The organism is Paractinoplanes polyasparticus, from assembly GCF_019710575.1.
Taxonomy (GTDB): domain Bacteria; phylum Actinomycetota; class Actinomycetes; order Mycobacteriales; family Micromonosporaceae; genus Actinoplanes; species Actinoplanes polyasparticus.
Map to the genome: position 1 here is coordinate 1 of NZ_JAHWFK010000063.1, position 55,833 is coordinate 55,833.

General features: G+C 71.5%; 55 protein-coding genes and 1 pseudogene (1 of these 56 only partly in view). 29 read left to right on the forward strand and 27 right to left on the reverse strand.

What is annotated here, in order from left to right; translation table 11 throughout:
- The 4 genes from KXC43_RS45510 to KXC43_RS45525 all read right to left on the reverse strand — a co-directional run.
- Nucleotides 1–1,244 (reverse strand): extracellular solute-binding protein (locus tag KXC43_RS45510; RefSeq protein ID WP_308129560.1); only part of this gene is annotated, 1,244 nt, incomplete at its 3' end.
- Nucleotides 1,245–1,364: 120 nt separating this feature from the next.
- The gene (locus KXC43_RS45515; RefSeq protein WP_221382530.1) at nt 1,365–2,372 is read right to left on the reverse strand and encodes a LacI family DNA-binding transcriptional regulator; all 1,008 of its coding nucleotides are present in this window, start codon (nt 2,370–2,372) and stop codon (nt 1,365–1,367) included.
- Between the two features lie 64 nt (nt 2,373–2,436).
- The gene (locus KXC43_RS45520) at nt 2,437–3,021 is read right to left on the reverse strand and encodes a cadmium resistance transporter (protein ID WP_221382531.1); all 585 of its coding nucleotides are present in this window, start codon (nt 3,019–3,021) and stop codon (nt 2,437–2,439) included.
- 8 nt (nt 3,022–3,029) lie between these two features.
- Nucleotides 3,030–3,557, reverse strand: coding sequence for a class I SAM-dependent methyltransferase (locus tag KXC43_RS45525; protein WP_221382600.1), 528 nt, complete (start codon nt 3,555–3,557; stop codon nt 3,030–3,032).
- On the opposite strand from KXC43_RS45525, the gene KXC43_RS45530 reads away from it, so the two are divergent.
- The 3 genes from KXC43_RS45530 (at nt 3,550) to KXC43_RS45540 (ending at nt 5,545) form a co-directional block, all read left to right on the forward strand.
- Nucleotides 3,550–3,852, forward strand: coding sequence for a hypothetical protein (locus KXC43_RS45530; RefSeq protein WP_255645951.1), 303 nt, complete (start codon nt 3,550–3,552; stop codon nt 3,850–3,852). The two genes, KXC43_RS45525 and KXC43_RS45530, sit on opposite strands and share 8 nt — an antisense overlap.
- Before the next feature lie 10 nt (nt 3,853–3,862).
- Nucleotides 3,863–4,267, forward strand: a complete 405-nt coding sequence (locus KXC43_RS45535) for an SMI1/KNR4 family protein (RefSeq protein ID WP_221382532.1) — start codon at nt 3,863–3,865, stop codon at nt 4,265–4,267.
- 198 nt (nt 4,268–4,465) lie between these two features.
- A complete protein-coding gene (locus KXC43_RS45540) occupies nt 4,466–5,545 on the forward strand; it encodes an acyltransferase family protein (protein ID WP_221382533.1) in 1,080 nt (359 codons plus the stop codon).
- Here KXC43_RS45540 and KXC43_RS53070 read toward each other — a convergent pair.
- The 5 genes from KXC43_RS53070 to KXC43_RS45565 all read right to left on the reverse strand — a co-directional run bounded on the left by KXC43_RS53070 (nt 5,523) and on the right by KXC43_RS45565 (nt 9,971).
- A complete protein-coding gene (locus tag KXC43_RS53070) occupies nt 5,523–7,130 on the reverse strand; it encodes a sensor histidine kinase (protein ID WP_221382534.1) in 1,608 nt (535 codons plus the stop codon). The genes KXC43_RS45540 and KXC43_RS53070 overlap by 23 nt on opposite strands.
- Nucleotides 7,127–7,816 carry a response regulator transcription factor gene (locus KXC43_RS45550; protein WP_221382535.1) on the reverse strand — a complete coding sequence of 230 codons (690 nt, stop codon included), beginning with the start codon at nt 7,814–7,816 and terminating at the stop codon, nt 7,127–7,129. Before KXC43_RS45550 ends, KXC43_RS53070 begins: the two co-directional genes overlap by 4 nt.
- 28 nt (nt 7,817–7,844) lie before the next feature.
- Nucleotides 7,845–8,480 (reverse strand): DNA-3-methyladenine glycosylase family protein, encoded by a 636-nt coding sequence (locus tag KXC43_RS45555; protein ID WP_221382536.1) that lies wholly within the window; start codon nt 8,478–8,480, stop codon nt 7,845–7,847.
- Nucleotides 8,481–8,600: 120 nt separating this feature from the next.
- Complete coding sequence (locus KXC43_RS45560) at nt 8,601–9,719, reverse strand: FAD-dependent monooxygenase (RefSeq protein WP_221382537.1); 1,119 nt, start codon at nt 9,717–9,719, stop codon at nt 8,601–8,603.
- Nucleotides 9,720–9,728: 9 nt separating this feature from the next.
- Complete coding sequence (locus KXC43_RS45565; protein ID WP_221382538.1) at nt 9,729–9,971, reverse strand: hypothetical protein; 243 nt, start codon at nt 9,969–9,971, stop codon at nt 9,729–9,731.
- Nucleotides 9,972–10,028: 57 nt separating this feature from the next.
- On the opposite strand from KXC43_RS45565, the gene KXC43_RS45570 reads away from it, so the two are divergent.
- On the forward strand, nt 10,029–12,725 hold the full coding sequence (locus KXC43_RS45570; protein ID WP_221382539.1) for an ATP-binding protein: 2,697 nt from the start codon (nt 10,029–10,031) through the stop codon (nt 12,723–12,725).
- Between the two features lie 32 nt (nt 12,726–12,757).
- Here KXC43_RS45570 and KXC43_RS45575 read toward each other — a convergent pair whose 3' ends face one another.
- Nucleotides 12,758–13,192, reverse strand: a complete 435-nt coding sequence (locus KXC43_RS45575) for a universal stress protein (RefSeq protein WP_221382540.1) — start codon at nt 13,190–13,192, stop codon at nt 12,758–12,760.
- 85 nt (nt 13,193–13,277) lie between these two features.
- Between KXC43_RS45575 and KXC43_RS45580 the strand changes: the two genes are divergently transcribed.
- Entirely contained in the window at nt 13,278–13,853 is a 576-nt protein-coding gene (locus KXC43_RS45580; protein WP_221382541.1) for a TetR/AcrR family transcriptional regulator, read from the forward strand.
- 28 nt (nt 13,854–13,881) lie between these two features.
- Complete coding sequence (locus KXC43_RS45585; RefSeq protein WP_221382542.1) at nt 13,882–14,685, forward strand: SDR family NAD(P)-dependent oxidoreductase; 804 nt, start codon at nt 13,882–13,884, stop codon at nt 14,683–14,685.
- A gap of 50 nt (nt 14,686–14,735) precedes the next feature.
- On the opposite strand, the gene KXC43_RS45590 is transcribed toward KXC43_RS45585, so the two are convergent.
- A complete protein-coding gene (locus KXC43_RS45590; protein WP_221382543.1) occupies nt 14,736–15,920 on the reverse strand; it encodes a zinc-dependent alcohol dehydrogenase in 1,185 nt (394 codons plus the stop codon).
- 44 nt (nt 15,921–15,964) lie between these two features.
- Between KXC43_RS45590 and KXC43_RS45595 the strand changes: the two genes are divergently transcribed.
- The 5 genes from KXC43_RS45595 to KXC43_RS45615 are packed head-to-tail and all read left to right on the forward strand — an operon-like array spanning nt 15,965 to nt 19,815.
- Entirely contained in the window at nt 15,965–16,903 is a 939-nt protein-coding gene (locus KXC43_RS45595; protein ID WP_221382544.1) for an SDR family NAD(P)-dependent oxidoreductase, read from the forward strand.
- A 44-nt stretch (nt 16,904–16,947) separates the two neighbouring features.
- Nucleotides 16,948–17,835, forward strand: coding sequence for an acyl-CoA dehydrogenase family protein (locus KXC43_RS45600; RefSeq protein ID WP_221382594.1), 888 nt, complete (start codon nt 16,948–16,950; stop codon nt 17,833–17,835).
- Nucleotides 17,829–18,551: a PIG-L deacetylase family protein gene (locus KXC43_RS45605; protein ID WP_308129561.1), complete on the forward strand. Its 723-nt coding sequence runs from the start codon at nt 17,829–17,831 to the stop codon at nt 18,549–18,551. Before KXC43_RS45600 ends, KXC43_RS45605 begins: the two co-directional genes overlap by 7 nt.
- Entirely contained in the window at nt 18,548–19,156 is a 609-nt protein-coding gene (locus KXC43_RS45610; protein WP_221382545.1) for a class I SAM-dependent methyltransferase, read from the forward strand. Before KXC43_RS45605 ends, KXC43_RS45610 begins: the two co-directional genes overlap by 4 nt.
- Nucleotides 19,153–19,815, forward strand: coding sequence for a glycosyltransferase family 2 protein (locus tag KXC43_RS45615; RefSeq protein WP_221382546.1), 663 nt, complete (start codon nt 19,153–19,155; stop codon nt 19,813–19,815). The genes KXC43_RS45610 and KXC43_RS45615 overlap by 4 nt, the downstream gene beginning before the upstream one ends.
- A gap of 44 nt (nt 19,816–19,859) precedes the next feature.
- Here the strand turns inward: KXC43_RS45615 and KXC43_RS45620 are convergent, their stop codons facing one another.
- Together KXC43_RS45620 and KXC43_RS45625 are read right to left on the reverse strand one after the other, a co-directional pair.
- On the reverse strand, nt 19,860–20,720 hold the full coding sequence (locus KXC43_RS45620) for an LLM class flavin-dependent oxidoreductase (protein WP_221382547.1): 861 nt from the start codon (nt 20,718–20,720) through the stop codon (nt 19,860–19,862).
- Complete coding sequence (locus tag KXC43_RS45625) at nt 20,717–21,589, reverse strand: ornithine cyclodeaminase family protein (RefSeq protein WP_221382548.1); 873 nt, start codon at nt 21,587–21,589, stop codon at nt 20,717–20,719. Before KXC43_RS45625 ends, KXC43_RS45620 begins: the two co-directional genes overlap by 4 nt.
- Before the next feature lie 41 nt (nt 21,590–21,630).
- Between KXC43_RS45625 and KXC43_RS45630 the strand changes: the two genes are divergently transcribed.
- The 5 genes from KXC43_RS45630 (at nt 21,631) to KXC43_RS53075 (ending at nt 30,188) form a co-directional block, all read left to right on the forward strand.
- Nucleotides 21,631–22,299 carry a GntR family transcriptional regulator gene (locus KXC43_RS45630; protein WP_221382549.1) on the forward strand — a complete coding sequence of 223 codons (669 nt, stop codon included), beginning with the start codon at nt 21,631–21,633 and terminating at the stop codon, nt 22,297–22,299.
- Nucleotides 22,296–23,453 (forward strand): NAD(P)/FAD-dependent oxidoreductase, encoded by a 1,158-nt coding sequence (locus tag KXC43_RS45635; protein WP_255645954.1) that lies wholly within the window; start codon nt 22,296–22,298, stop codon nt 23,451–23,453. Before KXC43_RS45630 ends, KXC43_RS45635 begins: the two co-directional genes overlap by 4 nt.
- 776 nt (nt 23,454–24,229) lie before the next feature.
- Complete coding sequence (locus tag KXC43_RS45645) at nt 24,230–26,650, forward strand: non-reducing end alpha-L-arabinofuranosidase family hydrolase (protein WP_255645955.1); 2,421 nt, start codon at nt 24,230–24,232, stop codon at nt 26,648–26,650.
- 87 nt (nt 26,651–26,737) lie between these two features.
- Nucleotides 26,738–28,111, forward strand: coding sequence for a poly(ethylene terephthalate) hydrolase family protein (locus tag KXC43_RS45650; protein ID WP_221382552.1), 1,374 nt, complete (start codon nt 26,738–26,740; stop codon nt 28,109–28,111).
- A 649-nt stretch (nt 28,112–28,760) separates the two neighbouring features.
- Nucleotides 28,761–30,188 carry a hypothetical protein gene (locus tag KXC43_RS53075; RefSeq protein WP_221382553.1) on the forward strand — a complete coding sequence of 476 codons (1,428 nt, stop codon included), beginning with the start codon at nt 28,761–28,763 and terminating at the stop codon, nt 30,186–30,188.
- A gap of 102 nt (nt 30,189–30,290) precedes the next feature.
- Here the strand turns inward: KXC43_RS53075 and KXC43_RS53080 are convergent.
- A pseudogene (locus KXC43_RS53080) lies at nt 30,291–30,578 on the reverse strand (PIN domain-containing protein); the annotation flags it as partial.
- A gap of 246 nt (nt 30,579–30,824) precedes the next feature.
- Between KXC43_RS53080 and KXC43_RS45665 the strand changes: the two are divergent.
- Genes KXC43_RS45665 through KXC43_RS45685 form a run of 5 tightly spaced genes read left to right on the forward strand, consistent with a single transcriptional unit; the run spans nt 30,825 to nt 35,877 of the window.
- Nucleotides 30,825–31,112: a (2Fe-2S)-binding protein gene (locus KXC43_RS45665; protein ID WP_221382596.1), complete on the forward strand. Its 288-nt coding sequence runs from the start codon at nt 30,825–30,827 to the stop codon at nt 31,110–31,112.
- A gap of 25 nt (nt 31,113–31,137) precedes the next feature.
- Complete coding sequence (locus tag KXC43_RS53085; protein WP_221382554.1) at nt 31,138–32,532, forward strand: NAD(P)/FAD-dependent oxidoreductase; 1,395 nt, start codon at nt 31,138–31,140, stop codon at nt 32,530–32,532.
- Entirely contained in the window at nt 32,529–33,431 is a 903-nt protein-coding gene (locus tag KXC43_RS45675; protein WP_221382555.1) for a dihydrodipicolinate synthase family protein, read from the forward strand. Before KXC43_RS53085 ends, KXC43_RS45675 begins: the two co-directional genes overlap by 4 nt.
- Before the next feature lies 1 nt (nt 33,432).
- A complete protein-coding gene (locus KXC43_RS45680) occupies nt 33,433–34,434 on the forward strand; it encodes a proline racemase family protein (protein ID WP_221382556.1) in 1,002 nt (333 codons plus the stop codon).
- A gap of 9 nt (nt 34,435–34,443) precedes the next feature.
- Entirely contained in the window at nt 34,444–35,877 is a 1,434-nt protein-coding gene (locus KXC43_RS45685; protein WP_221382557.1) for an aldehyde dehydrogenase (NADP(+)), read from the forward strand.
- Here the strand turns inward: KXC43_RS45685 and KXC43_RS45690 are convergent.
- The 3 genes from KXC43_RS45690 to KXC43_RS45700 all read right to left on the reverse strand — a co-directional run bounded on the left by KXC43_RS45690 (nt 35,863) and on the right by KXC43_RS45700 (nt 38,372).
- Nucleotides 35,863–36,789, reverse strand: coding sequence for a hypothetical protein (locus KXC43_RS45690; protein ID WP_221382558.1), 927 nt, complete (start codon nt 36,787–36,789; stop codon nt 35,863–35,865). The genes KXC43_RS45685 and KXC43_RS45690 overlap by 15 nt on opposite strands.
- Nucleotides 36,790–36,858: 69 nt before the next feature.
- Nucleotides 36,859–37,416, reverse strand: a complete 558-nt coding sequence (locus KXC43_RS45695; protein ID WP_221382559.1) for a hypothetical protein — start codon at nt 37,414–37,416, stop codon at nt 36,859–36,861.
- The gene (locus KXC43_RS45700) at nt 37,413–38,372 is read right to left on the reverse strand and encodes a LysR family transcriptional regulator (RefSeq protein ID WP_308129566.1); all 960 of its coding nucleotides are present in this window, start codon (nt 38,370–38,372) and stop codon (nt 37,413–37,415) included. Before KXC43_RS45700 ends, KXC43_RS45695 begins: the two co-directional genes overlap by 4 nt.
- Nucleotides 38,373–38,425: 53 nt before the next feature.
- Between KXC43_RS45700 and KXC43_RS45705 the strand changes: the two genes are divergently transcribed.
- Complete coding sequence (locus KXC43_RS45705) at nt 38,426–39,241, forward strand: SDR family NAD(P)-dependent oxidoreductase (RefSeq protein WP_221382561.1); 816 nt, start codon at nt 38,426–38,428, stop codon at nt 39,239–39,241.
- Nucleotides 39,242–39,285: 44 nt separating this feature from the next.
- Here the strand turns inward: KXC43_RS45705 and KXC43_RS45710 are convergent, their stop codons facing one another.
- From KXC43_RS45710 to KXC43_RS45725, 4 genes are all read right to left on the reverse strand, one after another.
- Nucleotides 39,286–39,519, reverse strand: a complete 234-nt coding sequence (locus KXC43_RS45710; protein ID WP_221382562.1) for a hypothetical protein — start codon at nt 39,517–39,519, stop codon at nt 39,286–39,288.
- A gap of 84 nt (nt 39,520–39,603) precedes the next feature.
- Nucleotides 39,604–39,798: a hypothetical protein gene (locus tag KXC43_RS45715; RefSeq protein WP_221382563.1), complete on the reverse strand. Its 195-nt coding sequence runs from the start codon at nt 39,796–39,798 to the stop codon at nt 39,604–39,606.
- Between the two features lie 199 nt (nt 39,799–39,997).
- Nucleotides 39,998–41,662: a hydantoinase B/oxoprolinase family protein gene (locus KXC43_RS45720; protein WP_221382564.1), complete on the reverse strand. Its 1,665-nt coding sequence runs from the start codon at nt 41,660–41,662 to the stop codon at nt 39,998–40,000.
- Nucleotides 41,659–43,704, reverse strand: a complete 2,046-nt coding sequence (locus tag KXC43_RS45725) for a hydantoinase/oxoprolinase family protein (RefSeq protein ID WP_255645957.1) — start codon at nt 43,702–43,704, stop codon at nt 41,659–41,661. Before KXC43_RS45725 ends, KXC43_RS45720 begins: the two co-directional genes overlap by 4 nt.
- A 173-nt stretch (nt 43,705–43,877) precedes the next feature.
- Here KXC43_RS45725 and KXC43_RS45730 point away from each other — a divergent pair, with 173 nt between their 5' ends.
- From KXC43_RS45730 to KXC43_RS45740, 3 genes are all read left to right on the forward strand, one after another.
- Nucleotides 43,878–45,218, forward strand: a complete 1,341-nt coding sequence (locus tag KXC43_RS45730) for a M17 family metallopeptidase (RefSeq protein ID WP_221382565.1) — start codon at nt 43,878–43,880, stop codon at nt 45,216–45,218.
- 163 nt (nt 45,219–45,381) lie between these two features.
- Nucleotides 45,382–46,059 carry a lytic polysaccharide monooxygenase auxiliary activity family 9 protein gene (locus tag KXC43_RS45735; RefSeq protein ID WP_308129563.1) on the forward strand — a complete coding sequence of 226 codons (678 nt, stop codon included), beginning with the start codon at nt 45,382–45,384 and terminating at the stop codon, nt 46,057–46,059.
- A gap of 85 nt (nt 46,060–46,144) precedes the next feature.
- Entirely contained in the window at nt 46,145–46,723 is a 579-nt protein-coding gene (locus KXC43_RS45740; RefSeq protein WP_221382567.1) for a hypothetical protein, read from the forward strand.
- 230 nt (nt 46,724–46,953) lie between these two features.
- Here the strand turns inward: KXC43_RS45740 and KXC43_RS45745 are convergent, their stop codons facing one another.
- A complete protein-coding gene (locus KXC43_RS45745; RefSeq protein ID WP_221382568.1) occupies nt 46,954–47,445 on the reverse strand; it encodes a hypothetical protein in 492 nt (163 codons plus the stop codon).
- 680 nt (nt 47,446–48,125) lie between these two features.
- Here KXC43_RS45745 and KXC43_RS45750 point away from each other — a divergent pair.
- Nucleotides 48,126–48,914, forward strand: a complete 789-nt coding sequence (locus KXC43_RS45750) for a hypothetical protein (RefSeq protein ID WP_221382569.1) — start codon at nt 48,126–48,128, stop codon at nt 48,912–48,914.
- Between the two features lie 61 nt (nt 48,915–48,975).
- On the opposite strand, the gene KXC43_RS45755 is transcribed toward KXC43_RS45750, so the two are convergent.
- The gene (locus KXC43_RS45755; protein ID WP_221382570.1) at nt 48,976–49,440 is read right to left on the reverse strand and encodes a MarR family winged helix-turn-helix transcriptional regulator; all 465 of its coding nucleotides are present in this window, start codon (nt 49,438–49,440) and stop codon (nt 48,976–48,978) included.
- 85 nt (nt 49,441–49,525) lie between these two features.
- On the opposite strand from KXC43_RS45755, the gene KXC43_RS45760 reads away from it, so the two are divergent.
- The 3 genes from KXC43_RS45760 to KXC43_RS45770 are packed head-to-tail and all read left to right on the forward strand — an operon-like array spanning nt 49,526 to nt 51,295.
- A complete protein-coding gene (locus KXC43_RS45760; RefSeq protein ID WP_221382571.1) occupies nt 49,526–49,987 on the forward strand; it encodes a redoxin family protein in 462 nt (153 codons plus the stop codon).
- Nucleotides 49,984–50,922, forward strand: coding sequence for a thioredoxin-disulfide reductase (gene trxB, locus KXC43_RS45765; RefSeq protein WP_221382572.1), 939 nt, complete (start codon nt 49,984–49,986; stop codon nt 50,920–50,922). The genes KXC43_RS45760 and trxB overlap by 4 nt, the downstream gene beginning before the upstream one ends.
- A gap of 1 nt (nt 50,923) precedes the next feature.
- Nucleotides 50,924–51,295, forward strand: a complete 372-nt coding sequence (locus KXC43_RS45770) for a cupin domain-containing protein (protein WP_221382573.1) — start codon at nt 50,924–50,926, stop codon at nt 51,293–51,295.
- Between the two features lie 279 nt (nt 51,296–51,574).
- On the opposite strand, the gene KXC43_RS45775 is transcribed toward KXC43_RS45770, so the two are convergent.
- The 4 genes in view from KXC43_RS45775 to KXC43_RS45790 are tightly spaced (at most 43 nt apart) and all read right to left on the reverse strand, a layout consistent with a single transcriptional unit that may run on beyond the window.
- Nucleotides 51,575–52,039 carry a DIP1984 family protein gene (locus KXC43_RS45775; protein WP_221382574.1) on the reverse strand — a complete coding sequence of 155 codons (465 nt, stop codon included), beginning with the start codon at nt 52,037–52,039 and terminating at the stop codon, nt 51,575–51,577.
- 43 nt (nt 52,040–52,082) lie between these two features.
- Nucleotides 52,083–53,597, reverse strand: a complete 1,515-nt coding sequence (locus KXC43_RS53090) for a PucR family transcriptional regulator (RefSeq protein WP_221382575.1) — start codon at nt 53,595–53,597, stop codon at nt 52,083–52,085.
- A gap of 4 nt (nt 53,598–53,601) precedes the next feature.
- Nucleotides 53,602–54,711: a DUF917 domain-containing protein gene (locus KXC43_RS45785; protein ID WP_221382576.1), complete on the reverse strand. Its 1,110-nt coding sequence runs from the start codon at nt 54,709–54,711 to the stop codon at nt 53,602–53,604.
- A 7-nt stretch (nt 54,712–54,718) separates the two neighbouring features.
- Nucleotides 54,719–55,833, reverse strand: partial view of a hydantoinase/oxoprolinase N-terminal domain-containing protein gene (locus KXC43_RS45790; protein ID WP_221382577.1) — the 3' portion only. Its footprint extends 172 nt past the window's final position; only the last 1,115 of its 1,287 coding nucleotides appear in the window; its start codon lies beyond the right edge, outside the window; its stop codon occupies nt 54,719–54,721.

The window sequence follows — 55,833 nt, forward strand, 5'->3', positions numbered from 1 at the left end:
GCCGCGGTCGGGCTCAACGCCTGGTCCCACGACTGCGCAAACGTCTTGGCGCCGTTCGCGATCGCCGCCATGTCCTTCAGGAACTGCGCGTCGCCACCGGTGAACAGGCTCTCACTGTTCTTCAGCACCGGCACACCACCGGACTTGACCCACGCCTCCTTCTCGGCGTCGTCGACCAGCGTCGTCGAGAAGAACTTCTTCGCCGTCTCCTTGGCCTCGGCACTGGCCTTCGACGAGATCGACAGGTACTGACCCGGGTTACCGACGGTGTTGCTGGGGTCGCCCTTGCCGCCCTCGACGGCCGGGAAGTTCATCCAGCCCAGCCCGCCGTCCTTGACGAAGTTGCCACCCTGAGCGGTCTGGATGCCGTACGACCACGAACCGTGCAGCATCATGGCTGCCCGGCCTGTGTAGAGCAGCGCCTGGTCGGCGTTCGAGTCAGCCGTCGTCGAGCTGAAGCCCTTCTGGAACCCGTTGGCCTTCACCAGATCCTGGATCTTGGTCAGCATGTCCAGCACGGCCGGGTCGCTCCACGCGCCCTTCTCACCGGCGAACACCCGGTCGAACACCTCCGAACCCGCCGTGCGGTCCAGCAGGAACTCCAGCCACATCATGTTCGTCCACCGCGACTGCCCGGCCAGCGAGAACGGGGCAACCTTGGCCGCGTTGAACTTCGGCACCAACGCCATGATCTCGCCCCACGACTTCGGAGGCTGCACACCGACGCGCTCGAAAACCTTCTTGTTGTAGAACAACACGATCGGCTGGACCGTCTCGATCGGCATCGCGTAGATCTTGCCGTTGACCGTGGCCGCACCGAACGAGCTGGGCAGGATCTTGTCCTTCACCGCCGCGTTCTGACCGAACCAATCGGTCAGATCCTCCACCAGGTTCGAGTTGACGTACTCCTTGAGGCCACCACCACCCCAGCCCCAGATCATCGTCGGACCCTGGTTCGCGCCCAGCGACGTCTTGATCTTCTGCTTGTACGCGTCGTTCTGGAAATACAACTCACTGATCTTGGTATCCGGGTTGGCGTCGTTGAACCGCTTGACAGACGCCTTACGCACCGGCTCACCGGGCGGCCCGCTCAACGACCAGTAGGAGGCCGCACCGCCACCACTACCACCGCCGCTGCTGCTGCCACCACTGCTGTCACTGGGGCCGTCACTGCCACAGGCCGCGAGCGCGGCGGCCGCGCCGGCTCCCACACCAAGACCGAGGAAATTACGCCGATTGATCACGTTGAACTCCGTACTCGAAGCCGGGAGGCGAGAAGCCGGGGAGGCGAGCTGGCGTTAACGTAAGATTGCGAAAAGGTCATGTCAAGGGTTCGAAAACTTTCGACGCCCCGCGCCGAAAACTCAGACCGCCGCCGTCGACTTCCGGATGATCAACTGGGTCGCCAGCTCGATGCGCGGCGCAGCCAGTTCCTCCCCCGCGACCAGGCGCAGCAGGTTGCGCATGGCGACCCGGCCCATCTCGGCGAACGGCTGCCGGACGGTGGTCAGCGGCGGCGCCGACCACCGGGCGGCCAAGATGTCGTCGAAGCCCACGATGCTGACGTCCTCGGGCACCCGCAGACCCAGCGTGCGGGCGGCCTCGATGGCGCCCAGGGCCTGGCTGTCGTTCGAGGCGAAGAGCGCGGTCGGCCGTGCGGTGCGCCCCAACAGCTCCAGGGCGGCCGTGAAGCCGGTGTTGAACATGAACGGGCCGGCCATCATCAGCTCGGGATCGCTGGTCAGGCCGCGCTGGGCCAGGGCGGCGTGGTAGCCGTGCAGGCGGGCGATGGCCACCATGGCGCCCGGCGGGCCCTCGATGAAGCCGATCCGGCGGTGCCCCAGCTCGAGCAGGTGGGTGGTGGCGGCCATCCCGCCGTTGAAGTTGGTGGCGCCGACGCTGGGCACGTCCGGGTTGGGCAGGTTGACCGGGTCGATCGTCACCACCGGGATGTGCTGCTCGGCGAAGTGCCGCGCCTGCTGCGAATTGATGTCCGAGGTGACCAGGATCAGCCCCTCGCGCCGGGCCGCGGCCATCCGGCGGGCCCAGGCCGCGCCGAGCGGGTCCTCGGGCAGGATTCCCACGACCACGTCGACCTGCTCGGCCGACGCGGCTTCGAGGGCGCCGTGCATGATGTCGAGGTTGTTCGGCGTCTGCATGGCGTCGAAGACCAGTTCGACGGTGCGGGCCGCGACCTGGGCCCCGCCGGCCCCCCGAGCCACGTACCCGTGCCGCACGAGCAGCGACTCGATCCGCGCCCTGGTCTCCGGCGCGACGTCGGTGCGCCCGTTGACCACCTTGGAGACGGTGGGCACCGAGACCCCGGCCTCCCGGGCGACCGCGGCCAGGGTCGCGCGCCGAGCCTTCTCCACCCGTGCCTCCGCTCGCACCGAAAGCTGTATCGCAACATTTCGGCCGCGTTAAGTCCAGAGCCCGCTACAGCGCTCCCGTGAGGATCACGATCCCGAGGCCGATCAGCACGACGGGGAGCACGACGTGCCCCCACCGGCTGAGCGTCCGGGCGATGACCGGCCGGGTGGCGAAGAACCGCCCGGCCGCCACCCAGACCGCGACGAGCACCAGGAAGACGCTCACGAAGACGGCCGTGCCCCCCGCGCCTGCGGTGGCGAAGACCGGCACGTAGACCCCGATGTTGTCGCCGCCGTTGGCGAATGTCACGGCAGCGACCTCGAACAGGCCCGGCACCCGTTGCTGCCGTTCGCCCTCTTCCTCGCTGTCGCCGCGCTGCCGCCAAGCTTGAACCGCAGCCTTTATCCCGAGGGCCAACGGCAACAGCCCCAGAAACGGAGTCACTCGCTCCGGCAAGAATGAGGCCCCGGCCGCCGCCGCGACGGCCGCCACCAGAATTCCGGCGAAGCCCAGGTATTGCCCGCCGGTGATGTTCCGGGCCGTTCCGCGGCGGCCCGCTCCTTGCGCGAAGAACAGCGCCAGAATCACGATGTCGTCGACATTGGTGACGGCGAACAGCCCCACCGCCTGCCCGGCAATGCCCCAGCTCATCTCGAGCGTCAGGCTACGCGGGCCCGAATGACGAAGCGGTGGGCGCGCACCCGGAACTCGCCGGTCGCCCGGATCCGGGCGTCGACACGGCGCAACGGCTCCTCGTAACCGGCCACCGTGAAATCGGGGATCTGCCAGGGCACGGCCCGCAATTGATGGACCAGAGCGCCGACGTCATGGAACGTGAACGCCGGCCATTCCTCGCGGACCTCGAGCACAGTCAGACCCGCCGCAGCCGGCTGCGCTGACGCAGTTTCGGCCGTCCACGTGGTGTCGTAAGGCTCGGGAGCGCCCAGGGCCTCGTTGATCTCGCGGCAGTCGTCGCTGCCTACCTGCTGGGTCAGAAGATTGCCACCGGGGTGTAACACCCGGGCGACCTCGGCCGGGTTCAGGCGCCCGTGCCGGTTGAGCACGGTGTCGGCCGAGCGGTCGGTCGCCGGCAGTTCGGGGCCGGGGGCGAAGCGCACCTCCACCCCGAGCGGAGTCAGCCGGTCGCGGGCCACGGCGACGTTGGGTTGCCAGCCCTCGGTGGCCACCGTCCCGGCCGGCAGCGGGGCCAGCCCGCACCAGCGCCTGCTCTCGCGCTGGAGCCGCGAGGACGACGTCGCCGTCGCCGCGGCGCTGGACGCCACCCGCACGGCCGATCTGGCCGACCACCTGATCGCCCTGGCTGACGGCCGGCTGCACGCCGCCGGCGACCCGGCCACGGTGCTGACCGAGGCCTGCGTCCGCGCCGCCTTCGGCCTCGACAGCCAGGTCATCACCGACCCCACGTCGGGCAAGCCGCCGATGCTCCCGCTGGGTCGTCATCACGTTTACCCCCATATGTGACAATTCGGGCATGGTTCTCACCGACTGGCACCGCCTGCTGACCACCGCCGTCGGCATTCAGCTGCAGGCGGCCGCCACCGAGGGGGACCTCGCCCACTACGAGGACCTGCTCCAGGCCAGCCTGCCGTTGCAGCTCAGACGGCTGTACCGGGTCAGCGACGGCGTCTACGACGAGCGCGGGCAGTGGTTCGTGATCTGGCCGCTGGCCCAGCTGCCGGCCCGCAACGAGGCGGACTGGGCCAAGGACGGCCCCCGCCGCCGCGAGCTGGTCGCCTTCGGCGACGACGGCACCGGCGGCCCGTTCTGCGTGCCGCGCGACGGCGGCCCGGGAGTCTTCCTGTGGGACGCGCTGACGCCGGCTCCGCTATGGCTGGCCAACGACGTCGGCGACTTCTGGACCAGCCGGACGGGCTAAGTCGTCGCCTGGGCGTCCTGGCCGAAGCCACTTCCCCCGCCACTGCGATCGCCACCGCCGGCGCGGCCACCATGCTGCTGGCGACCCTGATCCCGCGCCGGGCGCTCGCTTCCGCCTGACCACCCGGCGGGCCGACGGAGCGGGATTCGCGCGGGGTCTTCATCAGTTCTGCACAGGTCGGGCTCAGGGTCCTGGGCCATGACAGGCAGCATGACCGCGGCGCGCCCGGTGACCGCGCGAACGACCAGGCTCCATGCGCTGGACGGGCTCCGGCTCGTGTGTGCCCTGGGCGTGGCGGGCTACCACTACTCGGTGTCGTGGCGGCTGGACGGGGTGCGGTTGCCGGAGTACCACCTGCCGACGGCCAGCCATGTGCTGATCTACGGGTTTCTCGGGGTCGAGATGTTCTTCCTGATCAGTGGGTTCGTGATCGGGATGAGCGCCTTCGACCGGACGCTCCGGCAGTTCGCGGCGGCTCGCATCGCGCGGCTGTACCCGGCGTTCTGGGCCTGTGTGGTGCTGACGGCCACTGTGGTGACTTTGTGGCCGGTGAGCACCGGTGTGCCGGTCAGCGGCGTGCCCACCGTACGGGAAACTCTGGTGAACCTGACGATGCTGGCCGAGCCGGCCGGGGTGCGGCTGGTCGACACCGTCTACTGGACGCTCTGGGCCGAGCTGCGTTTCTATCTGCTGTTCGCGCTGCTGGTGATGTGGGGCCTGACCTACCGGCGGGTGGCCGGATTCGCCACCGTCTGGCTGGTCGCGGCCGGGGCCGGGCCCCTGCTGCCGGACTGGACCGGCCCGGTGGTCATGCCGGACTTCGCGCCCTACTTCGCGATCGGCGTCGCGTTGTGCCTGATGCGCCGGTTCGGGCCCACCCCGTGGCTGTGGGGGCTGGTGGCCGGCGGCTGGCTGCTGGTCCTGCCCCGGATGGCAGCCCGGGTGGCCGAGCTGCGCCCCGGCTTCGAGGTGCCGGCCGCGCCCGCGCTGGTGATCATCACGCTGGCCGTGGCCGCGCTGACCGCGATCGCGCTCGGAGCGACCGACCACTGGAACGTCCGCTCGCTGGCCACCGCGGGCGCCCTGACCTACCCGTTCTATCTGCTGCACCAGCGCATCGGTTACACCGTGCTGCGCGGCGCCCGGGAGGGCACCGAGTTGCCGGCCTGGCTGCTGCTCTCGGCCACGATCGCCCTGTTGCTCGGTGTCGCCTGGCTGGTGCACCGCTTCGTGGAGAGACCGCTGGCACCCCGGCTCAGGTCGTTCGTGGCAGGCTGATCACGAAGGTGCTGCCCTCCCCGGGCGTGCTGCGCACCGTCACCTCGCCGCCGTGGTCACGCACGATCTGCCGGACGATGGCCAGGCCGAGCCCGCTGCCGCCGGAGTCCCGCCCGCGGGCCGGGTCGGCCCGCCACAAGCGGTCGAACACCAGCGGCAGGTGCTCGGCGGCGATGCCGGTGCCGGTGTCGACGACCTCGAGCACCGCCCGGTCGCCGGCGGCGCGGGCGCGCAGGGTGACCGATCCGCCGGCCGAGGTCGCCCGCAGGGCGTTGCCGACGAGGTTGCTGACGGCCTGCCGGATCCGGTCGGCGTCGACGTCAGCCATCAGCGGCCCGGGCGCCTCGACAACGAGGTCGGCCCGGTGCGCGGTCCGCACCGTCTCCAGCAGCTCGGCCAGGTCGGTCGGCGCCTTGTGGTAGACCAGTGCGCCCGCCTCGGCCAGGGCCAGCTCCTGCAGGTCGTCGACGATGCGCTGGTTGTGGATGACCTCGTCGTGCAGCGAGGCGAACAGCTCGGGCGTGGGGTCGAGCACCCCGTCCTGCATCGCCTCCAGGTAGCCGCGCAGGTTGGCCAGCGGCGTCCGCAGCTCGTGGGCCACGTCGGCGATCAGCCGGCGCTGGTCGGCGTCGGCCGCGCGCACCGAGTCGGCCATCTGGTTGAACGCGCGGGACAGCTCGCCCAGCTCGTCGCGGGCGGTGTCGGGCACCCGGCCGAAGCGGTCGCCGCTGCCCAGGCTGCGTACGGCCGCGGTCAGTGTGCTGATCGGACTGAGCACGCGCCGGCTGATCAGCAGGGCGCCGCCGGTCACGAGGACCGCCACTATCACCGTGATGAGCAGGATCGGGCCGGCATCGAAACCGCGGGCCGGCTCGTTGGCGGCGCCGACGGTGAGCGTCAGCGGCTGGGGAGCTTCCGACGCGTACGCGATCTGCCGGCGGAACGCCGCCTGCAGACACGCCGGCACCACCCCCGACGCGCCCGGGCCGCACCGCTGGATCTCCAGCCGATCCTCTCGCTCCTGCTCCGGGCTGACGGGCTGGTCGGTGCACCCGGTCTCCTCCCGGCCGACGTCGGGGGGCAGCAGGTGCCGGGGCAGGCCGTCGGGGCCGGTGACCACCTCGACCCCGTACTCGAGGTCGAACAGGCAGGCGGCGAACAGGACCTCGTTGCGGTAGCTGCGGACGGCTTTCAGCGTGGTCGCGTGGGGGTCGGGGTCGTCGGCTCGCAGGATCAGCGTGGGGGTGGGGTCGACGATCTGCACGAACGCGCCGGGCGGCCGGGCGGCCCGCCCCTCCAGGTGATCGGTGTCCACCAGCACGGTGCCCCAGGGGTCGACGAGCCGGATCCGCTGCCCGGTGCGATCCCGCAGGTCGGTGACCGTCTGGTCCACGCGCTGCCAGGTGCCCTCGAGCACGGCCTTGTCGAGCAGCTGCTGCCGGATCAGCTCGGTGGTCTCCTGCGAAGCGGACACGGCCTCGCGCACCTGGTTGTCGGCCTGGTCGAGGATCAGGGCCGCGGTCACCGTGGTCGCGCCGAGCGCCACGAAAGCGACGAGCAGGAAGACCCGTACGCGGAAACTCACGACTGCTCCGCGAGCCGGTAGCCGCGTCCGTAGACCGTCTGCACGTATTTCGGGTCGTCCGGGTTGTCGCCGAGCTTGCGCCGCAGGTTGCGCACGTGGGCGTCCACGGTGCGTTCGAGCACGTACTTGTCGAACCCGAACGCCTTCTCGATGATCTCGGCCCGGGTGAAGGCCCGCCCCGGAGTGCGCGCGAGCACCTCGAGAATGCCGAACTCCTTGGCCGTGAGCACGACGGCCTGCCCCGAGATCCTGGCCTCGAACCGCCCGACGTCGACTTCCAGATCTCCCGTACGCAGAACAGGCTGATCCTTGTCCCGCAGCGCCCCCGATCGCCTTAGCAGGGCGCGCACCCGGGCCGCCAGTTCGCGCGGGCTGTACGGCTTGGTCAGGTAGTCGTCGGCGCCGGCGTCCAGCCCGCGCAGCACGTCGTCCTCGCCCGCCCGCGCGGTCAGCATCAGAATCGGGGTCTCCGACTCCGCCCGCAGGACCCGGCACACGGTGACCCCGTCCAGCAGCGGCATCATGACGTCCAGCACCACCAGGTCGGGCCGCAACTCCCGGTGCGTCTCGAGCGCCGCCGGCCCGTCACCCACCCACGTCACCTGATGCCCCTCCCGCCGCAAGTAGGCGACGGCCACCTCAGCCTGCTTGGGGTTGTCCTCGGCGATCAGGATCCGCGTGGTCACCGGCCGATGAAAGCAAAGATCCGCAAGTTCAAGGGCGTTTTCCCCGTACGCCCAGATACTCCTGCCAGATCAAGCGAGCAGCCACCGCCCGCCACGGCCGCCACGCCTCCGCCCTGGCAACCGTCTCAGCCGGCGTAGGTAGCACCGGCAGCCGCCACAACGCCGCGATCCCCGCGATGACCGCCAGATCACTCGCCGGCCACGCATCCTGCCGGCCCAGCACCGAGAGCCGGTAGACGGCCGACGTCCACGGCCCGATCCCCGGCACGGACTGCAGGACGGCATCCACCTCGTCGTCACCCAAGCTGTCCAGGGCCCCGAAGTCGAGCGTGCCCGCCACCACCGCACCGGCCACCGCGCGGGCGTACCGCGCCTTCTGCCGGCTGAATCCGGCCTGCCGCAGCTGAAGGTCGTCGAGCCGCAGAAGATTGTCGGCCGTGAGCGGATCCGCCAGCGCTTTCAGCCGTTCGAACACAGCTCGAGCCGAAGCGAGCGAGACCTGCTGCTCCAGCATGATGTGCACCAGCGAGCCCAGCCCCGGCTCCCGAGCCCACGTGGGCGGCACCCCATGGCGCTCCACCACCCCGGCGAAGACCGGCTCCCGCCGCAGCAGCTCCTCGACCCCGGTGCGCACCGTCTCCTGACTCATCACGAGCCCGATCATGCCCGCAGGCGGGTCGCTCAAGCCGCCGCGGCCATCGCCCGCAGGCTCTCGGACGCAGTGCGCCCAATTCTCACGGGTGTCCGCGCGACGGTGAGCCGGGCGGCAGGAGCGTCACGATCGTCAGGCCGAGAGTTCGGACAGGTTCAGGGCCAGCTTGCGCTGCAGCCGGGTGGAGCGGCCGGCCACGGTGAGCACGGCGTTGCGGGCGGCGCGGGCCACGGGATTCCGGACGGTGGCGACGCGCGTCATCCGGTCGGTCATCCGCACCACTCCGGCTGCGACCGGGCGGCGCTCCCGCTCGTACGCGTCGAGGTCGGGCGCGGCCGCGGTCAGCACCCGGGCCAGGGCCACCGCGTCCTGGATGCCGGTGTTCATGCCCTGGCCGCCGGCCGGGCTGTGGACGTGGGCGGCGTCGCCGGCCAGGAAGACCGGGCCGCGGCGGTAGTTGTCGGCCAGCCGGTGGTGCACCCGGAAGCGGGAGCTCCAGGCCACGTCGGCCACCGAGGCGCCGGGGCCGCGCTCGTCGAGCAGGCCCTGCACGTCGGCCGCGGTGGGGCGTTCGGGGGCTTCGTCCAGGGTGGCCACGATGCGGTAGCGGCCGCCGGGCAGGGGCGCGACCACGACGAGGCCGCGCGGGGAGAAGAACAGGTTCACCTCGTCGCGCGGGTAGGGCCAGGTCATCGAGACGTCGGCCAGCACGAACGACTCGGCGTAGCGGGCGCCGGAGAAGCCGATGCCCGCCTGCTCGCGGACGACGCTGTTCAGGCCGTCGCAGCCCACGATGAACCGCGCCCGGACGTGCTCGATCGAACCGCCGGGACCGGCCACGGTCACCTTGTCCTCGTCGACGCCGGTCACCCGGTGCTGCCACCGCACGGTGCCGCCGCTGGACGTCAGCTGCTCGCCGAGGATCCGTTCGGTCTCGTTCTGCGGCAGCATCAGGGTGTACGGGAACTTCGTGGGCAGACCGGCGAACGGCACCTGGAACAGCGCCCGGTCACGGTCGCGGACGGTGAAGCGCGGCACCACGATCCCTCGGCGGCAGAGCTCGTCGCTCACGCCCAGCTCGTCGAGGACCTCCAGCGTACGGGCGTGGATCACCGCCGCCCGCGAGGTGTTCGCCCCGCGCTCGGCCGCGTCCACCAGCACGTGGTCGACACCGCGCGCGGCCAGCGCACAGGCCAGGGTGAGTCCGGTCGGGCCGGCGCCGGCGATGAGGACTTCGGTGCTGACGGTCATGGTGACTCCTCAAGGGGTGTCGACCCGCTCGACGCGGGTCGCGGTGGTGGCCGTGGCGACGTAGTGGGGCAGCTGGCGCAGCGCGGCCGGCTCGTCGGTGGCAGTGGTGCGCCACCAGACCTCGTGGCCGCCGCTGCGGCAGGTGGCCAGGGCCGGGGTGTGCCGGAGCGGGCTCGGGAAACCGCGGAAGGCGGCGAACACGACCCCGCAGTCGCCGGCCGTGTGTCGGTTGTGGAGAAGGAAGTGCGGCACAACCACGAGCCTGCTGCCCCTCGCGCGGACGGACATCGGGGTGCGACCCTGAGGCTCATGGAACCCCTGGTGGGGCGCGACGCCGAAGTGGAAGCGGTCGGCGCCCTGCTCGAATCGCTGAAGGACGGCGACGCGCGGGTGGCCGTGTTCGCCGGCGAGCCGGGCATCGGCAAGAGCCGCATGCTGGCCGAGCTGGGCGCGCGGGCCGACGCGCGGGGCCTGCTCGTGCTGGCCGGCAGCGCCTCCGAGTTCGAGCGCGACCTTCCGTACTGGCTGTTCGTCGACGCGCTCGACGAGTACCTGCGGGCGGCCCCGCCGGACGGCCTCGACGATGATTTGGCCGAGCTCCTGCCGTCCTGGCCGGCCAAGGCGCAGGGGCGCGGAGACCCTCGCTACCGGGCTCACCGCGCGATGCGCCAGCTGCTCGAAGTGCTGGCCGGGGCCAGGCCCGTGGTGCTGCTGCTCGACGACGTGCACTGGGCCGATTCGGCGTCGGTCGAGCTGGTCTGCGCGCTGCTGCGCCGCCCGCCGATCGCGCCCGTGCTGCTCGGGCTGGCGCTGCGGCCCCGGCAGACCGCGAGCCGGCTGACCGCGGGCCTCGACCGCGCCGGGAGCCTGGTGACCCGCTTCGACCTCGGGCCGCTCAGCCTGGGCGACGCGCGCGAACTGCTGGGCCCGGAGGGCGACACCCTCTACGCCGAGAGCGGCGGCAACCCGTTCTACCTGGGACAGCTGGCCCGGGCCGGTCGCCGATCACGGCCCGTCGCGGCAACCGAGGCGGACGGCGTGCCGGCCGCGGTCACGATCGCCATGTCGGACGAGCTCGCCCTGCTCGATCCGGGCGTCCGCCGGGTGCTGGAAGGCGCGGCCGTGGCCGGCGACCCGTTCCTGCTCGAGCTCGTCGCGACGGCCGCCGGCCAGTCCGAGACCGCGGTCGCCGACGCCCTCGACGTGCTGCTCGACCGCGATCTCGTCCGGCCCACCGACGCGCCCCGCCGGTTCCGGTTCCGGCATCCGCTGCTACGCCGGGCGGTCTACGAGGCCGCGCCCCGGGCCTGGCGGGTCGGCGCGCACGAACGGCTCGCCCGCGCGCTGGCCGAGCGCGGGGTGCCGCCGGCGGGACGGGCTCACCACATCGTGCAGGCCGCGCGTCCGGGCGATCCGGAGGCAGTCGGTCTGCTGCGGACGGCCGGCGACGACGTCGTTCGGCGCGCTCCCGGCGAGGCCGCCCGCTGGTACCGGCACGCGACCGAGCTGCAGCCCGAGGCGCCCGAGCTGTGGGCCGCGCTCGGCGGCGCGCTGGGCGCTGCCGGTCGTCTCGGGGAGGCGAAAGACTCTCTGGTACGCGCCATCGAGCTGACGCCACCGGCGGAGCTCACCCGCCGGGTCACCTTGATCGCATCCTGCGCCGCCCTGGAACACACGCTCGGCCACCACGACTCCGCCCACCGCCGCCTCACGACCGCGCTGGACCGGGTCGGCGAGGCCCACCCGGCCGAGGCGGCCACGCTCATGACCGCGATCGCCCAGGACAACCTGTTCCGCCTCGAGTTCACCCAGGCCGTCGACTGGTCCCGGCAGGCCCGCGACATGGCCGTCCACCTGGGCGAACCGAACGGCGTGGCCGCCGCGGCCATGCGCCTCGCGTTCAGCGCCGCCTTCGCCGGGGACACCGCCACCGCCGCGGCCGCCTGCGCCGAGGCGGCCGCCCTGCTCGACGCGCGCGCCGACGACGAGCTGGTTCTCTCGCCCGAGCCGATCGTGGCCCAGCTGGCGGCGGCCGAGTTCCTGACCGGACGGCACGCGGAGGCCGGCCGCCACGCCGAGCGGGCCCTGGCGGTCGCCCGGCACCACGTGCCCGTGATGTTCTGGACCGGCCTGGCGCGGGCCGCGCTGGGCCGCCTGCCGGAGGCAGCCGCGCTGCTCGACGAGGCCGTCGAGGTCGCCCGCGCCGCCGGCAACCCGTCCATGCTGGGCTGGACCCTGCTGGCCCGCTCCTCCGTCGCCGCCACCTGCGGAGAGGCGGCCCTGGCGCGGACGCTGGCCGAAGAGTCCGTCGAGGCGCACGGCCCGGCCGTCGACACGTTCCCGGGCGTGTGGTCCCGGCTGCAGCTCGCCCTCGCGCTGGTCGAGGCGGGCGAGGCGGCCACCGCCGTCGTCCCCGACCTGGCACTGATCCCGGCCCCGCTGCGCCCGGCTGCCCTGGAGGCAGCCGTCCGCAGCGACCTGGCCGCCGGCCGGAACCCGCGAGCCGAGGCGAAGGGCGCAGCGCTGGCCGGCGCCCTGGTCGCCCGGCACGAGGGCCGCCCGCGGGAGGCCGCGGAGCTGGCACTGGCCGCCGCGCGGCACGGCACGGTGGTGGAGGTCGCCCACGCCCGCTTCCTGGCCGCGCGGGCCCTGTCCGAGGCGGGCGACACCGAGGAGGCCGTCCGGCAGCTCCGGCTCGTCTGCGAGACGTACGAGCGGTGCGGGGCGCCGCGCCGGCGGGCCGAGGCCGAGCGCCTGCTGCGCCGCCTGGGCCACCGCCGCGTCCATCATCGCAGCGCGCCCCGCTCCGGCCTGGCCACCCTGACCGGGCGCGAGCTCGAGATCGCCCGGCTGATCACCGACCGCCGCACCAACGCCGAGATCGCCGGCGAGCTCTACCTGAGCCGCAAGACAGTCGAGACCCACGTCCGCAACCTGTTCCACAAGCTGTCGGTCAGCTCGCGCGTCGAGGTCGCCCGCGCGGTCGAACAGCACGACCGCGAATGAGGGTGCGACCCTGATGTGCGGGGCCGGGCCCGTCACGGCACGACGGTGACCGGCCAGCGCCCGCAGCGGACCAGCTTGTTGCCGATCGAGCCGGCCACCCGGTGCAGCAGGTTCGCCGAGCGGCCGACGATCACCGCGTCGGCCCGCACCTCCCGGGCGGCGTCGCACAGCTCGGTGTACGGCTCGCCCGCCCGCACCAGCAGCCGGGCGTCGACGTCGACTTCGCGCAGGTGTTCGGCGAAGGCGGTGCGGAGTTCCTGTTCCAGCGCGTCCTGCGTGTCGATGACGGTGGCCGCCGCGCCGCCGGTGTCGGCCAGCGGCAGCAGGGCCGACGGCGGGGTGCGCACATAGACGGCGACCAGGCGGCTGCCCTGCCTGCGGGCCAGGCCCAGCGCGTACGCGGCCGCCCGCAGCGACGAGGTGGAGCCGTCGACACCGACGAGGATCGTGCTGGGGCCGTCGCGCATGAGCCACCCTTAATTACTGAACGCTCACTGTTCTGTTATCCAGAGTGTATCCTGACGGTAACCGTTCAGCAATATATGGGGACTCATGACCACTGCTCCCGGCCGGCCCCGCGACCCCGAGGTCGACCGCCGGATCACCCGCGCCGCGATGGACCTGTTCGGCGAGGCGGGCTGGGCCGGCTTCGCCATGGAGGCCGTGGCCCGCCGGGCGGGCGTCGGCAAGGCCTCGCTCTACCTGCGCTGGAGCACCAAGGAGGCGCTGCTCACCGACGCGCTGACGGCCGGCCTGCCGCACGTCAGCGACGTCGACACCGGCACCCTGCGCGGCGATCTGGTCGAGCTGGCCACCCAGATCCTGGACGTCTACGCCGGGCCGTCGAGCCGGGCCGCCATCCGGCTCATGGTCGAGGGCCGCGCGATCCCCGGCGTCGCCGAGAACTACGCGGCCACCCGGTCGGCGCAGATCCTGGCCGCCCGGGCGATCGTCCAGCGGGGCATGTCCCGGGGTGAGCTCTCCCCCACGGTGTCGGTCACGCTGCTGCTCGAGACGCTGCTCGGCGGGGCCATGATGCACGCGCTCACCGCCGCGCCGGACGGCAACGCGACCCACGCCAACCGGCTCGTCGATTTCCTGCTGAACGCGGTCGGCCGCGGCGAATAACCCGGTCGTCGCGGGGCACCCGTACGACATGACACAGACGACGAATCCGTTCGCAGTAGTCACCGGCGCGTCCAGCGGGATCGGGTTCGAACTCGCCCGGCAGTTCGCCGAGCACGGCTACGACCTGCTCGTCACCGCCGAGGAGGACGGCATCGAGGACGCGGCCACCGCACTGCGCCGCGACGGTCAGAACCAGGTCACCGCCGTACGGGCCGATCTGGCGCACTTCGAGGGCGTCGAAGCGCTCTACGCGGCGATCCTCGAGACCGGCCGCCCGGTCGACGCGATCGCGCTCAACGCGGGCCGCGGCATCGGCGGCGACTTCACCCATCAGACCACCCTGGCCGACGAGCTGAACGTGATCGACGTGAACGTCACGTCGACCGTCCACCTGGCCAAGCGGGTGCTGCCCGACATGGTCGCCCGCGACGAGGGCAAGGTGCTGTTCACCTCGTCGATCGCCTCGACCATGCCCGGCACCTACCAGGCCGTCTACAACGCCTCCAAGAGCTTCGTGCAGTCCTTCGCCGAGGCCCTGCGGGCCGAGCTCAAGGACACGAATGTCAGCGTCACGTCCCTGATGCCCGGCCCCACCGACACCAACTTCTTCCACCGCGCCGAGATGGACGACACGAATGTCGGCGCCGGCAAGAAGGACGACCCCGCGGTGGTGGCCAAGCAGGGGTTCGAGGCCCTGATGAAGGACAAGGAGAAGGTCGTCGCCGGCTCGGCCAAGACCAAGATCCAGGGCGCCGCGTCCAAGGTCCTGCCGGACAAGGCCAAGGCCGAGATGCACCGCAAGATGGCCGAGCCCGGCTCCGCCGAGAAGTAGTCGCCGACGGGAAAGGGGCCGCCGGAGCGGCCCCTTTCCCGGTACGTGCGTCAGGGCTTGAGGACCACCTTGATGCAGCCGTCCTCCTTCTTCTTGAAGATCTCGTACCCGTGCGGGGCCTCTTCGAGCGGCAGCCGGTGGGTGGTCAGGTCGTCCACCCCGAGCGGGTCGTCGTCGCCGGTGAGCAGGGGCAGGATGTCGTCCACCCAGTGCTTGACGTGGGCCTGGCCCATGCGCATCGTGATGCCCTTGTCGAACAGGTCCATCATCGGGAACGGGTCGGCCTGGCCGCCGTAGACGCCGATGATCGAGATCGTGCCGGCCCGTCGCACCGCGTCGAACGCCGTGCGCAGCGCCCCCATCCGGTCGATGCCGAACGTCTCGGTGGCCTTGCGGGCCAGCCCGTCGGGCAGCATCCCGGCCGCCTTCATGGCCGCCGCCTGGAACGGGGTGCCGTGCGCCTCCATGCCGACCGCCTCGATCACCGAGTCGGCGCCGCGCCCGTGCGTCATGTCGCGGACGGCCGCGCCGATGTCGTCGACCTTCTCGTCGTTGAGCACCTCGATGCCGTGCCGCTCGGCCATCGCGATCCGCTCGGGCACCCGGTCGACGGCGATCACGCGCTCGGCCCCGAGGTGGCGGGCGATCCGGGCCGACATCTGGCCGATCGGGCCGAGACCGGTGACGAGCACCGTGCTGCCCTTCTCGATGTCCGCCCACTGCGCGGCCTGCCACGACGTGGTGAGCACGTCGGAGAGGAACAGGTAGCGCTCGTCGGGGTGGTGGTCGGGCACCTTGATCGGGCCGAAATGCGCCTGCGGCACGCGCAGATATTCTGCCTGGCCGCCCGGCACCTGGCCGTAGAGCTTGGTGTAGCCGAACAGCGAGGCGCCCTTGTTCTGCGACTTGACCTGGGTGGTCTCGCACTGCGCGAAGTAGCCCTTGCGGCAGTAGAAGCAGTGCCCGCACGAGATGTTGAACGGGATCACCACGCGGTCGCCCGGCTTGATGTGGGTGACCTCGGCGCCGACCGCCTCGACGATGCCCATCGGCTCGTGACCGAGGATGTCGCCGGCGTCGAGGTACATGCCCAGAACGTCGTACAGGTGAAGGTCCGACCCGCAGATCGCGGTGGAGGTCATTCGCACGATCGCGTCGGTCGGTTCCTGGATCACCGGGTCGGGAACGGTGTCGACGCTGACCTTGCCGGTTCCTTGCCATGTCAATGCACGCATATGACGCCGGATACCCGGCGAACGGGCGGGTATGCAGAGCAACCATGAGTTCACGTGTAGTGGTCCTGACCGGCGCCTCCAGCGGCATCGGCCGTGCGGCGGCGCTCGCCTTCGCGGCCCGGGGCGACCGGCTGGTGCTGGCCGCGCGCGGCGCCGACGACCTGGCGAAAGTGGCCGCTGCCTGCGGGAACGACCCGCTGGTGGTCCCCACCGACATCACCCGCCGCGGGGATCTCGACGGGCTGCTGAGCCGGGCCGTGGAGCGGTACGGGCACGTCGACGTCTGGGTCGATTCGGCCGCCGTCATGGCGTACGGAAAGTTCGAGGACGTGCCGCCCGAGGTGTTCGACCACATGATCGCCACCGACCTGCTCGGCTCGGCGAACGTCGCCCGCACCGCGTTGCGGCAGTTCCGGGCGCAGGGCCACGGCACGCTGATCGGCGTCAGCTCGCTGCTGTCCCATGTCACCGTCCCGTACATCTCGGCCTACGTGACCGCGAAGTGGGGACAACGCGGCCTGTTCCGCTCACTTCAGCAGGAGACCCGGGACGCGCCCGGCATCCACGTCTGCCTGATGGCCCCGGGCAGTGTCGACACCCCGATCTACACGAGCGCGGCTAACTACGCCGGCTTCGTCGGCCGTCCCCCGCCGCCGGTCGACTCGGCCGAGCGCATCGCGGCCCGCGTCGTGCGGCTGGCCGGCAAGCCACGGCCCTCGGTCTCGGTCGGCGCGACCAACCGCCTGATCGAGCTCGGCTTCACGCTGCTGCCCCCCGTCTACGACGTGCTGGTCACCCCCCTGATGCGGCGCGGCGGCCTGTCCCGGCAGGCGATCGACGGAACGGACGGCAACGTCTTCGGCCCGCGGCCACGCGTGGAGGGCGGTCCGGGCCGCTGGACCCGCGCCCAGGTGGGCGCGGTGGTCGCGGGGGCGGCGCTGGTGGCCGGCGCCTCGGTGAGACGTTTGCTACCTCGCAGCTAGATCGGCTTAGAGGCCGGGATGCCGGGTATCACTGAGCCGTGCTCATGATCGAAACGCCCGACCTGCCGCTGCCGGGCCGGGGCGCCACCGCGGAACGCCTCCGGCGTCTGGCCGAGCTGGGGCGGGCCGATCCGGTCGCGGCCCGGCTGGGTGAGGGCCACGCGGACGCGGTGGCGATCCGGGCCGAGCTGGGCGCCGAGGGCGACGGCGGGCGCTGGGGCGTGTGGGCTGCCGTTCCCCGCTCGATCCGGGCTGTACGCGACGGTGACGGCTGGCGGGTGAACGGCGAGCGGCCCTGGTGCTCGGGGGCCGGCTGGTGCACCCACGCGCTGGTCACCGCCGAGGCCGAGGACGGCATCCGGCTGTTCGCGGTGGCGAACGAGGCGCCGTACGCCGTCCCGCTCGACGGCACCTGGCCGGCGGTGGGCATGGCGGCCAGCGACAGCCGCACGATCCGGTTCACCGACGCCCCGGCCCGCCCGGTCGGCGGCCCGGGCGAGTACGTGAACCGGCCCGGCTTCTGGCACGGCGGCATCGGCGTCGCCGCGTGCTGGTACGGCGGCGCCCTCGGCATCGCCGACGCCCTGTATGCCGCGGACAAGGCTGACCCGCACACGCTGGCCCACCTCGGGGCGGTCGACGTTGCCCTGGGCGCTGCCCGTGCCGTGCTCCTGGAGGCGGCCGCCGTCATCGACGCCGACCCGCAGGCGGTTCAGCACCGGCTCGCGCTACGCGTGCGGGCCACCGTCGAGGCCGCCGCCACCGAGGTGATCGACCGGGTCGGACGCGCGCTCGGCGCCGGACCGTTGTGCCGCGACGAACGGCACGCCCGCCGGGTCGCCGACCTCACCGTCTACCTGCGGCAGAGCCACGCCGAGGCCGACCTGGAACAGCTCGGCGGCCTCGTGCGGAACGAGAAGTCGCCGTGGTGAGGCCGATCGCCGGCGAGGGCACGGCCGAACAGACGTGGGCCGCGTGGCCGGCGATGGCGCAGTGGCCGGTCCTCGCGCTCGACGTGACCGAGCCGCCGCTGATCGTGGCCCCGCACCCGGACGACGAGATCCTCGGCCTGGCCGGCCTGATGGCGATGCTCGACGCGGCCGAACTCGTCGCCGTGACCGACGGCGAGGCATCGCACCCCCGGTCCACCGTGCACACCCAGCCCGAGCTGGCCGGAATCCGGCGTGCCGAGACCGCGGAGGCGTTGCGCCGCCTGGGACTGGGCGACGCGCCCGTCACCCGGCTCGGCCAGCCCGACGGCAAGATCGACGAGGAGGCGCTGGCCGCGGCCCTGACCGAGCGGCTGGCGCCGGGACGCTGGTGCCTGGCCACCTGGCGCGAGGACGGCCACCCCGACCACGAGGCGGTCGGCCGGGCCGCGGCCCGCGCGTGCGAGGCCACGGGCGCGGTGCTGCTGGAATACCCGATCTGGGCCTGGCACTGGGCCACGCCGGGCGACCCCCGGGTGCCATGGGATCGGGCGCACCGGATCGAGCTGAGCCCGGCCGCGCAGGCGGCGAAGGCGGCGGCCGTCGCCGCCTTCCCCAGCCAGATCGCGCCGCTCGGGCCCGAGCCGGGCGACGCGGCGATCCTCCCGCCGCACGTGCTGGCCCGCTTCGCCCGCCCGTTCGAAGTGGTGCTGCGATGACCACGCCGCAGAGCTATTTCGAGCACATGTACGCCCGCAGCAGCGACCCGTGGAGCTTCGCGACCCGCTGGTACGACGCTCGTAAGCACGCCCTGACGGTGGCCTCGCTGCCGGCCCGCCGCTACCGGTCGGCGTTCGAGCCCGGCTGCTCGACCGGCATGCTCACCAGCCGGCTGGCCGAACGCTGCGATCGGGTGCTCGCGGTCGACGCCGTCCCGGCCGCGATCGCTTCGGCAGCCACCCACCTGGCCCCGTTCCCCCACGTCACCGTGCGCGCCGCCCGGATGCCCGCGGACTGGCCGGACGAGACGTTCGACCTGATCGTGCTGTCCGAGTTGGGCTACTACTTCGACGACCACGACCTGACGACGCTGATCGGACGGGCCGTCGCCTCGCTCGAACCGGGCGGCGACCTGGTGGCCGTGCACTGGCGACGCCCGGTCGAGGAGCACGCCCGGTCCGGCGACGACGTGCACAACCGGCTCGCGGCCACTCCCGGGCTGGCCCGGCAGGCCCGGCACGCCGAGGCCGACTTCCTGCTCGAGGTCTACACCCGTACGCCACCGGAGCCCCGCTCAGTGGCACAGCGCGAGGGGCTTGCATGAATCGGATCGCCGTCGTCGTCCCCGCGCACAACGAGCACGACCTGCTGCCGTCGTGCCTGGCCGCCTTGACCGCGGCCACCGCGCCGGTTCCGGTCGAGATCGTCGTGGTCGCCGACGCCTGCGCCGACGACACCGCCGCCCTCGCTGCCGAGGCCGGCGCGACCGTGGTGACCGTGGACGCCGCCAACGTCGGCCGGGCCCGCGCGGCCGGCATGGACCACGCGCTCCGGCACGGCCCGGACGGGCTCTGGCTGGCCACCACCGACGCCGACAGCCGGGTCGCGCCGGAATGGCTGCTGTGGCACCTCACGCACGCCGCGGCCGGCACCGACCTGCTGGCGGGCACGGTCCTGGTCGACGACTGGGCGGCATGGCCGGCCGCGCTGCCCGGCCTCCACGACAGCCGGTACGCCACCACGGACGCTCACGTACACGGTGCCAACCTCGGCATCTCGGCTGCAACCTACCTCGCCGTGGGCGGTTTCCGGCCGATCGCGCACGACGAGGATCGCGACCTGATCACGCGGGTGCGGGCGGCCGGTCACCGCGTGGTCAGCGACGCCACCTGCCCCGTGGTGACCAGCGCCCGCCCGGACGGCCGGGCGCCGCTGGGCTTCTCGGCCCACCTCACCGGACTGGCAGCCACGCTCGCCGCCTAGTGTCTGTTTCGCAGCGGGGCCGGGGCTGCGGCGCGAAACAGACCCTAGAGCCCGTGCACGGCCAGCACGCCGGCCAGCGCCTTCGCGGGCACGCCGCGGCCGTCCGGACGGGGCCAGTGCACGCTGACCTCGTCGAAGCCCAGCGCGGCGAGCCGGCCGACGGTGTCGGCGTAGCGGTCGCGGCTCTCGAACGGCCAGTACGACTCGAGGCCCACGTTGACGATCCGGCGGATCCGGCGGCCCTCGAGCACCGCGTCGAGCTGCCCGGACTGCTTCTCCAGAGCGGCGAACCACTCGTCGGGGCCCACGGCGGGACCGTACGGGCCGTACGTGACCCAGGCCTGGCCGTGCCGGGCGACCAGGCGCAGCGAGCGCGGACCGGTGCCGGCCACGGTGAACGGCACCCGCGGCGTCTGCACACAGCCGGGCAGTTGGTGCGCGTCGATCGCGTGGTAGCGCTCGCCGTGGGCGGTGACGATCGGCTCGACCAGCAGCTTGTCGAGCAGACCGATCCACTCGGCGAAGCGGTCCATGCGCTCGCGCGGGGTCAGCGGCGGCTCGCCCAGCACCTGCGCGTCCAGGCTCTCGGTGCCGGCGCCCAGGCCGACCTCGAGGCGGCCGCCGCTGAGCTGGTCGAGGGTCATCAGCTCCTTGGCGAACGGCACCGGGTGGCGGTAGTTGGGCGTGGCGACCTGCACGCCGAGGCGGACCCGCTCGGTGGCCCCGGCCGCGGCGGCGAGCAGCGGCACGCAGCCGTACCAGGGGTTGTCGCGCAGCAGCGGCCACGTCAGGTGGTCGTACGTCCAGACGGTGTGCACCCCGGCCCGCTCCGCCTCGACCACCTCGGCCAGCCAGGCGCTCGTGGGGTGACGGTCGGGGAGCACCAGCACCGACAGATCGGTCATCCCAGCGCCTCCACTACTGCGGCCGCGATCACGAGGTCCTCCCAGCCCATCCCCACGGTCTTGATCAGCCTGGGCCGGGCGGGGGTGGTTCCCCGGACCAGGTCGGCGAAGGTCACGAGCTCAGTCTCGTCGAGGCCGGCCTGAATGATGTCACCGGCTTCCCGTACGGCCACCGCGCGCGACTCGACCAGCGCGCCGCAGCGTCGCACGGTCTCGGTGTCGACCTCGCGGGCCTCGGGCTCATGCGAACCGACGGCGACCACGACGGCGCCCGGTTTCAGCCGGCGACCGTCGAAGAGCGGCTCGCGCGCGGTGGTGCAGCAGGCCACGATGTCGGCGTCGGCCACCGCGTCCGCGTCGGCGGCCTCGGCCCGGGCTATCGGCCCGACGAAGCGGGCGGTCCGCTCGTGGCTGCGCCCGATGACTCGTACGGAATCAATCGGACGCACTGCCCGCAGGGCCTCGATGTGACCGCGCGCCTGCGGGCCGGTGCCGAAGACGACGAGCTTGCTGGCGCCGGGCGGCGCGACGAGATCGACGCCGAGCGCCGAGACGGCCGGGGTGCGCAACGAGGTGAGCGCGGCGCCGTCGAGAACGGCCCGCGGCGCCAGCGTGGGCGCGTCGAACAGCACGTACGTGCCGTGGATGCGGGGCAGGCCACGGGCCGGGTTGCCGGGAGCGATGCCGACCAGTTTGACGCCGGCCAGGCGATCGTCACCGGACGGCATGATCAGCACCTCGCCGCCGCCGAGCGCCACCCGCGAGCGGGCCGGCTCGGACTCGGGGTCGAGACCGCCGGCCAGGGCCTCGCGCAGGGCCTCGACCGCGCGTGGAAAGCCCAGCGCGAGCACCTGTTCGGCCGAGATCATGGGCTGTACCATGTCACATACCACCAAGGGAGGCAACAGTCATGACGTCACCGGTCATCGGCCCGCTGCGCACGGCAGGCAGCTTCCGCCAGCACGTGGAGGACGCGGTGGCCGCCGCCATTGTCTCCGGCGAGTTCGCCCCGGGCACGATGCTCACGGCCCCCACTCTGGCCGCCCGGTTCGACGTCTCCGCCACGCCCGTACGCGAAGCCCTGCTGAACCTCGAGAAGCGCGGCTTCGTCGAGATCGCCCGTAACAAGGGCTTCCGGGTCACCCAGGTCAGCGAGCACGACCTCACCCAGATCGTGCAGATCCGCCAGTGGCTCGAGGCCCCGCCGATGCGGCTGCTGGCCGGCGCCCTGACCCCGCCCGACCTGTCCCGGCTGCGCGCCGAGGCCGACGCGATCGTGATCAGCGCCGCCGCGTCCGACCTGCCGACCTACCTGACCGCCGACACGACGTTCCACCTGCATCTGCTCAGTCTCACCGGCAACGACCGGCTGGTCACGCTGGTCGGCGATCTGCGCCAGCAGACCCGCCTGGTCGGGCTGGCCACCATGCTGGGCTCGCCCGAACTGGCCGAGTCGTCGGCCGAACACCTCACGCTGCTCGACCTGCTCGAAGCGGGCGACGGCGCCGCCGCCGAAGAGCTCATGCGCCGCCACCTGGGCCACGTCACCGGCTGGTGGAGCGGGCGGGCCGAGCAATGAAGGTGATCGTGGTGGGCGCCGGCATCGTCGGGGCCGCCGTCGCCCGCGAGCTGGCGGCCGCCGGGGTGTCGGTGACGGTCCTCGACCGCTCGGCGTCGGCCGGCGGCACCTCGTCCGCCGGCGAGGGCAACCTGCTGGTCTCCGACAAGGGCCCCGGCGCCGAACTGGCTCTGGCGCTGCGGTCGCTCACGCTGTGGCGTTCGATCCTGCCGGAGATCTCGGACAGCTTCCCCTCGATCGAGTACGAGGCCAAGGGCGGCCTGGTGGTCGCCACGACTCCCGCCGGTGCGACCGCTCTGCACGCCTTCGCGGAGACGCAGCGGGCAGCGGGCGTCTCAGCGTCCTCCGTGAACGGCCTCGACTACGAGCCCGACCTGAACCCCGCCCACACCGCGGCGGTTCTCTACCCGCAGGACGCGCAGGTGCAACCCGCGATCGCGACCGAGGCCCTGCTGGCCGCCGCGCGGCGACACGGCGCGGTCGTACGCCAGGAGGTCGAGGTGCTCGGCCCGGTGCGCAGCGGCGAGCGGCTGTCCGGCGTGCTGACCTCGGACGGCGAGATCCACGCCGATCACGTGGTGGTGGCGGCCGGCCCGTGGTCGGGCGAGGCGGCGCGACGACTGGGCGTCGACCTGCCCGTACGCCCCCGCCGCGGCACGATCCTGGTCACCACCCGGATGCGCCGGCGGATCCACCACAAGGTCTACGACGCCGACTACGTGGGCGCGGTCGGCTCGGACGACGCCGCCCTGCAGACGTCCAGCGTGGTCGAGTCGACCGCGGCCGGCACCGTCCTGATCGGCTCGTCCCGCGAACGCCGCGGCTTCGACGAGCGGATCGAGGCCCGGGTCCTGTCCGCCGTCGCCGCCAAGGCCCTCGTGCTGTTCCCGTTCCTGACCGACGTGGCAGTGATGCGAGCGTACGGCGGCTTCCGCCCCTTCGTCCCCGACCATCTGCCGGTCATCGGCCCCGACCCCCGCCGGCCCGGCCTGTGGCACGCGACCGGCCACGAGGGCGCCGGCATCGTCCTCTCCACCGCCACCGGCGAACTGCTCACCGACCTGTTGCTGAACCGCCCGCCACGCGTGGACGCAGCCGCCTTCGCCGTCGACCGCCCCACCCTGCTCCCCCACCTGGAGCCCGCACGCGGCTGAGGTCTGCCACCACCCCGTAGGCGCCTCTCCTCGGCCGGGCGATGGGCTTCATCGGTCAGACCCACCAAGCAGCCTGGCCGTGTCGCAGTCGGGTTCGAGTCCCGCCCGCTCCACTTTGATCTTGTATGCGAACCGCCGGCCTTGATGATGGGGCGGCGGTTCGCCTTCGATTCTGGCCGTTGCGCCAGTGGGAAGCTGAACGTTGTGAACGCCGATGTGGGCGGACGCGGCTGGGTGAGCCGCTTCTACTTGTCGAAGTAAATGGCCGTGGCGGGCCGCGATTTCCAGGTCGCCGCCACGGACGCGGTAGATGAGCCGGTGCTCGTCGTTGACGCGACGGGACGACCTGCGTCGCAGCCTCGTCGAGCGTGGGCTGCCACGGGATCGGGTCGACATCACGCACGGCCGGCAACGCCGATCGCAAGTACCGATAAAAAGCCGAAACTCTCGCTTGAGAATCCCGAAATCTTCTGTAAACCTGAATCCATCGAAGGACGTCATCGTTAACATCGGCTCGATCCGCCCAGATCGGTCACAAACCATCCCCCAAATCCGTCGTTGACAGCGCCGTCTCGGCGCACGCCGAACGGCCGTGCGCCGAGGCTGTCCACGTCGGCAACGATCAACCCTCAATCGCCGGAGGTGCGCCTCGATCAACTGGAGAACCGAGCATCTTCAGCCGCCGCCCCGTCCACCATGGCGGCTGATCCGCTCACCGTCAGCTCGGTTTGCCTGTCCCGCAATGGCTCGTCCATCCCCATCGTTGGAGGATCAACATGGTCTCCCGGAACCGTCCCCCCGGGCGTCGACTTCGAACACCATCGATTTTGGGTATCGCCGCGGCCATCGCGGCACTCACCGTGTCCCTCGTTCCCCAGCTCGCGTATGCGGCCGAGTCCACCCTGGGCGCGGCTGCGGCCCAGTCGGGCCGGTACTTCGGCGCAGCCGTCGCCGCGAACAAGCTCAGCGACAACGCGTACACCACGATCTTGAATCGGGAATTCAACAGCGTCACACCCGAGAACGAGATGAAGATCGACGCGACGGAGCCGCAGCAGAACAATTTCACGTTCGGCAATGCAGACCGGATCGTGAACCACGCCATCACCCGAGGCTGGCGGGTCCGGGGCCACACCCTGGCCTGGCACTCGCAGCAGCCGGGCTGGATGCAGGGCATGGAGGGCACCGCGCTACGCAACGCGATGCTCAATCACGTAACGCGGGTGGCCACCTACTATCGTGGCAAGATCGACTCGTGGGATGTGGTGAACGAGGCCTTCGAGGACGGTAACAGCGGCGCCCGCCGCAACTCGAACCTGCAGCGCACCGGCAACGACTGGATCGAGGCCGCGTTCCGGGCCGCCCGCACCGCCGACCCGGGCGCCAAGCTCTGCTACAACGACTACAACACCGACAACTGGACCTGGGCCAAGACGCAAGCCGTGTACAACATGGTGCGCGACTTCAAGCAGCGTGGCGTACCGATCGACTGCGTCGGATTCCAGTCGCACTTCAACGCGCAGTCGGCGTACAACAGCAACTACCGCACCACGCTGTCCAGCTTCGCCGCGCTCGGCGTGGACGTGCAGATCACCGAGCTGGATATCGAGGGCTCCGGCACGACACAGGCCAACACCTACCGCAACGTGGTCAACGACTGCCTGGCCGTGGCTCGCTGCACCGGCATCACCGTGTGGGGCGTGCGGGACTGCGACTCGTGGCGGTCCAGCGGCACTCCGCTGCTCTTCGAGTGCAACGGCAACAAGAAGGCCGCCTACACGGCCACCCTGGACGCGCTGAACAGCGCCGGCCCCACCACCCCGCCGACCACGCCTCCGACTACTCCGCCCACCGATTCACCCGGATCCGCCGGCGAGATCGTCGGCACCCAGTCGGGCCGGTGCATCGACGTACCCAACGCCGCACGCGACAACGGCACCCGCGTTCAACTGTACGACTGCAACAAGCAGCCCAACCAGTCCTGGACATACACCTCGAACAAGCAACTTCAGGTGTACGGCGACAGATGTCTGGACGCAGCCGGTTCCGGCAACGGCGCCGCCGTGCAGATCTACAGCTGCCACAGTCAGACCAACCAGCAGTGGAACCTCAACTCCAACGGCACGATCAGCAACGTGCAGTCCGGACGATGCCTCGACGTCTGGAGCACCGCCAACGGAGCACAGGTCCAGCTGTACGACTGCCACGGACAAACCAACCAGCAGTTCCGGCACAACGCCACCGGCAGTCCCACCACTCCGCCGCCGACGACCACGCCGCCGCCGACCAACTGCGCTCTTCCGTCGTCGTACCGCTGGTCCTCGTCGGGTGCGCTGGCGCAGCCGCGCTCCGGATGGGTGTCGCTGAAGGACTTCACCCACGCGCCGTACAACGGCCAGCAGCTGGTCTACGCGACGACGCACGACACCGGAACGACGTGGGGCTCGATGAACTTCGGGCTGTTCTCGAACTGGAACCAGATGGGTTCGGCCAGCCAGAACCAGATGCCGTTCGCCGCCGTCGCGCCGTCGTTGTTCTACTTCGCACCCAAGAACGTCTGGGTCCTGGCCTACCAGTGGGGCGGGCCGGCGTTCTCGTACCGGACGTCGACCGATCCGACCAACGTGAACAGTTGGTCATCGGCGCAAACGCTGTTCACCGGCAGCATCTCCGACTCCGGCACGGGTCCGATCGACCAGGCGCTCATCGGCGACAGCCAGAACATGTACCTGTTCTTCGCCGGGGACAACGGCCGGATCTACCGGGCCAGCATGCCGATCGGCAACTTCCCGGGCAACTTCGGCTCGAACTACACGACGATCATGACCGACACCACCAACAACCTGTTCGAGGGCGTGCAGGTCTACAAGCTCGAGGGCGAGAACCGGTACCTCATGCTCGTCGAGTCGATCGGCTCGCAGGGTCGCTACTTCCGTTCGTACACGGCTACCAGTCTGGGCGGTACGTGGACGCCGCAGGCCACGTCCGAGAACAACCCGTTCGCAGGCAAGGCCAACAGCGGTGCGACCTGGACCAACGACATCAGCCACGGTGAGTTGATCCGGACCAACGCCGACCAGACCATGACCGTGAACGCCTGCAACTTGCAGTTGCTGTACCAGGGACGGTCTCCGAACTCGGGCGGTGACTACGGCCTCCTGCCGTACCGGCCGGGTCTGCTGACGCTGCAACGCTGACCACCGGACAACGCCGAGCGGACGGGCTCTCGGCACCGAGCGAGCCCGTCCGCTCCTTCCCCACCTCACCACCGAGAGGTAGCGACAGTGCGAGGACACAGACACCACCCATCGCTCTCAAGGAACACCCATGCTGACCGAGCGTCCCGCGGCTTCCGCGGACGGCTGTTCAGGATCGTCACCGCCGGGGTCGCCGCCGCCGTCGGGTTGTTCGCCATAGCGCTGACAGCCGGCACGGCGTCGGCCGCCGACAACCCGTTCCAGCGTGGCCCGGACCCCACCCGGGCCAGCGTTGCGGCGCAAACCGGCCCGTTCGCCAACGCGTCGGTCAGCGTCCCGACCGGGTACGGCTTCAACGGCGGCCGGATCTACTACCCGACGGACACCAGCCAGGGCACCTTCGGGGCCATCGCGATCTCGCCGGGTTACACCGCGTTGTTCTCCGCCGAACTGGCCTGGATGGGGCCCTGGCTGGCCTCCCACGGTTTCGTCGTGATCGGCATCGAGACCAACAGCCGTAACGACTTCGACACCGCCCGCGGCACCCAGTTGCTCGCCGCACTGGACTACCTGACGCAGCAGAGCCCGGTACGCGACCGGGTGGACCCCAACCGGCTGGCCGTCTCCGGCCACTCCATGGGCGGCGGTGGGGCTCTGAGCGCAGCCAGCCGGCGCTCGTCGTTGAAGGCAGCGGTCGGGATCACGCCGTACTCGCCGTCGTCGAACCTGGCCAACGACCGGGTGCCCACGATGATCATTTCTGGGCAGGCGGACACGGTGGTCACCCCGTCCTACGCCCTCGGCCTGTACAACAGCCTCCCGGCCACGACGGAGAGCGTCTATCTGGAGGTCGCCGGGGGTGATCACGGGTTCATGGTCGGCCGGTCGAACCCAGTGATGATCAGGACCATGTTGCCGTTCGTCAAGATGTTCATCGACAACGACACCCGGTACAGCCAGTTCCTCTGCCCGCTGGCGGACTCCAGCGGCGTGGTCACCTACCGCAGCACGTGCCCGTTGCTGCCCGGGGCGCCGACCACGCCTCCGACTACTCCGCCCACCGATTCACCCGGATCCGCCGGCGAGATCGTCGGCACCCAGTCGGGCCGGTGCATCGACGTACCCAACGCCGCACGCGACAACGGCACCCGCGTTCAACTGTACGACTGCAACAAGCAGCCCAACCAGTCCTGGACATACACCTCGAACAAGCAACTTCAGGTGTACGGCGACAGATGTCTGGACGCAGCCGGTTCCGGCAACGGCGCCGCCGTGCAGATCTACAGCTGCCACAGTCAGACCAACCAGCAGTGGAACCTCAACTCCAACGGCACGATCAGCAACGTGCAGTCCGGACGATGCCTCGACGTCTGGAGCACCGCCAACGGAGCACAGGTCCAGCTGTACGACTGCCACGGACAAACCAACCAACAATTCAGGCTCGCCTCCCGCACCCGATGATCATGATCAATCGCCAGGGCCGCCGCAGCCGGTGACTACCAGTGTCGGTGGCCGGGCCGGCCTGCGGCCGGGCCGGCCACCGTCGCCGGTCTGCCGGACCGTGGTGCGTGGGCTCGGCCCCCGGTCCCCCGACTCCGTCGTTTTGCAGAACGACCTCAACCGTCACAGCACGTCCGCGGAGGCCGTGACCATGCTCGGCCCCCAAGATGAACGGCGGACGGAGAGGGCTGCTCCGGACCCGAACACGACGGTTGCTCGAGCCGCTCGCCTGAGCACACGCAGCACGGTGAACCAGCAGCCGGACCAGGAGTTGCCGCGCGAGGTCGCTGCGCCGCGTACGGACGACCTCGATGGGGTGTCGGCGATCTGCGTCGGCTTGCTGGTTCGGTAGCGTCCGAATCCTGCACGTCGCGGTCCGTCGTGGTGGTCGAAAAGGGGGGTCTTGCTGGTGGGACGGAACAGCCGGGAGCGTCACAAGGCGAAACGGAAGGCCGAGTCGGCGGCCCGCCGCCGCCGAGCCGCCGAGACCGGTTTCGACGTCGGGCTGGGCGATGTTCTCCAGTAGCCGGCGGGCGTTCGAGTGCCCCGCCGCGGTTCGTGCCCGTAGGCGCACTGACGACATCACCCCTCCGCGCATAGACTCACCATTGTGGATGCACTCACGGCGCTCCTGCGACAGCTGGTCGGGCAGCGATCGGTGTTCCTCGTGGCCGTGCGGGCCCGGTTGTGGCCCGGCACTCTGCAGCGTTATCTGACGGGCGAGTCGCTGCCGCCCACCGCCGCGCCGCTCGAGGCGATCGGCATCGCCTGCGGGGCCAACGAGTGGCAGTTGAACGCACTGGTCGAGGCCTGGTCTCAGCAGAAGCATCCACCGATCGAGGTGCGTCACGGCGGGTTCGTGTTCCGCGACGACCGGCGGTCCGGGCCGGGCAATCCGGTCGAGGACATGTACCACCGGGTGTTGCACCAGGTGTGGGTGCGGACCGGCCAGCTTACGCCGGTCACGGGGCAGGACGCCGTGGCGGCCCGCGCGGCGCTGGAGGTGTGGCAACTGGACCGGCTGCTCGCCGACCGGAAGCTGCGCGACGGGATCAGAAAGGCCCTGGCGCCGGACGTCGCCTTGCCGCCCGATCCGGATGCCTTGGAGCGCCGGGTCGCGGCCGAGATCACCGTCGGCTACGAGCGGGGCCGATCCCCGCGGGCGCTGGACCTGATCGGCGCCGGCCTGCTGCATCCGCAGGAGGCGATGCGGACGCGAGCGCTGGCCATCCTCTCGTCGGAACCGCCACCGCCGCTGAGTGGCGCCGACCGCGTTGCTGTCCTCGCGACGGTGGCGAGCGGCGTCGCCACGGACCTGGCCGAGGCGACCGCACCAGCCGACCGGGACCTGGTAAACGACGGGATCCGGGCGTGCTACCGCCTCGCCGGCCTGGACGAGCCCGAGACGATCCTGTGGGTGGACTCGCCGTATGTGGGGGTGCTGCTGCGCCGGCTGGCCGCTCCCCTCTACGACATCGCCCTCTGGAGCCGGACAGATCGCCAGCGTGATGTCGGCGTCATCGAATTCCGCTACCCGGACGACTTGCGTGAGCGCATCGACCGCGAGCTACAGAATCTTCTCGGTACCACCCCCGACCGGCCGACCGGTCCGCTCGCCGGCCTCGTCCACAACCTGACACTGACCGGAAGGCCATCACTGGTCGCGACCGACCCTGTCCGTGCACGTCAGGCACTGGAGGACGCCGCCGCACGCCTGCCCAAGCCCCGGCCGGTCCTCGCTGCCGGCGACCCTCCGCCCGCGCACCGGTACGACCGCTACTTCCATCTGGACGGGCAGGCGAACGCGAGCTGGATCAGCAGGGCGACCCGGCTCGCCGAGGCGCTCCGTGCGGCCGGGACTCCGATCGGCGACCTGCCCGAGCGGGTCGCCGCCTACCGCGATGCGAACTCGGCCGGGCCGTGGTGGCCGTCGCCCCGACTGGTCATCGTGTGCGAGCGCCCCACCGAGATCGGACCCGGCCCGGAAATCCGCTGGGCCGACGGCAGCGCCCTCGCCGACCGGCCCACGGAGGCTTAATGGGCGTAGGCCCCTCTCCCGGGAAGCGGTGGCGCCGGCGTGCTGCGCACCCTCGGCGCCATCGCGAGACACGCCGGACTCGTTGGTGAGAAGCTGCGCGGTCGCCAGATGAATAGCATCGAGACTGCGCAGTGTCGGCTCGTCGAACGCCGCTGCCGTCGCGCGGATGGTGCTAACGATCTCGAGCCGGAAAAGCCGCCCGACCGCGGCTGGAACGCCGACCAACGCCTGCGGGGTCGACCGTCGCAAGACCCTGGTCACCTCCACCTCGACGAGGGCGGAGGAGACGAGCGGCGCATCGTCGTGGGCGTTGAGCCAGGCGACACGGTCGGCGCTGCATGCCTCCTGGCGAACAAGCTTGACGACGGCGGCGGAGTCCAGATGAATCACCAACGCTCCTCATCTCGCATATCGGCGAGCGCCGCAGCAACGTCCACGCCTCGTGACCGAGTTTCGGTGGAAGCGGCACCGGACCACCACCGGTCGGGGCCACGGCCCGGCCCGCGGCTACGAGTTTGGTGAGCGCTGATCTCACCGCGATCGCCGGCCACCGGCTGTCTTTTATTGGGATCCCTCTCGCTGGCCACCTGTAGTGTGTGACATACTACAGGAGTGACAGCGACCGGACCGGCTTCCATGGAAACGCACCGCGATCCGGTACGACCTGGGGAAACGTCACCAATCACGATCATTGTCGATGGGGCGCCGGTGCGTGGACTGGACGGACAGACGGTGGCCGGGGTGCTCATGGGGGCCGGGCGGCTCGCCTGGCGTACGACCCGCAACGGGCGGCCGCGCGGCGTCTTCTGCGGGATCGGTGTCTGCCACGACTGCCTCGTCGCCGTGAACGGCCTCCCCGACGTCCGCGCCTGCCAACGCCGAGCAGCCGACGGCGACTCCATCTCGACCGAGGAGCAGGCATGAACGCCGCGCCAGAGGCAGGCGCAACGTGACGGTTGAGACGCCTGACGTGCTCGTCGTCGGGGCAGGGCCGGCGGGGCTTGCTGCTGCGGATGCCGCGCGGAAGGTTGGCGCGCGCGTTGCACTGCTCGATGCCGCCGAGGATGCCGGTGGGCAGTACTGGCGGCACCTTCCGGCTCAGCGGCCCGCCGCCCACGAGCGGGTTCTGCACCACGGATGGGATCGGTTCACGGCGCTGCGCGGGCAGGAGATGCTGACCAACGCGCAGGTCTGGCTGGCCGAGCGGCACGACGACCGCCCGCCCACGCTGCACGTGCTCGTCGGACCGGCGGACGGGCGGGACCGCGTACGACGGACGTTCGCTCCGAAAGCACTGGTTCTCGCCACCGGCGCGTACGAACGCACCCTGCCCTTCCCCGGCTGGGACCTGCCCGGCGTCTTCACGGCGGGCGCGGCTCAGGCCCTGGCCAAGTCGGAGCGCATCGCCGTCGGCCGCCGCGTGCTCGTGGCCGGGGCGGGCCCTTTCCTGCTGCCCGTCGCTTCGAGCCTCGTCCGTACCGGCGCCGAGGTGGTCGGTGTGCTCGAGGCCAACGGCTGGCCGCGTCTGGGCCGGGGCTGGAGCCGCCGCCCGGCCGAGCTCCTGGCCACCCGGCACAAGGCCGGCGAGCTGGCCGGCTACGTCCGTGACCTGGCCCGCCACCGCATTCCGTACCGCGCGGCCACCGCCGTCGTCGCCGCACACGGCGCCGAGCGGGTCAGCTCGGTGACCGTCGCTCGCCTCGACCCGCAGTGGGCGCCGATTCCCGGCACGTCCCGCGACGTCAGCGTCGACGCTGTCTGTGTCAGCCACGGCTTCGTACCCCGGGTCGAGCTCGCCGTCTCGGCCGGGTGCGGCCTCGACGCGTACGGCGCCGTGGTGACCGACCACGACGGCCGGACCACCGTCCCCGGGGTCTACGCCGCCGGCGAGGTCACCGGCATCGGCGGCGCCGACCTGGCCCTGGCCGAGGGCGTTGTGGCCGGGCTGGCCGCGGCCGGCGCCACCGCCTCCGACGCCCAGCGTCGCTCGCGGAGCGAGAACCAGCGCTTCGCCGCCCGTCTCGAGGCCGCGCACGGCATCCGCCCGGGCTGGGTGGGCTGGCTCGGCGATGACACCACGGTCTGCCGCTGCGAGGAGGTCACGGCCGGCGACCTGCGGGCCGGCGCGGCCGCCACCGGGTCGCGCGGCCTGCGCTCACTCAAGCTCAGCACCCGCGCCGGCCTGGGCGTCTGCCAGGGCCGCGTCTGCGGGCGCACTGTCGAAGAACTGCTGCATCGCCACACCGGCGGCCTGCTCGACCCGGGCCGCACGGAACAACGCCCCCTCGCGGCTTTCGTCCGGCTCGGCGAGCTGGCCGCCGCTGAAGAACAGGAGCACCAATGACCACCGACCTCCGCGGCGTCGTCGTCGCCACCGCCCTGCCGTACAAGGAGGATCCGTCCGCCCCGGCCGGCCTCGCCGTCGACTTCGACCGGTACGCCGAGCACGTCGACTGGCTGATGAGCAACGGCTGCCACGGCGTCGGCCCCAACGGGTCGCTCGGCGAGTACTCGTCGCTCACCGACGAGGAGCGGCGGCGCGTCGTCCAGGTCGCCGTCGAGGCGGTCGGCGGGCGCGGCACGGTGATCGCCGGCGTACACGGACCGGGGTGGCACCAGGCGAAGAAGTGGGCCGAGATCGCCGGCGAGGACGGCGCGACCGGGGTGCTCGCGCTGCCGCCGACCATGTACCAGGCCAGCAACAGCCAGGTGGTCGAGCACTACACGAGGATCGCCGAGGCCGGGCTGCCGATGATGATCTACAACAACCCGTTCGACACCAAGGTCGACCTGGTGCCCGATCTGGTCGCCGAGATCGCGCGGATTCCGCAGGTGGTGGCGATCAAGGAGTTCACCGGGGACGTGCGGCGGCTGTTCGAGATCCGTGAGAAGTGCGAGATCGACGTGGTCGCCGGCGCCGACGACGTACTGTTCGAGCTGATGGCCGACGGCGCGGTGGGCTGGTTCGCCGGGTTCCCCAACGTGTTCCCGGCCGAGTCCCGACGCCTCTACGACCTCATGCTGGACGGGAAGTTCCTCGAGGCGCGCGAGCTGTACCAGCACCTGGTGGCCGTGTTCCGCTGGGATTCCCGTACGGAGTTCGTGCAGGCCATCAAGCTCAGCATGGATCTCATCGGCCGGTACGGCGGCCCGTGCCGTCCGCCCCGCGGCCCGCTCACCCCGGAGCACCGCGCCCAGATCGAGGCCGAGACCAAGCGGGCCGTCGAAGCGCTGGCGGGCTGACATGCGCGCCTCGCGGATGTTCACCGCCGTCGACTCGCACACCGAGGGCATGCCGACCCGGGTTGTCACCGCCGGCGTCGGCACCATCCCCGGGGCGACCATGAACGAGCGGCGCCTGCACTTCGTCGAGCACCTGGACGACGTACGGAAGCTGCTGATGAACGAGCCGCGCGGGCACGCCGCGATGAGCGGGGCCATCCTGCAGCCGCCGACGCGCGCGGACGCGGACTTCGGCGTCGTCTACATCGAGGTGTCCGGCTGCCTGCCGATGTGCGGGCACGGCACGATCGGGGTCGCCACCGTGCTGGTCGAGACCGGCATGGTGGCGGTCACCGAGCCCGTCACCACGATCCGGCTGGACACCCCGGCCGGGCTCGTGGTGGCCACGGTTCAGGTCAGGGACGGGCACGCCGAGTCGGTGACGCTCGAGAACGTGCCCGCGTACGCGGAACGCCTGGACACGACGATCGAGGTGCCCGGCCTGGGCCCGGTGCCCTACAGCCTGGCCTTCGGCGGTAACTTCTATGCGATGGTGGATCTCGACGCGGTCGGGCTACCGTTCGACCGTGCGCGGCAACGCGACATCCTCGACGCCGGGCTGGCCATCATGGACGCGATCAACACCCAGGACCCTCCCAAGCACCCGCTCATCGACGGCGTCGACCACTGCCACCACGTCGAGTTCATCGCGCCCGGCTCCGACGCCCGTCACTCGCGCCACGCGATGGCCATTCACCCGGGCTGGTTCGACCGGTCCCCCTGCGGCACCGGCACCTCGGCCCGCATGGCCGAGCTGTGGGCGCGGGGCGAACTGGCGATCGGCGACGACTTCGTCAACGAGTCGTTCATCGGCAGCCGTTTCACCGGCCGCCTCATCTCCGAGACCACTGTGGCCGGCCGGCCCGCGGTTGTCCCCACCATCACCGGCCGCGCCTGGGTGACCGGCCTCGGGCAGTATCTGCTCGACCCGTCCGACCCGTACCCGACCGGCTTCGCTTTCTGAGGTGTATTCATGAGCTCTGTTCTCGCCGCCGCCGCCGCGGCTGCCCCTGCCCTCGCCACCATGCCGCCGCGGCAGCGGGCCGAGGCTCTCGTGGCCGCGGCCGACGCGCTCCTCGCCGCCGCCGACGAGCTGGTGCCTCTGGCCATGGCGGAGACCGGCCTGGCCGAGCCGCGCCTGCGCGGCGAGATCAAGCGGACGGCGGTGCAACTCAAGCTGTTCGCCGACGTCGCGGCGGCCGGTGAGTTCCTCGACGTACGCCTCGACGCCGCCGACCCCGACTTCGTGCTGGGCCCCCGCCCCGACCTGCGCCGCTACCTGGTGCCGCTGGGCCCGGTGCTGAACTTCGCGGCCAGCAACTTCCCGTTCGCGTTCTCGGTGGCCGGCGGCGACACCGCCTCGGCCCTGGCCGCCGGCTGCCCGGTCGTCGTCAAGGCCCATCCCGGCCACCCGCGCCTGTCCGACCGCACGGCGCAGATCGTCGGCGCCGCGCTGCCTGCGGGAGCGCTGGGCGTCATCCACGGCCAGGAAGAAGGCGTGGCCGCCCTGCGGGACGAGCGCATCGCCGTCGCCAGCTTCACCGGCTCCCTGGCCGGCGGCCGGGCGCTGGCCGAGATCGCCGCCGCCCGCCCCCACCCGATCCCGTTCTACGGCGAGCTCGGCAGCCTGAACCCCGTCGTGGTCACCCCTTCCGCCTTGGCCGAGCGCGCGTCCGCCATCGCCCAGGGCTTCGCGGTCAGCGTGTCCGGGTCGGCCGGTCAGCTCTGCACCAAGCCCGGCCTGCTCTTCGTACCGGCCGAATTCGCCGCCGCTGAGGCCTTCGAAGGCGTTGCACCGCACCGCCTGCTGCACCCCGGCATCGTCGACGGCTACACCCGCCGCCGCACCGAGATCCTCGGGACGCCCGGCGTGACCGTTACGGTGGAGGGCGCAGTGACGGACGACGGCGTGACCCCCACGCTGGTCGAGACCGATCTGGCCACCCTGCTCAAGCACCGGGACACCTTGCTGGAGGAGGCGTTCGGCCCGCTGTCGGTGGTCGTGCGCTACACCCCCGGCGAACCGCTGGGCGCGGCCCTGACCGAGCTCATCGAGGGCTCTCTGACCGCCGGCGTGCACATCGGCGCCGCCGAGGATTCCCCTTGGCTGCACGAGCTGGTCACGGCCCTGCAGTCGCTGTCCGGCCGGGTCCTCTTCAACGGCTGGCCCACCGGCGTGGCGGTGACCCCGGCCATGCAGCACGGCGGCCCGTTCCCCGCCACCACGAACCCGACCACCACCTCGGTCGGCACGGCCGCGATCACCCGCTTCCTGCGCCCGGTCGTCTACCAGGACTGTCCGCAGTCCCTGCTTCCCGAGCCCCTGCGCGATGACAACCCGTGGAACGTCCCCCAGCACCGCTCCCCCGCCGGCGAGTCCTCCGCCTGGGGCTCACTCACCGCCTGAGCCGACGACGAGCGGGACGGGCTGCCCCTGCTGCACTTCGAGGACAGCCCGCCCGTTCAGCGGCTCCGCCAGCGTGACCGTGGCCGAGCGGGGATGGCCGGCCATCACGCAGCCGAATTCGGTGCCCGGCGGCACCGAGGGCGCCGGGCCGCTGTAACGGCGTATCCGCACGAGCACCGCCACGGCGGTGTCCGACTCGACGGCCTCGGCGACGTAGTCCTCACCGCACGGCTCGCCGGCGCCCTCCCGCGGCCCGGTGAGCGCCACGGTGAGCCGCTTGCCGTCGACACGGGCCGACTCGGCCCCGGCGCCGTCGGGAAGGTCGTCCGGACTGCCCGCGGGCGGGTCCACCTTCACCGGCGGGCCGCTGTCGAGGGCCATCCGCAGAACGCGCATCTTCGTGTCCTCGAGCGAGAACTCCCACGCCGGCACGGTGGCCGGTCCCCGCGTGGTCGACACCCGCATCGTCGTCAATCGCGCGCCCTTCACGGGATGCCGCACACACTCCGGGCAGTCGTCGTTCACGGCGAGCAGGCGCAAAGCCTCCGGCGCCGACAGCAGCGGCAGTGACAGCCGCCGGCCGCCGGTCCACACCGCATCACCCTTCCCGCGGGGCGGCGCGGGAAGGTCACCGGCCGCCTCGAGCCGTCCTGCGTCGATCGCCGTCTTGAGATGCTCGTTCCGCGGCTCCAGGGTCCCGGTGACCGTGGCCTCCTGCCCCCACAACACGACCAGCTGCGCGTCCCCCACGGCCCTGTCGTAGTTCGCCAGCACCACCCGGGCCCGCTCCCGCAGCCGCTGCAGGTCGTCCGCCCGCCGCGTCGGCTCCCGCGCCACCGGCCCGGGCGCCGGCGCGCTCGCACACCCGGCCAGCATCGCTACCGCCGCAAGCCACCACAGTCGTCGTCCCACATCTCCCCCTCGAACCGGCCGCCTTTCGACGCCGCCACCGCGCTCCCGGTTCCCCGGGCGGGGGCCGGTTCAGCCCAGGGTGAATCGCACGTCGTCGACGTCGAACGCGGTGACGCCGTTCCCGGCTGTCTCACTGGCGTAGAAACTGACCGTCGCCGAGCGGTCCGTGGTGGCTGTTCCGGTGGAGCCGGTGTACTGGTGCCAGTCCGGCGAGCCGTCGGACGAGAGCGCGAAATACGTCTTCGGCGGCACCCCGGTCACGGCGAAGCTGACGTTCAGGTAGTCGCCGCGGCTGGTTTCGGTGGTCGTCGTCCGTACCCAGAACTTGACTGTCAGCTTGCAGTTCGCGGGCACCGTGACGGTGGTGCGCAACAGGTCGCTGTGGGTGACGTCGAGGCCGGCCAGGCTGGCGTAGGCGCGGCCGTTGTGGGCGGGCCGCGCCTCGTCGCCGAGGACGACGATGCGGGGGCCGGCGGTCCAGCCGGTGGCGCCCCGCTCGAAGCCGGGGTTCGGATGGATCTGGCCGGCGCAGGGGGCGGCCGCGCGCGGCTCGTGGGCGTAGGCGGCGCTCCCCGTGGCGAAGAGCAGCACGGTGGCGGCCGAGGCGGTGGCGACGAGAACTCTCATAAATCCAAAGCTATCGATTTGTATCGGGGACCGCTGCCCCGTTCGGCGATGGCGCGTGCCTCTTTCGCCAGGGCCGAGCGGACGGCGGCGGCGGGCCCGGCGAGGGCGCCGATCCGGGCCAGCAGAAGCCGGCGGCCGGTCCACCCGGGATCGTCGACCTCGACGCAGACGACCCCTTCGGGCAGGGCGCCCGCGGCCAGAGTGGGCACGGTCGTCACGCCGATGCCGGCGGCGACGAAGCCCAGCCGGGTCGACCAGTCGGTCAGCTCGGCAACCACCCGTGGGCGCGGCAGGGTCGGCCAGGCGCCGAACTGCGGCTCCCCGCGCGCGCCCCGGCCCGCGATCCAGTCCTCGCCCTCCAACTCGGCGACCGTGACCCGCTCGGCGTGGGCGAGCCGATGCCGCCGGCTGACCGCGAGCAACAGCGGCCCCGCGGGCAGCCGTTCGGTCTCGATGCCGGTCAGGTCCCAGCCCGGCAGGCCCTCCCCCGAGCCCAGCAACGCGAGGTCGAGGCGCCCGGCCCGCAACCGCCGGATCTGCACGGGCGTCGACGACTCCAGGAAGTCGATCTCGATCGAGGGGTGCTCGGCGCGGACGCGCGCGATCGTCCGCGGCACGAGCCGCATGGCCGTGGTCGGGAAGCCGCCCAGCGCGACCCGCCCGCCGATCGGGGCCGCCAGGTCGTCGAGCTCGCGCTGCGCGGCGTCGAACTGGTCGAGGATCGCCGCCGCGCGCGCGGCCAGCCGGTGGCCGGCCTCGGTCGGTTCGACCCCACGCGGGCCGCGCCGCAGCAGCTGGACGCCGGCGGCGGCTTCGAGCGAGGCGATCTGCTTGGAGAGCGCGGACTGCGTGAAGCCCAGCTGCTCGGACGCGGCAGTCAGCGAGCCGGTCTCGAGCACGGCCCGCAGCGCGCGCAGCAGTTGCGGATGAACATCTATGCCATACAGGAATACCAGAGTTGACGATCATTCGCTGGTGGCATACCCGGATCGCGACCAGACTCGGCGGCATGAGCAAAATCTGGTTCATCACCGGCACGTCGAGCGGCTTCGGACGCCTCTGGGCCGAGGCCGCCCTCGAGCGCGGCGACCGCGTGGTCGCCACCGCGCGGGCCATCGAAACGCTGGACGACCTGGTGGAGCGCTTCGGAGAGACCGTCCTGCCGCTCGAGCTCGACGTCACCGACCGCGAGGGCGTGTTCGCGGCGGTCGAGCGCGCGGTGCAGCGCTTCGGGCGCCTCGACGTCGTGCTCAACAACGCCGGCTACGGCCACGCCGGCATGGTCGAGGAGGTGACCGAACGCGAGCTGCGGCAGCAGGTCGAGACCAACTTCTTCGGCGCGGTCTGGGTGACCCAGGCCGTGCTGCCGGTGCTGCGGCGTCAGCGCGGCGGGCACCTGCTGCAGGTGACCAGCGAGGGCGGCGTCCGCGCGTACCCCGGCTTCGGCGCCTATCACGCCTCGAAGTGGGCGGTCGAGGGCCTGACCGAGGCCCTCGCCCAGGAGGTCGAGGACTTCGGCATCCACGTCACGTGCGTCGAGCCCGGCCCGTTCGCCACCGATTTCGCCTCGCGGGGTCTCAGGACAAGTGCCGAGCTTTCTTCGTACGCGGAGATTCGCGCGACGAGGACGCCGGAGTTCCGCATCGGCGACCCGACCGCCACGGCGTCGGCCATCCTCACTCTCGTCGACACCGACGACCCGCCGCGCCGGCTCATCCTGGGCGACGTCCTCCCCGAGATCGAAGCCATCTACGAGGAGCGCCTGGAGACCTGGCGCGACTGGCAGGAGGTGTCACTCCGCGCCTTCGGCCCGCGCAAGGACTGAGCCGCCCCTACCTCCGGTAACGCCGATTCCATGCAAGATCGTTGCTAGTCGTTCCAGATGACGCCGAACGCGCCGAGCAGGCCCATCACGATGAGCGCGGCGCCGACCACGACGGCCAGCACCCGCGTGAAGACGGCCTGGAAGGCGGCCTCACGGGAACCGACGTCACGACCGAAGATCTCCCGGCTGGACCGCGCCGAAGACCTGGCGAACTGTTTGTTGGCGACGATGACGGCCACGCCGGCCAGCGCCAGCAGGGCGGGGAGAATGCGCTCCATGGTGGCCTTCACGGTGTGGGCGTCGAAACGGCCGGACAGCTTCGACCCAGGTTTCGGCCGTTCGCGGCGCCGCGGGCGGACTTCTTACGCGCAGGGATAGTTCGAGGTCGTACAAGTAACGCCGTAGTTGCCGGCATCGTTGAAGTGGTTGCAGAAGCCGTCGTACAGCAGATCGTCGTAGACGCTCCGGGTCATGTTGATCTCGCCGGTGCTGGTGGCGCCGACGACGACCATCACGTTGACGTCACGGCCCTGCGCCCGCTCCAGGGCCTGGCCCACCGAGGGGATGCTGAGCGAGTGGACGGCGCCGCGGATCGTGGAGCCCTTGCACGATGTGTCGCCGCACGAAATGCCTCCCCGTGTCACAGTCATGTGGCACGGGGAGTATGGACATTGCCTTCGACGGGCGTCAATGTTCCCGCCGTTGCGGCGCGAGCCGGCCGGGCCCGGGGTGTCACGCCGGGCCCGGACGCTCTCGTCAGGCGCCGATGCCGTACCGGTTGCGGGCGGCGTCGGCGGTGATGTTGCGGTCGAGCACGTCGGCCCGTACGTCGTCGGCCGCTCGTTCGGTCGGGTCGCCGTAGCCGCCACCGCCGCCGGTCGCGCAGCGCACCACGTCGCCCTTCTTCAGGGACATTCCGTTGATCTTCAGGATGCGGCGCTCGTCCTCGCGGCCCGGATTGATGACGACCTCGGGACCGACCGCGTCCTCGCCGCCGAACAGGCCCCAGGCCGGCTGACGGGAACGCTCGAACCACAGCGACACGGTCAGGTCGGTCTGCGCCTCGTACTCGCGGATCACACCGTTGCCGCCGCGCCACCGGCCCGAGCCACCCGAGTCGGGCCGGATCCGGTACTCGTTGATCCGCCACGGGTAGCGGGTCTCGTGCACCTCGATCGGGATGTCCTTGAGCGAGCCGTTCACGTTGTTGATCAGCGCGCTCTCGCCGTCCGAGCCGTTCCAGGCGCCCCAGCCGCCGATGGTGGCCTCGAGGCTGACGAACTCGCGGCTCACCCGCGGGTCGGTGCCGGCCGACAGGATGATCATCGAGTCGCCGTGGCTGGCCCCGGCCACCTGGTCGGGCATGGCCGGCGCGAGCGACCGGGCGACCATGTCGATCAGCAGGCCGAGGTGCGAGAAGTACCACTGGCAGGCGGCGGGCGACCGGGCGCCGAGCACCGAGCCCTCGCGCACCTGGGTGGTCATCGACCGGAACGAGCCGCCGTTGCCCGGCAGGTCGGGGCTGACCAGCAGCTTGTAGCCGACCCGGAGCGCCGAGACGGCCTGCGAGACGCCGCAGTTGACCGGGCCCACGGTCTGGTCGGCCGACTCGGTCACGTCGAAGTCGATCTCCTCGCCGGACACGGTGATCCGCAGCCGGATCGGCACCGGGGTGCCGAGGTCGATGCCGTCGTTGTCGAGCACACCCTCGGCGCTGTAGACGCCGTCCGGGATCTTGGCGATGACCGCCCGCTCGAGCAGCTCGGTCTGGTGGAAGATCTCGTCGCGCGCCGCCTCCAGCGTGCTCAGCCCGAACCGCCGTACGATCTCTTGAAGCCGCCGCTCCCCCATCTGGATGCAGGCCATCATCGCGTGCATGTCGCCCGTGGTCGGGTAGGGGAACCGGACGTTGGTGGCGATCGTGTCGGTGACCGAACGCTCCTCGACGCCGCCCGAGACCAGCTTCTGCGGGCCGAGGCGCAGCCCCTCCTGGAAGATGTTGACCGAGTCCATCGAGCCGCCCGGGTCCTTGGACCCCACGTCGATCCAGTGGGCGCGCGAGGCGGTGAAGCCGACCAGCGTCTCGTCGACGAACACCGGGCCGAAGATGGTCACGTCGTTGAGGTGCGTGCCGCCCAGGTAGCTGTCGTTGAGGATCCACACGTCGCCCGGCTGCCACACCTCGCGGCCGAACCGCTCCTCGGTGGCCAGGGTGCAGGTCTCCAGGTTGCCCAGGAAGATCGGCAGGCCGGCCGACTGGCCCAGCACCTGGTGGTCGGCGTCGAGCAGGGCCACCACGCAGTCGCCGCACTCGTAGATGATCGGCGTGTAGGCCGACCGGATCAGCGTGGCGTTCATGTCGTCCGCGGCCGCGTTGAGCGCGTTGCGGATGATCTCGACGGTTACCGGGTCGATCGTCACTGGCCGTCCTTCCGAGAGATGATCAGCGAGCCGATGTCGTCCACGCTCACGGCGTAGCCGGGCGGCACGACCGTGGTGGCGGTGTCCTCGACGACCACGGCCGGGCCGTCGAAGGTGTGGCCCACGAAGAGGTCGTCGCGGCGGGCCACGAGGGTGTCCTGCGCTTCACCGTCGAAGACCACCGTGCGGATCTCGTGGGCGAAGTCGGGCTTGTCAGCCGAAGGCCACTTCTGCGGGTCGGGCCGGCCCAGGTCGCCGAAGGCAGCCGTGCGGAGAGCGACGAACTCGATCGGCGCGCCCAGGTTCGCGTGGCCGTACCGGCTCTTGTGCAGGTCGGCGAAGCGCTGCGCCACATCGGCGAGGAAGGTCTCGCCCAGCGGCTCGTCGGCGCCGGTGAGCGGCACGGTCAGGGTGTACTCCTGGGCCGCGTACCGGATGTCGACCGCATGACTGGCGTGCCGCGCGTCGCCGGCGACACCTTCGCGGTCGAGCCCGTCGAGGCCGTCCTTCTCCAGACGGGCCAGCGTCGCGGCCATGTCGGCGGTGTCGAGGTCCTGGTCCAGATAGAAGTACGGCTCGGTGTAGTCCTGCCGGATCTGGGTCTGGAGCATGCCCCAGGCCGAGAACGCGCCCGGGAACCGCGGCACCACCGTCTCGGCGATGCCCAGCTCGCGGGCCAGGAACACGGCGTGCATCGGGCCGGCCCCGCCGAAGGCGACCAGCGCCGAGTCGCGGGGCTCGATGCCGCGCGACACGGTGATGGTGCGGATCGCCTGCGCCATCTTGGAGTTGGCCACGTCGCAGATGCCCTCGGCCATCGAGGTCGTGGTCATGCCGAACACCTCGGCCAGCCCGTCGACGGCCTTCTCCGCCGCCTGGACGTCCAGGGTCATCTGCCCGCCGGCGAAGCCCTGCGGGTCGATGCGGCCCAGCACCAGGTTGGCGTCGGTCACCGTCGGCTCGGTGCCGCCGCGGCCGTAGCAGGCCGGTCCGGGCCGGGCGCCCGCGCTGCGCGGTCCGACACGCAGACCGCCGGCCTCGGCCCAGGCCACCGAGCCGCCGCCGGCGCCCACGGTGTGGATGTTGACCACGCTCATCAGCATCGGCAGCCCCTCGAGCTGGGCCTCGGCCGACACGTCGGGCTCACCGTCGACGATCAGCGACACGTCGAAGCTGGTGCCGCCCATGTCGATGCCGATCAGGTGCGGCCGGCCGGTCTGCCGGGACAGCTCGGCGCCGGCGATCGCGCCACCGACCGGGCCGGACAGCAGCGTCTGGAGCGGGCGGCGGCGGGCCGACTCCGCGGTCAGGATGCCGCCGGACGACTGCATGACGTGCAGCGGCACGCGCAGCCCGCGGGCGTCGAGGCGGCCCTCCAGGTCGAGCAGGTAGTTCCGTACGATCGGGCCGGTGTACGCCTCGACCACGGCCGACGAGGTGCGCTCGTACTCGCGCCATTCCTTCGCCGCCTCGTGCGAGACCGACACCGTGACGTCGTCGCCCAGCTCGTCCTGGAGGATCTCGCGGGCCCGCAGCTCGTGCGCCGGGTTCTTGTAGCTGAACAGGAACGCCACCGCGATCGCGCCGTGCCCGCCGGCCCGGGCCTTCTGAGCGGCGGCGCGTACGGCGTCCTCGTCGAGCGGGGTGAGCTCGGTGCCGTCGGCGGCGATGCGGCCGCCGATGCCGAGCACGTCGCGGCGGGGCACGAGCGGCGTCGGCTTGCGGTAGTGCAGGTCGTACAGCCGCGTCCGCGGTCCCCGGGCGATGTGGTACGTGTCCTCGATCCCGGCCGTGCCGAGCAGAAGCACGGGCACCCCGCGCCGCTCGAGGAAGGCGTTCAGGCCCTGGGTGGTGCCGTGCACGAGGAAGTCGATGCCGGACGGCTCGTCGACCACCGCGTCCAGGCCGGCCAGCACGCCCTCGCTGAGATCGCCGGGCGTGGTCGAGGCCTTGGTCGCCGCGAACGCGCCGCTCTGCTGGTCGTACGTCACGACATCGGTGAACGTGCCCCCGATGTCCATCGCGACTCGATACCGCCCCATGTCATCTCCCTCGCGTCCAGGCCGGTCAGGTAAGGCGCAAGTTAGGGGGCGGCGGTGCGCCGGGAGTGTGCGCACGGCATAGCGCCCGGGTGGCTGCGCGTGCGGCGCGCACGATCGGCGCCCGGTGGCCCCGGGCACGATGCCCCGAAACCGGTGACCCTCTGGGAGGCCCTGTGACCAGCACCGACAAGCGGGACCGGACGGCCGAGATCGCCGCCGCCGCCGATGCCGTCGTATCCGGCACCGGACCGGTGACCGTCGATGCGGGCCGGACCGACCGGCGCATCGATTTCGTGCCGTCCGTGCCGTCCGGCGGATGGCCGCCCGAGGTGCACGGCCAAACACTTCTGGTCGAGCTCGGCGCTTCCCCGACTCCGGAGCCGGCGCGCCGGGCCGCGATCACCGCCGGCGCCCGCCTGCGGGACGGCGACGCCGTGACCGTGTCGGCCCCGCCCGAGCTGACCGGGCCGATCATCGACGGACTGATCACCGGCACCCCGCCCGGCGCCGCGGTCACCCTGCTCGTCGACGCGCCCCAGCTGCCGGCCGCGCTGCGCGGGCAACTCGCGGCCGACGTCGCGCGTCTGGCCCGGCTGCTGGTCAGCGCGCCGGCCAACCTGCTCACCCCGAGCGCCGCGGCCGGCTGGGCCGCCCGTATCGCCGACAACGCGGGCCTGACCTGCACCGTGCTCGGTCCCGACGAGGTGCGGGCGCAGGGCTTCGGCGCGCTGGCCGCGATCGGTGGCGGCTCCCCCGACGGCCCGTACCTGGTGACGCTCGACCATCTGCCGGAGGCCGGCGCCCCCGAGATAGCGCTGGTCGGCAAGGGGATCACGTTCGACAGCGGCGGCCTGTCGCTGAAGTCGCCCGCAGCCATGCAGAGCATGCGCCTGGACGTCGCGGGCGCGGTCACCGTGCTCGCCGTGATGGCCGCTCTGCGCCGGGCGGGCTGCTCGATTCCCGTACGCGCGGTGTTGCCTTTCGCCGAGAACCTGCCCGGCCCCGGCGCCGTCCGTCCCGGCGACGTCGTCACCGCCTGGAACGGCACCGAGATCCAGATTCTGGACACCGACTTCGAGGGCCGCGTCATCTTGGCCGACGCGCTGGCCCTCGCCGCCGACTCCACCCCGCGCCTGCTCGTCGACCTGGCCACCCTGACCTACCAGGCCGAGATCGCGCTGGGCCCCGAGATCGCCGCCGTCCTGGCCCGCGACGACGACGCAGCCACTGAGTTCCTCGCGGCCGGAGCGAGGGCGGGCGAGCCGCTGTGGCGCCTGCCGTACGACGAGCGCTACCTCCACCAGGTCAAGACCCCTTCCGGCGTACGCAACCATCCCCTGCACGACTCGGGCCGTGCGATCACAGCAGCCTTGTTCCTGGGCGAGTTCGTCCCCCGCACAGTCCCCTGGGCCCACTGCGACATGACCGGCCCGGCCTGGTCCGGCAACGCCTCGATCGACGGCGCGACCGGTTTCGGCGCCCGCACCCTGCTGGAGCTGCTGACCCGCGCCTGAGGTCAGGGCGTCCCCGGGCAGCTCCGCCTGTCGTCAGTCGTCAGTCGTCCGAGGGTCACGCCGCGAAAGTTGAATAGACAACGGTTGATATCTGCCCACATCGGTGCGAGCATGGGTGGGAGCGCTCCCACTCCCCCGAATGCCGCAGAATGGAGGAGGAACCGTGCGTCCACACGATTCCAGTCAATCCCGGCAGAAACGCTCAGCCGTCCGCGGGCCCGTCCAGGCCCTCATCACGTTGCTCGCCCTGGTGGCCGGCCTTTTGGCCGCGCCCGGCGCGGCCCAGGCCCACGGCACCATCGTCGGCCCGGCCACACGCGCCTACCAGTGCTGGCAGGCCTGGGGCAGCCAGCACATGAACCCGGCCATGCAGCAGCAGGACCCCATGTGCTACCAGGCGTTCCAGGCCAACCCCGACACCATGTGGAACTGGATGAGCGCCCTGCGGGACGGCCTCGGTGGCCAGTTCCAGGCCCGTACCCCCGACGGCCAGCTGTGCAGCAACGGCCTCACCCGCAACAACAGCTTGAACAAGCCCGGCGCCTGGCGCACCACCAACCTGGGCAGCAACTTCTCTGTCAAGTTGTACGACCAGGCCAGTCACGGCGCCGACTACTTCCGGGTGTACGTCAGCAAGCAGGGGTTCAACCCGGCCACCCAGACCCTCGGCTGGGGCAACCTCGACCTGATCACGCAGACGGGCCGCTACGCCCCCGCGCAGAACATCTCGTTCAACGTCTCCACCTCCGGATACACCGGACACCACATCGTCTTCGTCATCTGGCAGGCCTCGCACCTGGACCAGGCCTACATGTGGTGCAGCGACGTGAACTTCACCTGATCGACGCTCACCTGATCAATACGACGCAATCCGGCCCAGGACACGAACGGACGTCCTGGGCCGGCCCGGCCCCCAGGAGGAGGCGATGACAGTGCCGTGGAAAGGCCTGGCCGGACGGCTCCGGAACCGGTACGTGGGTGCGGCGGCGATTCTGCTCGTGGCCTCGGCCGGAGCGGCCGTCCTGGCGTACCCGGAAGCGCCCGAAGCAAAGGCGCCGGACCTGAATTCGCAGATCGCGACCCTGATGCGAGGCACCCTCGAACAGTCGGACCCCGAGCAGCACAACCACGCCGGCCACGCTGCCGCCCAGCAGGCAACGCCGGCCGCGGTGATCTGCGGCGTCCACCCGTACGGCCATGAGCCCGCCCAGGCCACCACGCTGGACCAGGTGCGTACCGTCTACGGCTTCCACCTCTGCGGCGTCGCCGAACAGAAGCGCCCGTGGGACGTGGCAGTCAAACTGGCCGGCCCGGTCATCCTGGATCTCAGCACCAGCCCGCCCGGCATCCAGGTGGTCGAGGCCACCGAGGACGTCAAGTTCGCCGACCGGCTCCGCCAGATGTTCCCGCCCAAGTACGCGGACCTGGCCTCGAAGGAAGCCCTGGCCGAATCCGAGATGGCCGACCTGCGCCGTCGCTACGACACCGCAGCCGGCCTGGCCTGAAGCCACCCGACGAGTGGCGGCGCGGTTCGCCGGAAGGCTTCGGTGGCCGCGGTTCGCTGAGCAGCGCTGTGTCCGATGGCCTTGTCCTCGAAGCCTATCTTTATCTCGCGCTACCGTTACTTCATAGCGCTCGGCGGCTCCGGCGCCCTCCTCGCAACAGCAGCCGTGCTGCTGGTGTTGCGACGCCGCGACCGTGCGGGCAAGGAATAAGCCGGACTACCGCGACGCGGTCAAGGCGCCGTTCCCTGCTGGAAGACGCTGAGCAGGCGCTGCTTGTGAGCACGGCGGAGGAGCACTGCTCCGTAGATCCCCGGCAACGAGCTCAACCCGATACAGACTGGGCTCATCAGCATCACCAGGCCGACACCGATGTTGGCGCCGATGCCACCGGCGGTCCACAACCGCCAGCTGAAGCCAAGGAAGAAGCCGATGGCCAGAACCGACCCGGCAACCCCCAACCAGGCCCTGGCGATCTTCCGGCAGGCCGTGCCGTACGCCAACAGAGCGAGGCATGCCACGACCACGGCGCACGCTCCGACGCCGATTACGGTGTCGGTCACCGGTCCGAAACTCACCGGCTCGATTCCGTAGTCGAGCTCCACGCCCTGCGCGGCAAGTTGCCTGGACACGTCGTCGGTCTGGTCGGGAATCAACCAGACCGCCGCGACGGGAGTCGCTGCCGCGAGTAGGAGGGTGGTGAACGGCGCGGAGCAACGGTCCACTGTCGAGCCTCGGTTCTGCGAGCAGGATGTCAGATCCTCATCAAGACCAAAACTCCTGTCAAGCGGAGATCTTCCGTCGGCGACTCGCCGCCCAGCCGGCAGGCACAATCGCCAAGGCGCCAGCCACCCTGGACCTGCCGATGTGGGCGTTCGAAGAGCAACCGTTCGTCCTCACCCCGAGAGAAGTCGCGCAGAGTCCACAGGCATTTCCCGAACACCACGCCCGAATGTTGGCAGCAGACACCACCGTTCCGCTGCACCTACTCGCCAGACCGAACCAGCTCACCGTGCTGGACGGCATGCACCGCCTACTCAAGGCGAGCCTCGAGGGACGCAGAACCATCCCGGCAAAGAAGGTGCCGACTGACCGACTGGACGACATCGCAGAGCCAAGCCCGCGTAGCTGACGCCTCCAGATCTGTCCGCGCGGATCGCGGCAAAGGAGTCAACTCGTGAAAGCCCTGCTATTGAGTGCCCGGACGGCGGCAACTCCATGCGTCGGAACGGGGGCCCGGGAAGCTTCGTAGCGCATGGGTCACGGGAGATCCGGATGCCGTCGGGATCACGTCCTCGTCGGCGTGAGCGTTACTGCAGTGCAGGCGTCAACCGAATGGCCGTGAAAGCCGGACGCTCGCATGATCACGCCTCCCTCCACAATCACTAGCCTCCGACGGGGAGGCGTGGAGACGGTGTTGTTCACGGCTAAATGCCCGGTCGCGGTCGATGAGCAGGAGTGGATTGACGGCCGCATGGCCCGGTTCGTCGAGCGGTTCGGCACAAGCTGGCTCGACTCGCCCGTCATATTGCCCACCGCGGAGTTCTTCCCGGGCGCCTATACCGGAACCCAACAGGACATGCGTCGGGCGGTCGTCACCGTGTGCGGCTTCATGGGCGTCGACGCCTCGCGGATCTTCGTCAAGTTCCCCACGGCCATTTCGACGGATACCGGGGCGGCGGGGCACTGGACCACAGTCGCCGGCTCGAGCCGCATGACGCCCACAACGACGTCCGACACGTATACCCGGTCGGACGCTGCTAGCAGCTACCGCAAGGTCGGCAGGAACGCACGCATCTCGCTCAACCCGACGCTCGGCCAGCACCCGCTGCTGCTGCTTGCCACGATCGCGCGCGTGTTGGCGTATGACCGGCTCGTCACCGGGAAGGCCAGGACCGTCAGCAGAGATTCACAGCTCGTGGCCGAGCTGTTGACTGTCTTCCTCGGTTTCGGGGTCATCACGGCAAACGCAGCGTTCGAGTACTCCCACACCACAGATGAGAACAGCCTTCGCGGCCGGTGGTCGGCAAGCCGCCTTGGCCTGCTCACCGAGCCGATGTACGGCTACGCGCTTGCTCGCTACGCCATGATGCGCGGCGAGCCGCGTCCGGATTGGGCTCGCTTCCTCGACAGTAATCCCCGCGCCTACCTGAAGAAGGGCGTGCGCTTCCTCAGGCGGATAGAACGCAGCTGAGCCCCGACGCAGCTGCCCCCGGGCCCGAAAGCTACACCTCACCGTCCCGGCCAGCCGACGGTCAGGTCGGGGGTGCTTCGTCGATCAGGGTGTGCAGCGACCGTCGTAGGTGTTCGAGGTGTGGGTCGCTGAGGCGGTCGGCCCATTCGGCTTCGACCTCGGTGATGATGCGGGCTGCGTCGAGGCAGAACTGTTCGCCTCGGGGGGTGAGTCGGACCAGGGCCGCGCGGCCGTCCTGGGGGTCCGGCTGGACGTCGACGTACCCGCTGGTTTCGAGTTCGCGGATCAGGTTGCTCATGGATTGCCGGGTCATGCCCGCGCGCTGGGCGAGAACCACGGCGCGGGTGCCGCCGGTGTCGAGGTTGGCGAACACGGCGGTGTGCGGGCCGCGGATGTTCGGGTGTCCGAGCGCGACGAGGCGGGTGATGACCTGTTCGTTGACGGCGCGGACGGCGCGCAGCAGGAGCCGGCCGAGCTCGTCGCTGCCGGCGTCGGCGAGTTGTTGCAGCGGCGATTCGTCAACCACCGGCGACCCCCTTGACAAACTAGGCAGCTAACCTGACTATTTAGGCAGCTTAGCTGACTATATCAGTTCGACCGGGAGGTACGTCATGTCCACCACCACCGCGGTTCCCGACCTCGGCACCGTCATGCCCGACCTCACACTCGTCTCACCCGATGGCAACCGCACCAGCCTGCACGCCGTCCGCGGCGGCAGGGCAACAGTCGCGTATTTCCTGCGGGCTGCTGACTGCCCGATCTGCCTCAAGCACGCCCGGTCGTTGGCCGAGCTGGCCGAAGCCGGCAACCTCGGCGGCGCGTCGGTCATCCTGATCGCCCCCGGCGGTGCCCCCGAGGCCGCCGCGGTCGCTGCCAAGGCGCCCTCGGCCGCCGTCACCGCGTGGGCCTCCGGGGCCGGGCACGCTGCCGCCGGGCTGGGCACGTTCCTGACCATCCAGCACAGCGGGACGTTCCTCGTCGCTGCCGACGGCACGATCCGGTACCGGCGCACCAGCACGGTGCCGCAGATGAGCCTGAACCGCAAGGAGCTGCTCGAGGCGGTCGCTCGATGAACGCTGAGGTTGTCGTTCTCGGCGGCGGACCGGCCGGGTACACCGCCGCCATCTACCTGGCCCGCGCCGACCTGCGGCCGATCGTGGTCGAAGGGTCGGCGTCCGGGGGTGCCCTGATGACGACCAGCACGGTCGCGAACTATCCCGGCTTCGCCGACGGTGTCCTCGGGCCGGACTTGGTCGAAGCCATGCGCCGTCAGGCGGCGAACTTCGGCGCCGTGTTTCTGGAGGAGGACGCCGTCGCGGTGAGCCTGACCGGCCCGGTAAAGACGATCACGACCGAGGACCGGGTCCTGCGCTCGCGGGCGGTGGTCCTGGCAACCGGGTCACGCTGGCGCCGGATGGGCGTGCCGGGAGAGGAAGATTTCGTCGGCCGCGGCGTGGGTAGCTGCGCGACCTGCGACGGCGCCTATTTCCGCGATCAGGACGTCGCCGTCGTCGGTGGCGGCGACAGTGCGGTCGAGGAGGCGACGTTCCTGACCCGCTTCGCCCGCTCGGTGACCCTGGTGCATCGCCGGGACACCCTGCGCGCCGGCAAAGCCATGCAGAAGCGAGCTGCCGCTGACGCCAAGATCAGCGTCCTGTGGAACCACGAAACGGTCTCGGTCGACGGCGACGACACCGTCTCCGCCCTACGCGTCCGGCATACCGGCACCCACCAGGAACGAAGCCTGCCCGTCACCGGCGTCTTCGTCGCGATCGGGCACGACCCCGCCAGTGACCTGTTCCGCGGGCAGGTGGACCTCGATGAGCACGGCTACGTCCGAACCACCGGCCGCTCCACCCGGACGAACCTGGACGGGGTCTTCGCCGCCGGCGACCTCGCCGACCCGACCTACCGCCAGGCCATCACCTCCGCCGGCACCGGCGCAGCGGCCGCCCTCGACGCGGAGCACTGGCTCACCACGGCAGACACCAGCAGCAAGGAGAACTGAAATGCCCTGCACCCGCCACGACGAAGCCGAAGAACAACACATGCACGGGTTCGTCTTCCAGTCGCTGGCCCGATCCGAACAAGGCTCGACCGAGCTGGCGGTCTGGCGAATCCACGCCCCGGCCGGCGCGGCTTCCCCCGCGCACTCGATGAGCCACGAGGAGGTCTTCGTCATCCAGCGCGGCAGGTTCGTCGCCACGGTCGGCGAGGAGCAGATCGAAGTCGGACCCGGCGACTGCCTCACAGTGCCCGCCGAAACGCCGTTCCAACTGACCAACCCCTTCGACCAACCGGCCGAGGCCATCGCCTGCACCCGCCTCGGAATGGCGGCCACCATCAATGGGCAGAGCCTGACGCCGCCCTGGGCGCGCTGAACAGACCCCCGCACATAAAACACCACCTACAGGCGGCGTATCGCCGGTCTCTCGATGGTGGAACGCGGAGTTCCCCTTGCCCGCCCTCGCCGTCGTGGATCCGCACTTGGTGGTGTGCTGTGCCCTGTGCGCCGTCACCTGTGTTGCGTGCTGGGCATGCGTTGTGTGTCGGGGAGTCGAACCCCCGCGCCTGCCCCCGGCGCGCCAGGCGTGAGCCGGATTACCCGCCGGCTCTCGGGTTCGTGCGCGCCTCCACGTCGGCTACCTGCTCCGCGTACGTCAGTCGAGCAGGTCGACCTCCCAGTTCATCCGCTGGATCGTCGTGTCGACCTCGCGGATCTGCCGGGCGAGGTCGTCGGCCTGGCTCCGGATCGCGGCGACCGGCAGCGCGGGGATCATCCTCAGCTCCGAACGGAGCTGCCGGTATCCGCGCTGACCCTCGCCGGCCGCGGCGTCGGCGGCCGCGCTGATGATGCTGTGCCGCAGGCGCAGGACGTCGCGACGGGCGAGCGCGTCGGTCAGCGTGCCGTCCCCGACCGGGGTGGCGGCGTTGGTGCGATTGATCCGGCGGATCAGCGACTCGAGCTGGTCGAGCACCTCGCTCGCCTCGGCCAGCAGGGACGCGGCGTCCTCGGCGGGCGTCTCGCCTTCCTGATAGCGGGCGCTGCCCGTGATGCGGGAGCGGAGCTGTTCGGCGCGGCGCGACGCATCCGCGCGCAGCGCGAGAGCCTCGGCAAGTTTCATGGAAGCAGTATGGCGGCCCAAGATCGGAGGCGCCTCCGATAATTCAGCCGGCGGCGTTGTCGCTCCACAGTGCGGTCAAGGCATAGGAAAGCACGTGCAGAGCGAGCCGCTGGCCGGGCTCGTCATAGGTCAGGCCGAGCTGGCGGGCCCGGGCGAGCCGGGCCAGAACCGTGTTGCGGTGTACGCCGAGATGCTGGGAAGCCTGGCTCAGCGACCCGCCCGCGTCGAGCACCGCGAGCACCGTCTGCACCAGCGCGGCCCGGTCCTTGGCGGCCATCAGCTCCTCCAGGCACAGGTCGGCCACCTGGGCGATCTCGGTGGTGGGCAGCCAGGCCAGGGCCGCGTTCGCGCCCACCTGGTCGAACCACTGCACCGCCCCCGGGCCGCTCTCGCGGGCCACGTGCGCGGCGAGCCGGGCCTCGGCCACCGAGCGCATCAGGCCGGCCACCCCGGCGTGGGCCCGGCCGACCCCGATCACCAGCCGGTGGGCGACCGCCGAGTCGCGGAAGCCGGCCAGGGCGCGGCGCAGCGCGACCACGTCGTCCGGGTCGGCGCCGCTGTGCCACGAGATCCAGCCGTCGCCCTCGGCCACCAGCGGCCAGGTCGAGTGGCCGCGCTGCCACGAGGCGCGGATGAGGTAGGTGATCTCGGGCGGCGGCTCGCCGGACGGGCGCAGCGGCGCCAGCCACACCGCCCGGTTGGCCTCCCCCACCTGCCAGCCGAGTTCGCTGGTCCAGGCCGGAACCTCGATGCCGGCCTGCTCGCCGGAGGGCGGCGGCGCGGACGGCAGCCGGCGCAGCAGGCCGAACGCTGCCTGCTCGTGCGCGGCCCGGGTGGCGGCGTCGAGGCGGCTCTGCGCCCATGCCGCCTGCAGCGACGGCCGGGCCAGCCGGAGCAGCGACTCCACCTGTTCGACCGAGGCCGGGCCGGACACCGGCACCGCGGCCACCAGGCGTGCGGCCGACCGTTCCCCCGGCGCGTGCACCTCGACCTCGATCTGACGCATCTGCGGCCGTTCGGTCAGCGCCGCGCTCTGCCCGGCGATCACCACTCCGCCGATCACCAGGGCGACCGGCACCTGCTGCAGCTCGCGGTTGAGCACTCCGAGCACCCCACGGATGCCGGTCTGCTCGGCCAGCAGCTCGGCCAGCCGGGCCTGGCGCAGCGCCCGGGCCGCGGCGGGCGCGCTGACCTGCCCGGCCAGCTGCAGGGCGACGTCGACCGGGTCGTCGTCGATGAGGATCAGCGACATGTGAAGGCGCTCGGCCAGCGCGACGCTGGAGCCGCCGGCCACGGAGCGCGAAACGACCACCGCCGACAGGTTGCGTTCCCAGGCCAGATGCAGGGCGGCGGCCAGCGACCAGCCGCCGGTGGCCGCCTCGTTGTGCAGCACGACCAGAACGTGCGGGGTGCAGCGCCGCAGCCGGTCGAACGTCTCGGCCAGCACCACCTGCTCGACCGTGCGGGACGGGTCGGCCAGGTGCGGCTCGGCGGCGGCCAGCGGCTGAATGCGGGCCAGCTCGCCGAGCGTGATGGGCAGCGTCGAAGTGCGCCTCACAGAATCACCGCCGACGAGGATGGGCCAGGGGGATGCCGTGGGAGCCCATGCCGACCATCTCCATGCCCCGCGGCGAGTACCAGACCGCGTCGGCCGGGGTCGCCAGCACGTCGACCAGATCGCCCGGCTCGAGGCTGTCCAGCGTGGCCAGCACGCCCCGGGAGACGTCGAGCAGGCTGATCAGGTCGGGGGCGCCGGCGACCAGCGCGCCGTCGGCGAAGACCGCCACGATCTCGCTGCGCAGCTCGATGCGCAGCTGCCGGCCGAGCCCGCCGGTCTCCTCGACGACCAGGCTGGAGGGGTGGGCCGGGATGGTGACGTCGCTGGGCCGGCTCAGGTGCTCGAGCTCGGCGATGCGGCCCCGGGCGAGCCGGCGGCAACCGGTGATCGTGCCGAGCCGGGTGACCAGCACGTCGGGGTCGGTGCGGTCGAGCAGCAGCCGCCCCACGTTGGCGATCCGCGACACGGTGCCCGGCAGGGCGGCGCGGCGGAGGACGCCGGCGGTGGTCGGGTACGCGGCCAGGGCGGCCCAGCCGCCGACGGTGTCCACGTTCGCCCGCAGCATCCGGTCGGCGCGCGGCCCGGACGGCACCTCGACCAGCACGCTCTCCCCGGTCGGACCGACCGCGGCCAGCGGCGTCGGCGACACCCCGGACAGGTGCATCGCGGTGTGGTGGATCAGGGCGAACGTCCGGCCCATGCCGTCCGCGTCGAGCAACGGGACGCGCAGCTGGGCCGCGGCCACCACGGCGACCAGCGCGCTGATCGTGGCGGCGGCCAGCGGATAGACGGCGCCGAACGACACCCGCTGCAGCCGCTCGATCTGCCGGACCGCCATCTCGAACTCGTCGCCCGCCGGCGGCAGGTCGGCCATCGCCGAGCCGGAGCCCAGCACGCACACCGACACGCAGGGCGTCTCCGGGGGAACGGCTTCGACGCGCAGCAGCGGCACCGGGCCGTTACGGTCGAGCAGACCGGCGAGCCACGACGTGATCGACGAGCGGTTGGCGTCGCCGACCGCGGGCGAGTAGAACTTGGCCCCCTCGTACAGGGCCGGCACGTCCTCGGCGGTGATCGACGCGCTCGCGCCGATGTAGCCGGGCTGCCCGGTCACCGGGACTTCACCGGCCGGCCAGCGACGTGTCGGGCGAGCCGGCGACCCGCACCCGGATGCGGATCGTGCCCGACGGGCTGTACGGCACGGCCACCGTGGAGACCTCGGCCACGCGCGTGGAGCCGGGGGCGGCGCCGTTGGCCATCACCATCGCGGTGGCTCTCTCCTCGGCGTCGCGGCGGACGTGGTCGAGCTCGGCCGCCGACTCGATGAAGGCGACCTCGTCGAGCCAGGAGGCGGGCTGGCTGATCGCGGCCCCGACGCAGGCCAGCACGTGTGGCGGCGCCTCGGGCCGGATCACCGGGACGTCGGCCCCGCCGGGATAGGAGTCCGGCGGCGCCCCGGTCAGCACCGCCATCGGCACCACCAGTTCGGTGCCGATGCCCACGGGCACGTCCGGGCGCACCACGGCCAGGCCGTGCCGCACCTCGCCGGCCACCGGGCGGCCGTCGCGCGACAGCAGCACCCGGCAGTCGTCGAGCCCGGCCAGGTGAGCGGCGCCGCACAGCTCCAGCGCCTCGGTGGCGCCGAACGCCACGACCGGGGTGACCCGGATGCGCGAGGGCGTGCTGTAGCCGCCGTCGCCCCGGGCCACGCGCAGCTCGAGCGATCCCGGCAGGCGGGCCAGCGTACGTTCGCAGCGGTCGAGCACCCGCTCGGTGAGCGCGGTCAGCGCGCTGTCGATCACCACCGTGGCCTCCCGGGCCACCAGCCCCTGGCCGCCGTAGTCGCTGGCCACCGAGATGCGGGCGCCGGGCACGGCGGCCAGGATCGCGTCCGCCACCTCGCGCTCGTGCGCCGGGCGGGCCTGCGAGCCGGCCGCGACGATCGCCACGTGCCGGATGCCGGTGCCGGCCAGCTCCTCGCAGAGCAGGGCCAGCCCGTCCCCGTCGAGCGGGGTCAGCTCGTTGCCGAGCAGGTCGTGGCCGCCGGCCACGGTCCAGCGGCGCGCTATGCGCCGCTCGACCAGTTCGGCCGGCGAACGGGCCAGGGCCGGGTCGGTGGCCGCGCGCGGCACGATCCGGACGGCGGCCACCGGCGGAACTTCGGCCTCGGTCCGCACGAGGGTGTCCAGCAGCAGCGGGGCGAGGTCGACGGTGACCGCGCCGGCGCCGCCGGGAG

Excerpts from the sequence above, each read along its gene's own strand:
- KXC43_RS45610 (WP_221382545.1), top strand. The coding sequence starts at position 18,548 with ATGACCACGCCGCAGAGCTATTTCGAGCACATGTACGCCCGCAGCAGC.
- KXC43_RS45580 (WP_221382541.1), top strand. The coding sequence starts at position 13,278 with ATGACCACTGCTCCCGGCCGGCCCCGCGACCCCGAGGTCGACCGCCGG.
- KXC43_RS45635 (WP_255645954.1), top strand. The coding sequence starts at position 22,296 with ATGAAGGTGATCGTGGTGGGCGCCGGCATCGTCGGGGCCGCCGTCGCC.
- KXC43_RS45760 (WP_221382571.1), top strand. The coding sequence starts at position 49,526 with ATGTCCACCACCACCGCGGTTCCCGACCTCGGCACCGTCATGCCCGAC.
- KXC43_RS45535 (WP_221382532.1), top strand. The coding sequence starts at position 3,863 with ATGGTTCTCACCGACTGGCACCGCCTGCTGACCACCGCCGTCGGCATT.
- KXC43_RS45675 (WP_221382555.1), top strand. The coding sequence starts at position 32,529 with ATGACCACCGACCTCCGCGGCGTCGTCGTCGCCACCGCCCTGCCGTAC.
- trxB (WP_221382572.1), top strand. The coding sequence starts at position 49,984 with ATGAACGCTGAGGTTGTCGTTCTCGGCGGCGGACCGGCCGGGTACACC.
- KXC43_RS45540 (WP_221382533.1), top strand. The coding sequence starts at position 4,466 with ATGACAGGCAGCATGACCGCGGCGCGCCCGGTGACCGCGCGAACGACC.
- KXC43_RS45775 (WP_221382574.1), bottom strand. The coding sequence starts at position 52,039 with ATGAAACTTGCCGAGGCTCTCGCGCTGCGCGCGGATGCGTCGCGCCGC.
- KXC43_RS45575 (WP_221382540.1), bottom strand. The coding sequence starts at position 13,192 with ATGCGCGACGGCCCCAGCACGATCCTCGTCGGTGTCGACGGCTCCACC.
- KXC43_RS45620 (WP_221382547.1), bottom strand. The coding sequence starts at position 20,720 with ATGACCGATCTGTCGGTGCTGGTGCTCCCCGACCGTCACCCCACGAGC.
- KXC43_RS45555 (WP_221382536.1), bottom strand. The coding sequence starts at position 8,480 with ATGATCGGGCTCGTGATGAGTCAGGAGACGGTGCGCACCGGGGTCGAG.
- KXC43_RS45595 (WP_221382544.1), top strand. The coding sequence starts at position 15,965 with ATGAGTTCACGTGTAGTGGTCCTGACCGGCGCCTCCAGCGGCATCGGC.
- KXC43_RS45585 (WP_221382542.1), top strand. The coding sequence starts at position 13,882 with ATGACACAGACGACGAATCCGTTCGCAGTAGTCACCGGCGCGTCCAGC.
- KXC43_RS45740 (WP_221382567.1), top strand. The coding sequence starts at position 46,145 with ATGACAGTGCCGTGGAAAGGCCTGGCCGGACGGCTCCGGAACCGGTAC.
- KXC43_RS45615 (WP_221382546.1), top strand. The coding sequence starts at position 19,153 with ATGAATCGGATCGCCGTCGTCGTCCCCGCGCACAACGAGCACGACCTG.
- KXC43_RS45625 (WP_221382548.1), bottom strand. The coding sequence starts at position 21,589 with ATGATCTCGGCCGAACAGGTGCTCGCGCTGGGCTTTCCACGCGCGGTC.
- KXC43_RS45710 (WP_221382562.1), bottom strand. The coding sequence starts at position 39,519 with ATGGAGCGCATTCTCCCCGCCCTGCTGGCGCTGGCCGGCGTGGCCGTC.
- KXC43_RS45645 (WP_255645955.1), top strand. The coding sequence starts at position 24,230 with ATGGTCTCCCGGAACCGTCCCCCCGGGCGTCGACTTCGAACACCATCG.
- KXC43_RS45630 (WP_221382549.1), top strand. The coding sequence starts at position 21,631 with ATGACGTCACCGGTCATCGGCCCGCTGCGCACGGCAGGCAGCTTCCGC.
- KXC43_RS45705 (WP_221382561.1), top strand. The coding sequence starts at position 38,426 with ATGAGCAAAATCTGGTTCATCACCGGCACGTCGAGCGGCTTCGGACGC.
- KXC43_RS45520 (WP_221382531.1), bottom strand. The coding sequence starts at position 3,021 with ATGAGCTGGGGCATTGCCGGGCAGGCGGTGGGGCTGTTCGCCGTCACC.
- KXC43_RS45560 (WP_221382537.1), bottom strand. The coding sequence starts at position 9,719 with ATGACCGTCAGCACCGAAGTCCTCATCGCCGGCGCCGGCCCGACCGGA.
- KXC43_RS45725 (WP_255645957.1), bottom strand. The coding sequence starts at position 43,704 with ATGGGGCGGTATCGAGTCGCGATGGACATCGGGGGCACGTTCACCGAT.
- KXC43_RS45770 (WP_221382573.1), top strand. The coding sequence starts at position 50,924 with ATGCCCTGCACCCGCCACGACGAAGCCGAAGAACAACACATGCACGGG.
- KXC43_RS45685 (WP_221382557.1), top strand. The coding sequence starts at position 34,444 with ATGAGCTCTGTTCTCGCCGCCGCCGCCGCGGCTGCCCCTGCCCTCGCC.
- KXC43_RS45695 (WP_221382559.1), bottom strand. The coding sequence starts at position 37,416 with ATGAGAGTTCTCGTCGCCACCGCCTCGGCCGCCACCGTGCTGCTCTTC.
- KXC43_RS45665 (WP_221382596.1), top strand. The coding sequence starts at position 30,825 with ATGGAAACGCACCGCGATCCGGTACGACCTGGGGAAACGTCACCAATC.
- KXC43_RS45590 (WP_221382543.1), bottom strand. The coding sequence starts at position 15,920 with ATGCGTGCATTGACATGGCAAGGAACCGGCAAGGTCAGCGTCGACACC.
- KXC43_RS45570 (WP_221382539.1), top strand. The coding sequence starts at position 10,029 with ATGGAACCCCTGGTGGGGCGCGACGCCGAAGTGGAAGCGGTCGGCGCC.
- KXC43_RS45680 (WP_221382556.1), top strand. The coding sequence starts at position 33,433 with ATGCGCGCCTCGCGGATGTTCACCGCCGTCGACTCGCACACCGAGGGC.
- KXC43_RS45600 (WP_221382594.1), top strand. The coding sequence starts at position 16,948 with ATGATCGAAACGCCCGACCTGCCGCTGCCGGGCCGGGGCGCCACCGCG.